The organism is Paenibacillus sp. PAMC21692 (assembly GCF_014303795.1).
Lineage (GTDB): Bacteria > Bacillota > Bacilli > Paenibacillales > Paenibacillaceae > Pristimantibacillus > Pristimantibacillus agaridevorans.
Genome location: NZ_CP060293.1, coordinates 6,097,915 through 6,155,585 on the forward strand (window position 1 = coordinate 6,097,915; position 57,671 = coordinate 6,155,585).

Below are 57,671 nucleotides of genomic sequence, written 5' to 3' on the forward strand. Positions count from 1 at the left end.
ATAACCGGACCATTCTTTAAGAAGATTGTACAGCTTATTGCTGTTAATATTGTCCGAGCCCTTAAATTGCTCCAGACCGGCATGGTAAGTCCTCATCAATTTCACTTTTTTGTTTGTAATTTCTCCCGATTCCGAAATATTGCCGCCACTCGATTCGTTATTTCCCGAACCGCAAGCCGCAACAATCAGTGCAACAATCAACAACATGCCGACTAACGATAAACTACGTTTTTTCATTTTCGTCCCCCCTGGCATTTTTTTACCCCTTGACTGCTCCCAACATGATGCCCTGAACAAAATATTTTTGAATAAATGGATAAACGCACAGAATAGGAATAACTGCACACAAGATAGAAGCAGCTCGAATGGTCTCCGCCGTGACCTCTTGGAAAGCGTCGATCATCGCCAGATCATTGACGCCTTCCTCCGAAATGAGCTGCAGGAGCAACATCTGGAGCGGCATCCATCGCCTTTCGGTAATGTACATCATGGCATTAAAGAAGCTGTTCCAGTAACCAACCGCGTAAAACATCGCAATTGTCGCAAGCGCCGGTACCGACAATGGGACAAAGATGGAGCGTAATATTCGGAAATTGCTTGCGCCATCGATTCTAGCCGATTCCTCAAGCGCATCCGGCACGCTCATAAAGAAGTTCCGAATCAAAATCAGATTAAAGGGCGACATAAGCACGGGAATAATTAATGACCAAATGGAGTTTAGCAACCCCGTATCCCTTACCACCAGATAAGTTGGTATAATCCCCCCGCTAAAAAACATCGTAATGACAATGATAACCATAAAAAAACGGGTAAAGGGTACATTCTTTCGCGATAATGGATATGCAGCCAAGATCGTAATCGCCATGCTCAGCGCGGTTCCGACTACGGCTAGAAAAACCGAGTTCGTAAAGGAATAAAAAAACTGACGATTTTCCAGCACGTATTGGAAGGAGGATAGCGTGAATCCTTTGGGCCAAAAATAAACTTCCTTCGCCAGCACAAAAGCCTCGCTGCTTAACGATTTCGCTGCAATATGGATAAACGGAAGTATCATGGACAAAGAAAGCAGCGAGAGAAAGGCCACATTGAAATATTGAAACCAAATTTCCCCTCTAGATCGTATCAATCTGTCTCCCCCTCTCACTTGTTTTGAATTTCCTTCTTTAAAAAATGCCTTCCTCTCCCATCCTTCGCGCCATCCAATTCGCCATAATCAGCAATCCGCATCCAATAACGGATTTAAATAAGCCTGCTGCCGTCGTTAGCCCAAATTGCATTTGGCCTAAGCCTACTCGATATACGTAAGTATCTATAATGTCAGCTACTTCGTACACCATAGCATTGTACATGACAAGAATTTGTTCGAAGCCGGCATCGAATACATTGCCAATCCGAAGCAATAACAAAATAACGATTGTCGATCGAATACACGGCAAGGTCACATGCCAGATTTGCCTCAGTCGAGTTGCGCCGTCCACCCTGGCAGCCTGGTACAACTCATCATTGATGCCCAGTATAGCGGCCAAATAAATGATCGCTCCCCAGCCTGCTTCCTTCCAGTTATCCGAAAACACAAGGATCCAGCGGAACCACTGTCCGTCCGACATAAAGAAAATGGGTTCCAGGCCTAAACTTTGGATGACCTTATTAACGATCCCGCTGCTAGGCGACAGCAAATCAATTACAATCCCGCCGACTACAACCCATGATATAAAGTGAGGGATGTAAGTAAACGTTTGCACAACTCGTTTAAAGCGTTTCAATACAAGTTCGTTTAATAGGAGCGCGATAATAATAGGAGCCGGAAAACCGAATATAAGCTTCATAAAGCTGATGATGATGGTATTGCGCACAACCCTCGGGAATTCATCGAACATAAAGAGCTGACGAAAATGTTCGAAGCCAATCCACGAACTGCCCATGATCCCTTTCATAATATTAAAATCCTTAAAAGCGATAATGACGCCGTACATCGGGACATATTTGTACACAATAATAAATAACATGGCTGGCAAGAGCATAAGATATAAATCCCAATACCGAAGCCAAGGCGATCTTTGTTTAAAAGCGTTCATATACCCCTCCCCTATTCATTTGGAATGCTTTAACTATATCCTTTTTTTCAAAACATTCGTATCCAGCATATTTGCCTTCTGATGAAACAAATTTTACTTTTTCGCAAAGCGAAACGGCTGCGACGTCCTTTGGCTCCTCGTCAATCAATGCTTGATCTCGCTGGGCTTGACTCCCCAATACTTCATAAAGACCTTTGAAAAGTAGTTCACATGTCGAAATCCAACCTGCGCGGCCGTATCGTAAACAAGCTGTCCGGTTGCCAATAGTTCCTTTGCTTTCTCCATGCGAAGCTTCAGCACATATTCCGAAAAGGATTCTCCTATAAGCTTTTTAAATATTCGGCTCAAGTACGAATAATTGACATACAGTCTATCCGCAACCAAATAGAGACTAAGCTCCTCCTCGTGAATATGCTCATGAATAAATTGAACAATTTCCTTCAACATTAATTGCGTTCCCGTCTGCTTGCGCTGCGCAATGGTCGAGCTGATAGAGAAAGACAGCTGCCGGAACCATTCCAACACCTGTTCCTTGGTCAAAAGCGACGGGTATTGCTCAAACCGGGCGTAATCCTTTCCAAGCGCGTCCGACATGAACCAGCCATGCGAGTGGACGATTTTCCCCAAAAAGCAGACCATTCGAAAAATCGCTTCTTTCGCTTCCATTGCAGAAGCGCCATTGGCAAATCTGCTTTCGATTATTTTTTCTGATAATGCCATAATCGCCGCTTCGTTGCCCGTCTCAATCCCCATCTCCAGCTCTTTCTCGATATCCTGTACAAACATCAAGCTCGCATTGAAGCTGGACGGATCACGGAATTGGACAATCGTTTCATTACCTAGTACGATCCGTTCCTGCAGTGCTTGCTTGCTCTGCTTATAAGCATGCGGGAGCATAAGCGTATCGTCTGTAACAGGACCCAGCCCTACGCTGGCTGTCAGCTTTAAACAATCCTTCACTGTCGCTAATAACGTTTGAATATGCTGATGCGCTTGCGATTGCCAAGACCCTGACTCCTCCTGCGTATGCGACCCGAACAATATAACCACCGTCATCCCGTCATCATCCTGCAGAATAATTGGATCCAGCTCCATAAAAACCTCTCTGGCGATGGTTAGCAAAGAAAATTGTACTAATGGGCGATCTTGTTCGTGAAAACGTGTATTGCCGGCCTGAATCGGATCCATGTCAAATACAAGCGGCCACAGCGGCCCTTGCTTGATCGAAATATTGAGATCACGACATCTCTTCTCCAGCTCCCACAGAGCATATTGTCCATTCAACCAATTCTTATACATCGATTCTCGCAATTGCGGCAGCTGCTCTTGCCATCTCTGCTCTAGCAAAGTGAGTTGATGCCTTTCCCAAAGCTCTGTTTCATGAAGTTTCTTTAACTCCAAAACCGCCTCCAGCAGCAGTTCGTTCGCTACAGGTTTCACCAAATATTTACAAACCTTATAATCAATACTTTCTCTTGCGTATTCGAAATCATCGTAGCCGGTTAAAATAATGATCTTGATATGCGGATACCGTTGATGGAGCTCCCGAGCAAGCTCTAACCCATTCATATCTGGCATCCGGATATCGGTTAACACAAGATCCAAATGCTCTTTTTGCAAAATTTCCATGGCTGCTCGCCCGTTGCCGACTGCGTCAACGACTTCAATCCCGTGCTCATTCCAAGCGATCCCCTTCTCCATACGTTCGCGTACAAAATGCTCATCCTCCGCAATCAACATTCTCATGCTGCTTCATCCCTTTCTATCGGCAAAGTTACAGTGACTCGAGTTCCGCCCATCGCATTATGATCGATTGTCATTTCCGCCTGATTTCCATAATACATCTTCATTCGTGATACAACGTTTTTTAACCCAAAGTATTTGCTGAATTCTTTTTCTTGTATATACCGATAAGAATGGGCATTTATTTTCTGGAGCTCCTGCTTGATTTCCGTCAACTCGTTCTCTGCAATTCCACAGCCCGTATCTTCGATCGTTATTCGCAAAAATCCATCTATCAATCTGGAACGTATATAGAGATCACCGCCATAGGAGCTTTTGCAAATGCCATGTACAATCGCGTTTTCCACGATAGGCTGCAATAAAAGCTTGAGAACCGGAATAGGCTTCGTGTCCTCGGCGATATCCATTTCTACCGTAAACTGATCCGTTCGAATTTGTTGAACTCTGATGTAATACATAAGATGCTGGATCGTCTCCTCTAACGTAAAGGTTTCCTTTCCCTTGCCCAGGCTGAATCTAAAAAATTGGGCCAGATTTAAAACCATTTCCCCAATTTCCTTGATCTGGTGCTTATCCGCGACAGAATAAATAGAATCCAACGTGTTATACAGAAAGTGCGGATTGATTTGAGATTGCAGCAAGCTGAATTCGGAGCGCGCCAGCTTAAGCTCCTTCTCGTAGTCGTCCTCAATAAGCTTGCGCTGAGACTCGGCCATTCGATTAAAAGCATCCATTAACAGGCCGAACTCATCCTTGCGTCCATGCTTGATATTTGCAAGCAGATGCCCGCCGCTAAATAGTTTAATGGCGCCGAATAGTTTTCGCATCGGCTTGGAAATTTCACTGTACACGAGCCATGCCAAACATAACGCCAGCAATATGCTGATCATAATGATCAAATAGGTCATCAGCTCTAAATAATAAGGCTGCTTAAAAAGTTCGGATTCCGGCTGTTCCATCTGGATGGACCAGATCCCATTGCTTTCTTCGATACTGAACATGTTATTGCTCGACTGAACCGTGGAATTGCTCGTCAACACAAGCTGATCCAGATACAGAAGACTTGTTTTTATATGCTCGGAGGTTTGCAAATGCTGAACAACCGTATTTAAAGCATGTTTATCGATCACAATCACTAGTACATTATCTTGTGAATTACTGTTAAACACGTCTAAAAGCCTTGCATAATAAATATAACCTTCCTCCAAATAACGGGATTCATTTAGTTGAGCGGCATCCGGCATATAAACCGATAACCCTCCATTGGCTTCTAGTGCGTCTTGAAACCATTGTTCCTCGCCAATCTCCTTCCACTTTACTCCGCCTTGCAATGTCGAAATCCCGCTTCCGCTTTGTCCATGAACAATAAACGCCTCTCTTACGGCTGGATTTACGCTAATTAATGCGGAAAGCTGCTGTTGGATCATGCGCATATCATAGAGATACTGCAGATTTAACGGATCATCCGCTTCCATCCAAACATTTACGATTTCCGGATTCGAGCTTATTAAAAGCGATTGCTGCTCGATATTTTTCGTAAGCTGATCCACATATTCCAAAGCTGTAAGCAGTGCCCCTCTCGTACGCTCTGTAATTTGGTCATACATCATACGTTGCGAGTAAACATTTGCAATGACGCTAACGACCACGAGAGGCAGCAAAATGACCAGAAAACTGACCGTTAACTTAAATTGAATAGAATGCCATACATTCGATAGCTTCATGCCGCTCCCCCCACTATAAATAAATGTTCAAAATCTTTATAAGGCGGAAAAAGACGGAGAAGCACATATTCGCGCTCCTCCATCTTTCCTATACCTTTATTTCATTATGGCAATTTAAATAATGCCCTTGCATTTTCACTCAAAATTTTACGTTTTGTCTCTAACGGGAATTGCTTTAGAATCTTAGTCGGATCATCAAAATCCCAATGCGGATAATCGCTGGAGAACAATAACATGTTTTCTGCATCGAACATTTCAAACATCATTTTTAAATGTTTTGGATTATCAGGCTCCTCAATCGGTTGAGTCGTCATAAAGCAATGGTCGCGAACATATTCGCTGGGCAACCTTTTTAGCCATGGCGTTGACGCGCGAAGCGCTTTGAAATTTTTGTCCAGCCTCCATAACAGCGGCGGCAGCCAAGTGACGCCTCCTTCACTGAGCACGACCTTGAAGTCGGGATACTTCTCAAACACGCCCTCACATACGAAGCTTACCAAATGGGCCATGTACGTCTGCGGCAAACAACTATGCCACTCCAAATAATTCGATACGTAGCCGACAGCTGTTGGAGGATTAAAAATACCTGAACCTTCTGCGCCAGGGTGAATAACCAACGGCATACCATTTCGCTGACAGGCTTCATAGATGGGATGAAAAAAGCGTTGCCCGTACGGCATCCTTGATCCCCCAATAATCGATACGCCGACGATATCAGGATGCGGGGCTATTCGATCAATCTCCCTGGCCGCTTGAATCGGATCTTGTGTAGCTATACATAACAAACCTTTAAATGTTGGGCTTTTCGGCAGCCATTCCGCAATTAAGTAATCATTGTACGCTCTGCACATCGCCGCTGCATAATCGGCATCCGCAAAAGAAGAAACGGCGATCATGGAATCAGAACATAAAATAGCATACTCAACGTTAAACGGCTCAATCAACTGCTTAATCATATAGTCGGGATCTGCCCCGACAGGCAATCCGCTCGGAGGATTTGCATCCTTTCTCTTATTTCCGATCGGCGATGCATAGGGCAGGCCACCGCCTAACGGCAAGCCGCCTCCGCGGAGAAGCGCCTGGCTTTTCCATGTATCATCCAGATAAGGAAACAAGTCATGATTCGACCTAAAGCCATTATGCACATCACAATCGATAACCGGCAACTTTTCTTCTTGATTCATTATGTCTCCTCCTCTATTTGCCGACAGTGATAAACAACTGGCCATCCTGTATTTGCATCGGATAGCTGCGTACGCGAACCTTATCGCTGAATAAGGACTTCCCTGTTTTCAGATCAAATTCCCAGCCATGCCAAGGACAACGTACAATCTCCTGATCGCGACCATAAATAAATTGATAAACCTCCGACTCCATATTTGTCCCGCACACCGGACCTTTACAAATTTCGGCTCCCTGATGAGGACAATAGTTATGAATGGCAAAATATTCGCCGTTCACATTGTAAACACCGATTGAACGCCCTTCAATTTCGACCACGATATTCGTTCCGACCGGGATTTCTCCCTCTAATGCGACAGGATAAAGAGCCATTTAAAATCCCCCCGAACCAATCAATTAGGAAAACGTTTTCTAAATAATCCGAAATCAGATGTGATATAATCACATCACATGAATCTAGATGAGGTGATCGTTTTTGCTTCAACTTTTTCTCGTTTGCGTGGACGATATGAGGAGCAACTGGCATATCGAAGAAGCTCGTACCCCCTATAATATTTTCATCCTCGTCACGAAAGAAAAATTAACCTATACGATTGAGGGCATTGACGTCCAGCTCGAGAAGGGCGATATTTTATACATTCCGCGCAACAAATTACGCGGAGGCCGCAATCATCCCGATGGACCGCATCAGAAATATTCGGCGCATTTTCATATCCTGCAACCGGATGCGTTTCCTTTTCTTCAGGTTGAGCACTTTTGTAAAATTCGCACTCGACAGTTAGACTACATGACGCAGCGATTTGTCGTCCTTCTGCAGCAGTGGCTCGGACATCTTCCCCAATATCAGATAATCAGCCAAGGCATTTTGTCCGAATTGCTGGGACATATGGGGAGAGAAGCCGAGATGACGGTTTACTCCCCCGCTAAATTAAAGCTTGTCAAAACCATACAAACCTATCTCATCCAGCATTATCGGGAAACGGTCAGCATTCCGCGAATTGCCGAGCTTTCGGGCCGTTCGCCCAATTACATCAGCCAAGCCTATAAAGAATTAACAGGCTTGACGCCAATAGCGTATATTCATCATCTTCGCATACAAACGGCGATGGACTTATTGATCAACAACCATATGACCATCGGCGAGATTTCGGACTATCTTGGCTACAGCGATCAATCCCACTTCAATCGTATGTTCAAAAAGTTAATGGGAGGGCCTCCATCCAGCGTTAAACGATAAGATAGTAAGCGCTTTAAAGAGACTGCAAACCCAAACTTATACTGTTATCTTACAAAGTTCCGCTAACTCATCTTCGCCCAGAGCTTCCTTAAATACCGCCAAGCCACCAATAGCTCCGGTATAAAAGTTGCCCATTTCGTTGGAACGATGCACCGCAGCTACTGTAAAGTTCGCGCCATCGTCTCCGCCATCGAATAATCCCGAATCATACAAATAGGGGTTAAAATCTTCACGTTCATCCAGAACCCCGTCCAAATATACCTTGGCGTATTGTCCGTCATACGTAAAAGCCACGCAATGCCATTCTTCTTTTACAATAGGTGTAGAGCCGATCGCCGAGGTCATGCAATACTTATAACCCGGCGTAGGACCTCCCACTGCCGAAACATGGCCGCAAACCTGGTCGGCACTGTCCCAAATATTCAAATTAACAAACATGCAGTATTGACGTTTCTTTTCTGTCTCATTCCATATCCCCGCTATGGCCTCGCAACCTCGATTGGGAATATTCTCGCGCTTTAGCCATGCCAATACGGTAAGTTTGGCATCTTTGCCATGAAAGTTCAGTTCAGGACAGGCATGTCTCGGCAGGTTCCACCATTGTCCAAGTTTAACTTGAGCAGCTGCGCCGAACGGTCCGTCCTCAACTCGCTCAATCGGTCCGGCCATCTCTGTCAAGCGATATGGGAATGGTCCCTTTGCTACCGCCTCTTGTCCGGGCTGCTCGGCAAAATCCCAAAACGAAATTAATTGCGAATGGTTCACTATGATACGGTATACATCGTTCATTTCAAAACTCCTTCCAATTATTCGAAGAGTTGTACGAGATACGATCTACACCGAGTATAGCAAGCATCCCCTGTCAAACACTATATACAAAACATGACTCATTTGAACAATTCTATGATGGATATGTTTTCGAAGTTGATCGACAAGGAAAAGCAGCAGTCCCGGGCAAAAACGAACGCTGGTCGGAGGCAATAGAAAGATCTTGGGAATCAACGCTCCCAAGATCAAATTCCGTCCAATCGATTGGGCAATTTCCTCTTTAGAAATAGCTTCCAAACATGAAAAGAGTGAGTGTTTTACTTATACTGATAACGATAATTCTGATAGGATGCACAACCAGTAAAGATAGGGAAGCAGAGCTAGATGTGCTAATTAAAACCTACACTGATTCTTTGTTAAGTAAAGATGCAGAAAACCTAAAGAAAATCATTCAAGAAGGTGTCACAGATGTCGAATCTTCATTAAGAGGTAATGATTTTATTACTTTTGAAACAACTAGCAAAAGCATTAATGGAAATGAGGCAGTGGTTGACCTAAAGACTGATGTAGTAGAACTTCTAAAAAACAATGAGAAAGTTAAACTTATTGGCCTCATAACGCTTAAAGTCACATTTGGTGATTCTGGATGGATGATTACCGATATTGAAACCGCAATAGATCCATCAACACCAAGGCCGCCTCAAACATAGAACATATCTTATGAAAAAATCACTCTATTTAGAATAATTTCCCTTTCAACGAACAAAGCCGCTAAGTTACCTTAGTAGAAGTTCAGATCGATCATATATTGCAGATATTGAAGCTATATTTGAGAGCTAATTGGAAAAGGCCACCTTCTTCTTCAAAAGGTGACCTTCCATGTCGGTTTATTGCTGATTCCTATGGTTTTAAGTTTCCCTAGTAAAAAACACAACACCGGATTATTATGCACACGTATAAAATTTCTGACTCAGCGGAATATTCAGTCCCCCCTCCCTATAGTTGGATCAAATACCTCGCACGCAGGTAGTAAAGCCATTTCTCATTATCATTAACCTCTCCACAAAAACGAATTGTCTGTGGCTTCGATACACTGCAGCTTTGTTTCCGTAATCTTGCTACTCTCTTCAGGAATGACTGTCAATTGACCCGAGTTAATGGTTATATTGATAGCAATGCATCCGGAGGTTTCCGAAGAAAGCAGACTGACGAGGGAAAAATGTTTAGTTTACCTTCTAATTTCCCACATCCGTCGCATCGATCTCGACGAATTCGTTTCCGTCATCCTCCCAGCCAGCCAGCGGGATCAAGGTCACCGAATAAAATCTCATCAGCTCATCCCCATCAATCCGGACAGGCAAAATCATCAAGTCATGCTCGCCGGACGTCATGCCGAGCTCATGCTCGGCCAACAGCCGTTCGCCGCTTGACGACGGGACAATGCGGCCTTCGATACGTTGATCGCCCAGGGCAATCGCATAGCTGCCATGACAGACCGCTCCCCGTGAGCCATACGCCATCACCAGCTTGAACATGCCTCGATGCTCCAACCGCACTCTCCACTTGACCAGTTGATGGATACTGCTCCAATCCCGGATATAGTCATTGTCCTTTTTTCCGTCGCCGTAACCGATTCCCTGACTGACTTCCGCATCAAATGCTTTCAGCACCGTTGCTTCGGTCCGACCGATGAGTCGCGCGGGATTAACCTCGGGTTCGCCGTCAACTTCAACGGCCAACACGCTATTGACGGGATCCGGAGCCAGTACCGGAACATCGATCTGCCAGTCGCAGGCGTTCAAGCGCGTGGTCTGCAAGGGCTTGCGCTCAGGGTCCGCCAGCAGCCAAGCTTTCCTGATATGGCTCCTCAGACCTCCCAGCACCAAACTTCCGTCCTCCGGCCAGTTGAAGACATGGAGATACAGCATGCCGCCCTTTCGGGTCGACTCTCCCCAGCCTTGTACAGGAAGCGGCGTCCGTCCGACGCCATAGATGCTTTCGCCATTGGCATCCAGCCAGTTTCCGATCGACCGAAGGATCGGAATATCCCGATCGTCGATCCGGCCGTCTCCCATCGGCCCCAGATTCATCAGCACATTTCCGCCGCGAGCCGCCGACTTGGCCAGCAGCCGAATAAAGACGCTTGCCGGCTTATGGCTGTGGTCATCGGCCGAGTAGCCGTAAGATTCGTTGGTCGTCGGGATCGTCTCCCAATCGCCCGGGCAAGGGAAAATATCAAGCGCCCGATCCGCCGTATTGACATAGTCGGCAAAGCTGCCATAACCAAACCCGTTAGCCAGCCTTCCGTTTACCACCACCCGGTCGTCCGTTTGGCGGATTGCCCGCAAAATTCTTAAATTTTCCGAGAGAGGAAGCTTGTGAGGGGTATCGAACCATAAAAGATCGGGTTCATAATTGCGGATAAGCTCAACAATTTGCGGGATCGCCTTCCGGTCTACATAATAGTCCGCTACCCGGGGCAGCAGCTCCGGATGTTCGCTGAACCACAGCCTGCCGGCTCCCTCGTACAGCTTTAAATCGCCGCCGGGATTGGTATACTCCCAGTCATTGCCCGGCGCGTCCGGATGCTCCCAATCGAAGGCATGGGAATAATACAGACCGAAGGCAAGGCCATGACGCCTGCAGGCGTCCCTAAGCTCCATCAGCGGATCGCGCGCGAACGGTGTCAAGCGAATATCGAACGGATAAGCCTCGGAAGGATACATGGCAAAGCCGTCATGATGTTTGGCCGTGATGACCACATACTTCATGCCTGCGGCTTTTATAAGCTGTACCCAGGCTTCGGCATCGAAGCTTTCCGGATTAAATTTTTCGATAAATTCGCGCCGGTATTCCTCCAAACTGATCTTCCGGGCTCTCATCAGATGCTCTGCATACCCCGTCGAAGGCTCTCCTTTCCACCTTCCGCCCGATAAAGAGTACACTCCCCAATGAATAAAACATCCGAAACTCGCCTCGCGCCACCAGGCAATCCGCTTCTCCTTGCCGGCCAGGGACTCGGGCCACCATGTCTCGACCGCTTGCCGGATAGCCTCCCGATCGCGGACTTCGGGCTCCGGGATGACCGGCGCTATGACCCGGATTGAACCGAACGGGAAGGCCGAGGCTCGCTTGAGACGAAACGTCTCCGTGGCGCTTCCTCCTGTAATAACCATGGAATCGCCCGTGAAACGCTCTCCCGCATACACGATAGCCTGATAGCCTGGAGCAACCTGTACAGCATCAACTTCCCCCTCGCATAGTCCATGCTCAAGCAATTGGGGGAATTCATATTCGCCTGGATCTAACTCTAACTCCGTCGTTGATTCCGCTTGGCGGATCGTAACGGCCGGCGATTCTACGGATTTCTTCATACAAAAAACCTCCTGCACCGCCCGGTTGGCCGAAAACGTCGCAGCCACGGACAGCTTATAAATTTCCGAATATTCTGAATTAGTCATTCGGGAGCAATCGGAATCACCATGTTCCATGTATGCGAAGCACGTCTAAATCCTCCATCTCCGTCTGCCGTCGCCGCAAACAAGTGCGTCGGCTTCCCGTCCTGGAATAAAATGAACGGCCGCTCGAAGCTGCCCATCGTCGACGTTGAGCCGTCATCCCATGCAACCGTTCTGGAATACGCTTTGGGCGTGTCCGACATTTGCCACTTCAGACCATCCTCGGAATAGGCATGTATGCCGGCATGCCGCTCCCCGCATATATGGCCGTCCATATCTTTGGCGATAAGCTCGTACCTGTCGCCCGAATGCCACACAAATGGGTCCTCCAGGTGGAAGCGGGCCGGCGGGAACAGCGGCTTCTCGCTGATCACGCGGTAGATACCGTCGAAACTGTCGGCCCGAGCCGCGCCGAACGTCATCTGTCCATGTTTGTTCCCTTCATATCGCCGCGCTTTGTAGATCAACAGCACGGAGCCGTCCCCGTGTAGACACGGCGCCGGATTGGACGTGAGAAAGCTGTCGAAGCAGCCCGGGCGGGTCGGCATAATTGGGGCATCCTTTCTCACCCATGGGCCAAACACGCTCTTGGAGACAGCTATTCCGATCCGCTTGTTGGCTCGGGCGACGATCGTGCGGGCATCCTCGAGTCCCAGCTCCTCTCCCTCCGTCACGTCGTTAAGGGGATAAGTGGAGCCCATATAATAAAGCACGTAAGTATCTCCATGCTTCGTGATATGCGGATTATGCGTGCTTCGGCCATCCCAATATTCCGCTCCTCGGGCAGGCAGCACCACCTCTTGGAAGGCGTAGGGCCCTTCCGGCGTAACGGACACCGCCCGAACGACCTCGGAATGGACCAGCCAGCCCGGATGCATCGGAAGATGTTTCGGCCAACGGGAAGCAAACATATGGAAGCGGCCGTCCTCTCCTTGGACAACGGAGCCGCACCATATCCAATACCCTTCCATGCGGAAGCCCCCGGCTCGCGGAGCCGGAAGCAGACGTTCATAAAGGCTGCGAGATGTTGTTTTCATAGGACCCTCCACAATGTCAAATCATATTTATTCATTTCCCGGCAGCAGCAGCAGCCGCTCACCGGGCTTCGTCTCAAGCTCGAGTCGATCCCCGGCAAACGTTGCTTCATCCGTCCCGTCCCGATAGACCTTGACGCCCCGATCCGGCCATGGATTAAGCAGCTTGAGCCGTCTTCCCCGTTCGCTTTCGACGAGGATATAACGCGCTTCTCCGTTTTGCCATTCGCTGCTGACGACAAAAGCGCCGAACGCTCTCAGCTTTTTGAATTTCGCCTCTCTGTCCCGAGGCCAAGCCGGAAATAAACGAAGAATGCCTTGATGGCTTTGCAACAGCATTTCGTGCAGGCACGCCGGAACGCCGGCCGTATCCTCTATTCCTCCGCCTCCGTGATGTATCGACAAGTTCGGTAGCGAATAACTTTCGCATTCCGCTCTCAGACGGTTCAGAAGCTCGACCGGATCATAGCCGACCCGCGCGGCAGCCGCGTAATAGGTCGGGAAGGCGTTGAAATCGGACCAGCGCTGCATCTCGGCCACCGTGTCTTGCGCAATCTTCAACTCATCGGACGAACTGTCGAGCCCGATCATCCCTGCGGGGAATACATGCTGCACCGCCAAAGAATTGCGGTCGTTCCAGCTCATCCCCTCTTCGGTCAGCCGATAGACCGATTTTCCGTTGCGTTCCATTAGCGGATAATCGCTCAAGTGCGACAGGATATGCCGCCACTTCGAACGTCTGTCATCGTCCATATCAAGCTCAATACTCAAATCGATCATGGCCCCAAGCACCATTCGCACAAAACCGAGCGAGAGAATCGGGTTTTTCCGATCATGGGATCTTTCATGGATGTCGTCGTCGTAGATGACGTAGCGGCCGTCTTCCAGGACTAGATAGTCCTCCCAGAAATCCGCAACCTCCAGCAGATAAGGATATACCATTCGCGCATAGTCCATATCGTACGTATAGTAGAAATGCATGAGCAGATTGACGGCCGCGAACGAGGCATTGGATTTTTGTCCATGATACATCATGGAGCAAATCATCCCGTCCGGTCCGAGCTCGACCGGCATATAGATGCCGCGGCAGCTCAGCTTCTCCCTGGCCAGACGTTTGCCAAGCGGCAAGAAGGCCAGCAGAGGGCCGGCGTAGCCCGATGCCAGGTCAATCCGGTTGCCGGTATATAAACCAAAGTAAGGCGATTCGTAATTGTAGTTCATCGTATAAGACCCGGTCCATTTCGGCCGATCCGTCGTCACCCAGTTGCCGAACAGCCCCGGCTGGGTTTTGTCCGGGCGCATGCAAGAGCCGATTATATAATAGGAAGCGTAATAATATTTTTCGAGTACGGGATCGCCGATCTCGACGGAAGACGCGCTCCAATACTCTCGCCACCAGCTCCGATGCTCCCGCTTTCGTTGCTCCAGTCCGTCCAGACCTTCCGCTGCATACTCCCCCAATCGATCCAAAGCGCCTCGCAAGCAATCCGGTTCATCCAGGTTGCTGACGATCGCCGTCACGATGGCCAGCCGTTCTCCCGCCCGGAGCTTGCAGGAGGCTTCCACGTTCTGAAACAGCCACTTGCTTTGCGAATCGGCGCCGATGACGCGGCTTGCGACCGCAACGCGGCGCACCTCCGGCAGACTGCCGGGATTGGCGGCGTACCGGAACCAAACCGCTTCGGCTTCAACCCCGTTGTCATAATGGAATACCTCGTCGGTGCCGCTCTCGCCGGCATGGAGTCTGGCCGACAGCTCAAGCTCCCCGGCCTCGCATGACAGCTCGGTTACCAGTACGTTGGAGGCGGCGGAAACCCAGGAACAGATCTCAATATGCGCCCGATCGTTCCGAAAGGAACTCCGCGTCTCGGCATTCAAAATATCCTGCTCCAGCAAATATGACGCATCCTGGAGCGCCGGCATCAGCAACGACAACTGTCCTACCGTAATAATACGGGCGCCGGTTCGTCGTCCGTTGTCCCGGAGCAAGCGGTCGACCCGCTGCTCCCCGCTTTCGCCAAGATGAGGCTGGGTCCAAAAATCGTTTTTGCCGATATAATAGGTTTGTTGACAAGCCTCTCCCCCGATCGCCACGCCGACATCCCCGTTGCCAAGCAGCGGCGCATCCGTCCACGTATCCGTTGGAATGCGGGCGGGAGGGCGCCGGAATACGCCCGTCCTGTCCTTCCATTGTTCTTCCCGAATGATGATTTCGTCCTGGTCGTTCCACACTTTCGCTTCCATTGCTCTCCTCCTCGTCTCATTTCCTTGCTGTGGCTGTATCGGTTATATCTGGGGCTGCAGCTCCAGTTGCAAGCGCAGCGGCCTGTCATCCAGCTCAACGGACACGGGATGTCCCGGCCGGTATTCGAAATTCCGAATTCGCGCTACAAAGTCCGGCAATACAAGCTGGATGACCTGAGGTCCGCCGCCGGCACGCAGCGTAACGTCCAGTCTTTGTTCTCCCCGGTCCCAGTCAAGCTCGCATTGCACTCCGCCTCTTGACAGCAGCGGTCCCGCCGAACCCCGGATCCAGCGTGACGGCAGCGCCGGGAGCAAATGCAGCTCGCCGGGTACGGAGAACAAGAGCATCTCTTGTACCGCCGCCGTCCATCCCATATTGGCATCCAGCTGCACGGGCGCCCAGTCCATGTCCACGCCGATGCCCATGCCCCGCCAGTCGTTATGGAGCGTCATCAGATTGTTCATGACGCAGGAGCGGCCAAGGATATCCAGACATTCCAATGCCAAATCCCCTTCTCCCATACGCGCATAGTTATTTGCCATATGGGCAAGCGACCAGCCCGACTGCTCCTTCAGTCCAATAACGAGCCGCTTCCGGATCGCCTGGACGAACGAGCCGAACAGCTCCGGATCGTTCTGCCGCGTCACTTCGATTCCCGGAAAGACGGGATATGCATGCGACTGATGGCGATGATGGTAATTGTCGTCGAAGTCGGGATGCATCCATTCGCGTATGGCGCCGTCCCCGTTGATCTGATAAGGAGGAATCCGCTCCAGCATGGCCCGCCACTGGCTTTCTTCTTCCCCGTCGTCTCCGATCGCGCGCAAGCCGTCGGCCAAATTGCCTAACAATTCCTTGGCGATCGCGAAATCCATGGTTGCATTCATCGTCGTACCCATCGAGTGACGCGGCCCCTTCCAGTAGTTCCCCGGCGTATTCTCCGGCGAATTGGAAGGCGAGCTCACAAAGCGCCCATCCTCGCCAAGGATAAAAAAATCCCTGTAGAACCATGCGGCCTCGCGCATGAACGGAATCGCGCGGTCGCGTAAAAAGACCTTATCGCCCGTATGCAGGTAATAGTCGTAATACAACTGGCTGATCCAGCCCGCGCCGCCGGTCCAGTGGATAATGTGAGGCTGAATATTTTTGAGCAGGCCCGAGTCCGGCGCCGTCGGGGCGGGGATATAGATGCCGCGGCAACCGTATAAGCGGCGCGCATTCGTCCGGAAGTCGTCCATTAGCGACTCCATGTAGTCGAACACGGCCAGCATCTGATCCGGCATATTGCCGGAGAGCGCCTGCCAATACATCATTTGCAAATTTTCATTGACCATGTGAAATGCCCATAACGCATCGTAATCGCCGGCCCACAACCCATACAGATGGCACGGCTGACCTTTCTCGCGCGAAGCGGAAATCAGCAAGTAACGACCGTATGCCCACATCTTCTCCATAAGCGCATCCGGCGTCTCGCCCCGGTATGCCTCCATCAGCAGCTCCTCATTGGAGCGTTCGCGTCCCTCCGCCTTCAAATCGAAGGACGAAGCGCGGAACAATCGGCCGTGCTCCGCCCCATGCCGTGCGAGCAAGGAACCGTAATCGTCATCCATTTCGCGAAGCCCGAGCGTCAAACGTTCCCATTCGCGCTCCCTCTCCCCCGACGGAAACAGCCGTATGATCGCCAGCAGCGAATCGGCGCCTTCGATCGCGCAGTCTTCTTCGCCGGCGCCCATTGCCCCCGGCCTGGCCGAGATCCGGGCGACGGCGCCGAAGTCGGAGCCGTCATTGTTGCGAGCGGCATAATACAAATAATCGCCATCTCTTTTTGTTTCTACCTCCTGCGGGATGTAAGCCGTGCCCGGCCTGCGGGTATCCTCGGGGTTATGCAGTTGAAAGGCCAGTCTGGCATCCAGCGCCAGCGGGCCTTGCTTTCGAATTTCCAGGACGACGGCATCGTCCGTGCGTGAGACGAACAAAGCCCTTTCGTAAGCGGTCTCGCCATCCTTCCATCCGACAACGATCTCCCCGGTTGCCATGTTCAGCCTTCGCTCGTAATCGCGGAACGCTTGCCGCTGCGGCATAAAGATCTTAAGATCGCCGAGCGGCAGAGGCGAAGCAATCTTTGGCTCATACCCGCTCGCGCGCAAGCCTCCGGCCAGCACGCCTTCGGCCGTCTCCGCTTCTCCCCCGCCTACCAGGCGGCGAACCTCGGGCAGCAAGGCGCTTACATCCGGCAGCTCCGGCGTCGAGCCTTTGCGCCATAGCAGCTCGTGATTAAGCAGCACGGTTTCTTCGTACACCCCGCCGTATACCGAGGCGCCAATGTTTCCGTTGCCCGACGGCATCGCTTCCCTCCACTGGGAACGCCACCATGATGCGGGATAACGCATCGTTAATATATGTTTATGATCGGTCGTGCGATTGGCCGAATACATGGATATAGACCCCTTTCCCCGCGAAACAAGCTTCGCTTTCACTTCAGGTTTTCTGTAACGCTTACGCCATTATTCTCGCGATAGCGGCGCGTCGCTTCCTCCAAAATGTCGTTGCCGCCTTTCGCCATGTATTCCTCAATGACCTTGGGCCAGTCCGAGATCGGCTCGGCGCCGTATATCATGCGGATCATATGGTCGATAACCAGCTTCGGGCCGACATCGTCGGATTGCGGCACCAGATCGGGATATTTCGCGAACGAATTTAATGCCGGAAAAAAACGCACCGTGCCAAGCCCCTCCCGGGACACGATGTTGTCCATCGCGGACAGCATATCCCTGCCGTTCTCGGTCAACTGCTCGCGCTGCTTCATGTATATTCCGTCGTGAACGAACCACAAGCCCGTACGGAACGAATCCAGATCGATCTCCTCATCCGTCTCGGGAATATCGAATCGGATTTCTCCGTCTTCGTATTGAAAGGTATCGTTCTCGATACCGAAGGAAAAGTAGGTTTCGGCTTCCGGCGTCAGCATCCAATCGAAAAATCGAACGATACTGGCAGCCTTGTCCGCCGTAACCTTGCGGTTAATATAATAAGAACTTGCGACGTTTGGATAAAGCAGATAACCGCCCGACTGCTCGGGGCCGCGTGGCGACGGGACGATATCGACTTCGGCTTCCGGAACCGCCTTGCGGATTTTGCTGCGGACATCGCTGAGGCTTTTGGCGTTGGCCGACCAGATGCCGACTTGACCGCCCTCGATGCGCTTGCTGTATTCTCCCTGAGTGATCGTGGCAAAGTCCTTCGGAATGAGTTCCTCGTCCAGCATCGTCTTATAGGTCTGGAGAGCGGCTGTCATATGCTCAACGTCAAAAAACTTGGGCACAACCTTGTCGTCGACGATTTCGAACTGTGAGGGCAGCACATCGAATGCGCCGAGTATCGTATCGGCATACTTAAAATTTTCGCGCATCTGATACGGATATTCGATGCCTAGCCGCTTCATCGCCCGGAGCATGTCCAGAAACTCTTCAACGGATCTCGGGGCAGGCAAACCCGTTTGCTCCAGCAAGTCGCTGCGGATATACGTCGCTCTTCGGGATGGAATGGACAGCCAGGACGGAATGCCGAATATTTGGCCGTTGTAGCTCGTTTCCGCCCATGCTTCCTCGGGCACTTCGCGCATAATGTTAGGCGCATGCTCCTTCAGCAGCTCATCGAGCGGCATAAAGATGCCCGCTTCAACCGATCCTGACATTCCTGTCGTAGTGGCGCCGCCGATATTTTGCACGACGTCCGGAATGTCGTTGGAGGCAAACATCAGCGACATTCGCTCATGAAAATCCTTTAACGGGAACATGCGGATCTTCAGATCAGTATTCGTCCGTTTTTCCAGCTCCTTGATCCATTTCACGTCGTTGATGTCCTTCAACCGCTCGGCGTATTGGTTGCTGCTCGACGAGATGGACATGGAGAAGCTGAGCGCCCGTTCCGGCGCTCCATCGATTTCGCGGTTATAGCTTTCCGTTCCCGAGCAAGAGGATACCGCCATCGCGATACCGATAAGCAGCAGGATCAGCCGCAGCGCGTTCGTCATAGTTCTTCCTCCCAGCCTGATGCATGTCGACAGTACTAGCCGTTTCACTGAGACGCGGGCATAAGCATGCGGATTTCCGTCCCTCGCCCAGCCTCGCTCTCGATTCGAAGACCGTACGCTTCGCCGAAAACCATCTGAATCCGGCGGTGAACATTTAGCATCCCTATACCGCCTTTCTCTCCTGCCGCATGGCCTCCCTCGTCAGCCAGACGATTGGTTTCGAGCTTCAAACGCATTTCGCGCAAGCGATCCGCGGACATGCCCTCGCCGTTGTCTTTTACGCTAACCAAAAACATGCCGTCCTCCGTCCAGGCGTTGATCCGGATATAGTGAAAATCCTCGATGCCCTCGGGAAAGGCATGCTGAAATACATTTTCGACCAGCGGCTGCAACGTAAGACGCACCATTTTGTGAAGCAAATATTCCGGTTGAATTTCAACGTCCAGCTCGAACGGCCGCCCGATCCGATGACGCAATACGACCATAAAATACATCACGTGCTTCAACTCGTTCGCGACCGTGATTTCCTCCAGATTCGTCTGCACGGAATAACGAAGCATATAAGCAAGCGATTTCACGATGTCGGAAATATCCTCGGAATCGCGGACAAACGAATAACATACGATCGTCTCCAGCGTGTTGTACAGAAAATGGGGATTGATCTGCAGTTGAAGCGACTGGAACTCGGCGCGCTGCCGTTCCATCTGGCTCTCCTGGTTTCTCAGCTCGGCCTGGTATACTTGCTCAACGAGATCGGACAGCCGGTTCACCATCAAGTTGTAGCGGACCATAAGCTCCACGATTTCGTCCCGGTGATCGGGCAAGGGGATGGTCGCCCAATTTCCCTTTTCCGTTTCCCGCATGCCCATTTTCAACGCTTGTATCGGCCTCGTAATCGATTTTCCGAACCGCAGCGCAAGCCCGAACGCGAACGCGAGAGTAAAGAAACCGACAATCAGCGTCGTCGTCCGAATGCTGGAGACGGGCATCTCGATCTCCTTCGTCGGCTTGGATACGACCAGACTCCAGCCGGAATAATCCGACTTCCGGACCATATAGGTACGTTTCTCCCCGTCGGCGTCCAGCTCGAACAGCTCTTCGCCGGCTTCCGCGATTTTGGCGCTGAATTGGCGATCCAGCTGTCTGTCCAGCTGCGTCTGATCGGGATGATAGACGACCTGGCCGTTCTCATCCATGATAAAGAAGTAACCGTCCTTGCCAAGGTCGATGCCCTGCCACATGGCGGACAAATCCGCCGCGCGAATCTCGATCGCCAAAATGCCCGCGGATTGCGGCGAGCTTAGCCCCCTGATCTGTCTGGTCAGCGTCAACATCTGGCCTTGTCCATTTTTCAGGATGGTGCTTCTCAAAATGCTTAGTTCGCCCTCGCTGCCGGTATGCGACTTCAAATAATCCATATGCTCCGCCACTTCGACGGCCTCAAAGCCTTGATCCGGCACATTATTGAAATAATAGACGGCGTTGCCGGCAAAGCTGATCATATACACGGTCTCGATTTCCGGATTGCGGATAAACAGCGGGTCGACGCCGATATCCTCGATCAGGGAACGGTAATGATAATATTCGTATTCGTCGCGTTCCGACGGCAAGTCGATAAATTCTTTCACGGAACGGTTCGTCAGCAGCGATACCATGGAGCGTTCGTAGGTTTTTAGATACAGATCCGTGTGATGCACCGCATTGTTTACGATTTGCTCCATCTGATCCCGCATCAACAGGTCCAATTCCCTGGAGGCTTTTGTATAAGTGAATAATCCGACGCTGGACAAGGACACGACAATGACGATCAGAAAATAAACATACAGCTTTTGATACAAATTAAATCGCTTCATTTGACGCCTAGCTCGCTGCGATACTCGGAGGGCGTAATCCCGGCGATTTTCTTAAATGTTTTCGTAAAATGCGGATAATCCTCGTACCCGACTTCCGAGGCGATATCGGAGATGCGGTAATGGGGAATCGCAAGCATTTCCTTGGCTTTCTCCATCCTTTTCTGGATCCGGTATTGGACAAACGTTTCATTGGTCAATTTCTTAAACAGCGCGCTGAAGTAATTCGGCGTAAGTCCGACCATGCACGCAACCTCTTCCAGCGTAATTTCTTGAGAAAGTCTGCTGTCGATATAAGTTTTGGCCTCTTCCATCGGATCCTTGAAATTTCCTTTGCGCATCGTTTGCAGCTTGCTCATAATGCTTTCCAGATGACCCGCGAAGCACATCAGCATTTCGTCCGCGCGGCATCCCCGGATGTCTATGCGGTCGAGGCGGAGCGAGTAGTGCCTGCTCTGTAAGCGCTCTATTAAAAGATCGAGACAGTCGCCGAGCATTTCCTTCATCCTGGCCAGCGGTATATCCTCGGAAAGGCATTCCGCTTGCCACTGCCCGATGATTTGCGCCAGCTGCTCGGCATGGAGCGACCAGACGCATTCTTCGATGCGGTCCACCCAGTGCAGATAGCGGGTTACGGACACATAACCGCGCATCGAATGTTTGACCAGCCGCTCCAGAACGTCGTGCACGTCCGACTTCGTCACCGGCTTGAGCAGGTAGTGTTTTACGCCCCAAGCCATGCTTTTTTGCGCATATTCGAAATCGCCGTAGCCCGATATGACAGCCATGTGGATACGGGGATAGTCATCGTGAATCGCTTTGCAAAGCTCCAGCCCGTCCATCTTCGGCATGCGAATGTCCGTCAGGACGATGTCCGGCTCCACTTCGCCGATAAGCCGCAAAGCCTCGATCCCGTTTACGGCTGTACGCACCTTCATCTGGCCCGGAGAATACGTCTCGGCCATCTTCGATAAGCCGTACCGAATGACAGGCTCGTCGTCAACGATCAGTACTTGCATGCGCCAACAGCTCCTTTGCTCCTATGTCTATCGCTCGAAATGTACTCCAATCATACTACCGCCCCGATAGCATCGCAATGAATAAGCTTACGACCGCTTGTGTTTTTTTACGATTTTGCAAGAAATAGCGGTCTCCAGGAAAAGGCCTTCAAGCTGACATGTCGCTGAGAAAAACGGGGCTGTCCATCGGTTCCTTAAGAACCCGAACAGCCCCGTTGCTTGTTGGCTCACGTTAATTCATTAAGTTCGCGCTCTCGAGCATACGCGCGATCAGAGCAGCCGCTTCCGCTCGCGTCGCCTGGCCTCGGGGGACGAATCGGTTCCCGCCCCTGCCTTCCAGCAGCCCCATTGCCCGAAGCCCGTCCACCGCTTCCCGGGCCCATGGTTCGATCTCGGCATCCTCGACGAACGGCTGCGCGGCATCTTGATTGACGCGCCGCGCCTCCCATCCGTTTGCCGTCTCCGCAAGCCGGACGGAACGATAGATGAGCACCGCCAGTTCCATGCGATTGATCGGCTGATCGGGACGGAAAGTTCCGTCCCCGTAGCCCTGGATCAACCCGAACCGGAGGGCGGCCGCCGCGATGTCCGCATGCCAATCGCCTTTTGTTACGTCCACGAACGGAGCTTCCGATTCGACTGCTGGCAAGCCGAGACCTCGCACGAGCAGCGCGGCCAGTTCCGCGCGGCCAATCGGCTCGTCCGGCAATGCCTGCCTCGCGCTTGCTCCGTTCATGATCCGCTTGTCGGCGAGCTTGACCATAACGTCTTCGGCCCAATGTCCGACTGTATCGTCAAAGGAACTGCTGTTGCCAAAGGCCGCGAATACGCCGCTGCAACCGATCAAACACCGGATGGCCGCCTTTTTTGTACCGTCTTCGCCGAATACGGCGGGAATGGCGGTCAAGCGCTCCGCCCCGACGTCCAGCCGCATGATCGCCGTACGATCCCGGCTTGCGAAATGCTCGCTTAGCGGCATCTCCAGCTCCACGAATCCGGCGCCGGCAAGCATCGCCGTTTCCGGGCCTTTGCCGCTATCGGACCAAAGCTGGAACGCGACGAGTTCGGAAACAAGCTCGCCTTGCGGATGGGCAGCTGCAATCGCAGCGGCTTCCTCCGGCGTCGCGGCGCGAATCTGCAGCGTCAGATCAACTTTTCCCGCCCCGGCCAGCTTCAATAGCTCTTCCGTCCGAAGCATGATCTTGCCAAAGGCGGTCTCGAAGCCGACTCGCAGCTCCTCGCTCGTCGCATCTGCAAGCGCCGCCAGCGCTTCCGCCCGAATCAGCAGCTTGTATTCTTCGGCATCCGCATAATCGTCGGCAAGAATAATCAACTCTTCAGCCTGCGAACCCGCACCGTTCAAGTATGTCTGCAGTCTGGCCGCATCGAATGCCATAACGACCGCTTTGCCCTTTCTCGCGGCCGTTACGGTATCCTGCGCTTTCACCGGATTCGCGGGAGGAATGTAGCCGATTCCGCCCGGTTCGATTTGCTGTACGACGCCCGCAATGACAATTTCGTTAAGGTTGTTCCACGCGTCCTTGTCGCTTCCGCGCGTCACGAGGCGGACGAACCTCGCATCGGCAGCCGGAAATTGCACCGGTTCCAGCATATTGGGCGTGCCGCTTGTCATACCGGTAAACACCTTCGTCCATTCCGCGCCATCCTTAGACAGCTCGATGTCGTAATCGTAATGCGATTCGTCAAAGCGAGCCGTCAGCACGTAAGATACCGAATGCTCGTCGCCCAGATCGAACACGATCCATTGATCGCGTCCGCTGCCCGCCCAGCGGGTGCCGAGATCGCCGTCGATGGCATTGGACGGCGGATAGCTGGCATGCGAGCCAAAGGCTTCGGCGGACACGATCGGATACACCGTCAGGTTCTGCGGCACGCTTCCCAAAACCGGCATCGACTCGAACTTCACTTCATATTGCAGCGAGTTGCCGGGATCGTCCGTCTCATATACGATAATCTTTGCAGCGCCCTGCGGCGAATCCGCCTGCTCGATCGTAATGGCGAGGCCTTCCCTTGCCGTGGCGGACACAGTTGGAGCCGCCACGGCTCCTAACGGAAGCTTAACGGTATAACTATAGGTTTCCGGTATGAAATCCGTTAGCGGAACGCCGTCAAGAGATATGCTCGCTAGCAGCGGCTCTCCTTCGACGGAAGGAGGGACATCCTTGTCCCCGCCGCCGTACGCGACAGGCGCAAGAGCATCGACAGCTTCCTGACCGAGCCGCTCGAGCAGCTGCTGCTTATAGAGACTGACAGGCGCGGCGATGTGCTGTCCGGCGCTTTCCCAGTATGCGTCTTTGCGCGGACGCGGGTCGTAAGCGCTCGGCACAAGAGGGGGCACCTTCGTCCCTACGTGGCCGATGACATAGTTCTGGGCGGTAGGCGGCTGCTGGCTCGTGAGCCCTCCCTCCGTATTCCAGTTCACATAGTTCGCTCCGGACCATCCGTGTCCGCTGCCCAGCCAGGCGCGGTCCCGGATCGACACCTGAGCGTCGACATTGTCGAACAGACCGCCGACCGACCACTTGTGATGCGGTTCGCTGGTGTTGTAATCCAACTGCGATTCGCTATCAAGCACAACGTTCGGACCTTGAATGCGGCTGTCGACGACGAACGCATGGCGGGCCGTCTCCGTATAAACCCGCTGCACCAGCGTTTGCTGGCCCATCATATGAAAAATATAGCGCCGTCCGCCGGTAATGATGCTGACCATGTCATACATGCTGCTGTCCTGAACGGTGATCCATTTGCTGCCCCGGCCCATCTGTACAAGCGAATACGAGAGATGATAACCCGTGACGTCGCGCACCCACGCGTTTTTGATGTTGTCCAGCACGACGAAACGCTCGGCGTGGTTCTCGTCCGCATAATAAGGATCGGTCGTATCATTGTCCATAACGGTATCGATGACGCTCGGATCAAAGTCGGAGACGACGCGCATCCGTTCGACGCCGATCCGTTCGATCCGGGAGTCGTCCGAATAGCGGTACAGCTCGCCTCCTCCCCAGCGGCGTTCGATCGCATTGGCGATCGGCGCGTCCAGGGTGACGACGTTGCCGTCGATTGCGGTAACGACCCGGTCGAAATCGAGATTAAACGGCGTCCACTGGCTTGTCGCGGAGCCGTCGGTTCCCGGACGCATGTAAATATAGTCCATGCCGATTTCGTGAATCCATCGTTCGTTGCCGTAACGCCGTACGATGACAGTGTCTCCGACACTGTAGTTCGAGGCATCCGCAACCTCGAAGGATGTTGCGCCCGACGGCACGTAAAGATCAACGATCTCTTGACGGGTCGACGGGTCCAGGACAGGTCCGGAGCCTCCTTTGGCTTCGATGATGTTCCGTTTTGTCGTCCCGGTCGCTCTCAAAACGGTCCCTTCCTCGTCGTCTCCTTCCCCGCGCAATACGATGCCGCCGGTTGATATCGACAACTTGCCTGCAATCTCGTAGTTCCCCTTCTTTAGCAGCACGGCGCCGCGGAAGCCGTCGGCACGGACAGGCATAAGGGCAACCCGATCAATCGCGTCCTGAATTCTCGCGGTGTCATCTCCTTCGCCCGGTTCGACAACGACTCTTGCCTGCACATTCGGCAGAGGAACGCCTCCGCCCCCGTAGCCCGACTTGGAGAAATCAATGATCCGATTGCCGCGGTAATCGGGTACGTATACCATCTTGCCGCTTGACGGGTCCATATAGGCAACCTTGCTACCGCCTTCCGGCACATCCAACGGGTCCATAATCGTAAAATAATACGTATCGTTATAAGCTCGGTCCGGCGTGCCTTCCGGCTCGATCCGGAGCGTCAGCGCATACTCGCCTTTGGCTTCCGCCTGGCTGCCAAGCGATATTACGAGGCTCTCGAACGCCTCGAACGATTGTTCCGGCAAGACGACATCGCCAGGCTCTCCTTTGCGTGAAAGAACGCCGCTGACAGTCGCCGCTACCGTCGGCTCGACGCGAACGGAGGGCAGAGGGTCGCCCGGCTGGAGCACGGCCGGCTGACCGATTTCCATCGTCATGTCTTCATGGATCAACTCCGTGTTCGCGATAAATGACGGGAAACGGAATTCATCGGGGTCGACGACCTTGATCCAGAAGTCCGGCGTCCGCAGCTTGCCGCCGCCGGGTTTCTCGACTTCGGCATAGACGCGCGCCGCGCCGACCTTGTAGCCGCTAGCGATCCCATCCCGGCCAATGCCGGCAACGCCCGTCGCCGTCGACGTGTAGGACTTGGCCAGCGTGTCCATTCCCACTTCAATATTCGATGAAGTGCGTCCCATGAGTTTAAGCTGCGCTTCTTCGCCGAGCTCCACTACCAGTTCGGCATTGGCGGAATATGGCGTGCCTGAGCCATCAACGAAATAGATGCGTTCCAAATCTGCGGGTATCTCTTCCCCCTCCTCTTCCAGGTATACGGCAAACTCTCTGAACTGGTAGGAAAGTCCGTTGTTTAATGTCATGTCGAACTTGATGTAGCGGGCGTTGACGGTATCGAATCGAATCGTCTCGTAGGGTTGAATAGAGCCGGTCCTGGAAGCCGCCGTCCGCCACTCGATGCCGTCATCGGAGTAGAGAACATCCAGCTTGCTCATCGTAATCCGGCTCATGTCGTAGACAATGCTGTTGAAAGCGGCGCCGGTACCCAGATCGACCTGCAGCCATGCATTTAAATCTTCGCGATCCGACATGGAGGGCTGCCAGTAGGTAGCAGGATCGCCATCCACCACAGCGGCTCCGCTGTTTCCTTGACTTGTCGTTGACGGCCGGTTCAACGCCAGATTGTCTGATTCCGAGGCTGCTTCCGCTGCCGGGACAATCGCGCCGAACAGCATGGCAACGAACAGGGACAACACCGTTAAGCACGAAATTGATTTTTTACAGGCTGACCATGACATTCCTTCCCTTCACACCTTTCCTTTGCGTATATTTGGGTTACCGCGGCGGCCGCATAAGTCCGATCGAGGATATACAGCCTCTTGCATCGAGCCTCTCCATGTTCGGTCCTCCCTGCCGGTGTTGAGAAGGCCATCCCTGCGGGGGATGGCCCATTGGTGACTGGATTTGCAGGCTGTCCGATTACTTCATTAATACTTCTTTCGCGGGTTTATTGTTTGCGCGATTCCTGGGAGACAACGCCATCCTGATTATTAAACCGCTCGGTTGCTTCCTTAATGATTTCGTTGCCGCCCTTTTTACGATATTCCTCGATTACTTTCGGCCAATCGGCAATATCCTCGTTGCCGTAGATCATCTTAACCATATGGTCGACGATGATCTTGGGCGCCTGATCGGGGCGTTTGGAGGCCAGATCCGGATATTTCTGGAACGTCTCCAAATCCGGGATAAAGATAATGCCGCCCACGCCTTCTTTGGCCAGTGTCTGATCCAGCGCGTCCAACACGTCCTGGCCTCCTTCAAGCAGCTCCATCCGCATCCGGTTGATCGTGGCGTCGCTAATGAACCCAAGCATACCCCTAAAGCCTTGCTCGGCTTCTTGTTCCGAGTTCGTAGGCGCTTTGTAATTCACTTTTCCATTATCGATCGTATAATTTTCGCCTTCGATACCGAAAGTGAAGAACATTTTAGCTTCGTCGGTCAGCATCCAATCCAGCATCTTGATAATGCGGATCGCTTTTTCCTCCGGCACATTTTTATTGATGTACAGGGACGTAATGACCGAGCTGTACAAACCGTATCCGCTCAGTCCGTCAGGACCGACCGGCGACGGAATAATTTCGACCTGCGCATTCGGATCAACCGCTTTAATCTTTGTGCGGAAGTCGAGCAATCCCGCGGCGTTGGACGTCCACATGCCGGCTTTGCCGCCGTTGATGCTCTCACCGTACGTGGACACATTCAACGTAGCGAAATCTTTGGGAATCAAACCTTCGTCATACATCGTTTTGTACATAGTCAGAGCGTTCGTCATATTCTCCACATCAAAAAATTTCGGAACGATCTCATCGCCTTGCTGCATGAATTGGTAGCCCAGCGCGTCGTAAGGGCCGAAAAAGAGATCGGCGTACTTAAAGTCCATTCGGAGCTGGTAAGGGTTTTCAACGCCCAGTTTCTTGAAAGCGCGGATGACGTCGAGGAATTCCTCCGGCGTCTTTGGCAGTGGCAATCCGGTTTTGTCCAACAAATCCTTCCGAATGAACGTAGCCCTTCTGGACGGGTTGCTTAGCCAATTCGGAATGCCGTAAATTTTGCCATCATAGCTGACTTCGTCCCAGGCTGCTTGCGTGACGTTTTTCATTATGTTTGGAGCATGTTCCTTAAGCAGATCGTCCAGCGGCATAAATACGCCAGCCTGCACGGAGCCGGCCATCGATTTGTCCGTTGCTCCTCCCACGTTTTGCACCACATCCGGGATCGAGCTGCTCGCGAACATAATCGACATTTTGGAATCAAAATCTTTTAGCGGAATCGTGGTTAATTCAATGTCTGTATTCGTTCGTTTCTCCAGCTCCAGCACCCATTTGTCCTTGTTAATATCCGGGGACTGCTCTACATGGGCGTTGCCGCTTGTCGTAATCGACATGCTGAACTTCAAAGGCTCCTCCGCTCCCGCCTGGCCAGTCCCTTCGGTCTGAGCCGGCTTCTGGCTTGTCTGCCCTCCGCTCGAATTTTCCGGTTTGTTGCTCCCCCCTGAGCAAGCGCTTACAGTTCCTGCGGCGATGATCATGGCTAGCATCATGCTTAGCTTCTTTTTCATTGCAACCTTCATCTCCTTTTATTTGAATACGATTACAACTACAAAATACCAAATATAAAATATAATGGGTATGGTATTATTACTGTTAATATGTGTTTTTTTACGGGATTACGATTTTATAGATCCAATCAGCATTCCTTTTACAAAATATTTTTGCAAAAACGGATATACAAGCATGATTGGCAGGACGGATACGATAATGACGGACATTTGCACGCCGCTTGGCGACACATTGGACAATTCCTCTATAAGCGCTCCCGCCTCTCCCATCGTATTGTTCATCACGATTTCCTGAAGCCGAAGCTGCAGCGGATACAGAGTACGAGAGTTGATGAAGTAGAGCGCCTGCGAATAGGAATTCCAATGCGTGACGGCATAAAACAAACCCATCGTCGCCATCACCGGCTTGGACAGCGGAAGCACAACGCTCCATATAATTCTGAGCTCGGAAGCTCCGTCCGTTCGGGCGCAGTCGATTAATTCATTAGGCAAACCCATATAAAAGGATCTCATAATAAACAAATTGTAGGCGCTGATCGCTCCCGGAATCATGAGCGCCCACAGCGTATCCAGCAAATGCAGATTTTTGATCAGCAAAAAGTTCGGAATAAGCGGCGCCGAGAAAATGAAGGTAACGAGAATGAGCATCAGAATAGGCTTGCGTCCCTGATACTCCTGTCTGGACAGCGGATAGGCGAGCGATGCTGTTGCGATCAGGTTGATCAAGGTGCCCACGACCGTAACGAGCACGCTGACGCCGAACGCCCGCAATATCGACGGATCGTTTAGAATGACCAGATAGTTATCAAAGGTCAGATGGACCGGGAACAGCGTTACGCGGCCGGTATTGATTGCAACTTCGCTGCTCAGCGATTTGGCCAACACGTGCAAAATCGGAAAGATCATAAGAACTCCAAGCAGAGTCATAAATAGATAGTTGAAGACGTCGAATAATTGAAAGTGACGAAGCTTCTTTGATGGCTGCATGCCGCATCCCTCCTTTGTTCGTTGTTCGTTGGACTAATAAAGACCGCTGCCAGTCGCTTTCTTGCTCAGCGCGTTGCCGAGCATGATCAGACCGAGGCCTACCACGGATTTAAACAATCCGATTGCGGTCGTATAGCTGTATTGCTGCTGAATCAAGCCGACGCGGTAAATATACGTATCCAGAATGTCGCCGTTATTTTCGTTAAGCGGATTAAGGAACACGAATACCCGTTCAAAACCGAAATCGAGAAAATTGCCGATATGAAGCAAAAACATAATAACGACCGTCGGCAATATCGCCGGAACGGTAATCGCCGTGATCTGCTTCCAACGGTTTGCGCCGTCTATGCGCGCTGCCTCGTACAGCTCGGGATTAATGCCGGCAAGAGCCGCAAGGTAGACGATTGTGCCCCAGCCGCTGTCCTTCCATACTCCCGCTCCCACGAGAATGCTTCGAATATAGGACTCTTCTCCAAGAAAATAAACGGAATCAAGGCCCAGCGCTTCGACCATGTTGTTGACCAGCCCCGTCGACGGGGACAAAATGCCGATTGCAATGCCGCCAATGATGACCCATGATAAAAAATGCGGCATATAAACGACGGTTTGAAGCACTCGCTTAAACAAAACCAGTCTCATCTCATTGAGCAATATGGCCAAAATGATCGGCACGGGAAAAGCAAACAGGATATCGTAGGCGCCGATCAAAATCGTATTTTTCAAAATTCGCAAAAACTCGCTGTATTCAAACATGCGTTGAAAATGCTCCAGCCCTACCCATGGGCTGCCCGAAAATCCTTTGAATATGTTGTATTCCTGGAACGCCATCGCCGATCCAAGCAAAGGAATGTATTTGAATACGATAAAATACAACAACCCCGGAATCGATATCAAGTAAAGCACCTTGTATTTGCGGAACTGCGTCCATCTCATGCGGGCCGCGGAAGTTCGTTTGGACAGCTGCGATGCGGCAGCGGGGGGATGTCCCGGCATTTTGCTCACTCCTCCTTCTCTAGTCTTCTAAATCCAGCGCCGAATCAATGGCATTCAGCGTAGCTGCGTCAAGCTTGATGCCGGAGGCTCGCGCGTTATGTTCGATCTGCTCCGGCCGGGAAGCGCCGACAATGCAGCTGGCAACGGACGGGAGCCGCAAAATCCAGGCCAATGCCAGCTGCGCCAGCGACAAGCCGGTTTGATCCGCGATCGGCTTCAGCCTCTGCACCCGCTTCAGATTATCTTCGCTGATCCAACGGGAAATGGCTCCGTTCTGCTTCGGGTCGACCGCCCGCGAGCTTGGCGGAAGCTGGCGGCCCGGCTCATATTTGCCCGTAAGCGCGCCTTGCGCCAGTGGCGAAAACACGATTTGGCCTACGCCTTCCCGCTCGCACAGCGGAATCAACTCCTGTTCCGGTTCCCGCAGGAGCATATGATATTGCGGCTGGCTGGAGACGATGCGGTTCAGATTCAGTTCCGAGCCCGTCCGTACCGCATCTACGATTTGCGCCGGCTTCCACATGCTGACGCCCGTATACAACACTTTGCCCGCTTTTACCAGATCGTCGAGAGCCCGCAGCGTTTCGTCGAGCGGCGTGTCCGGATCGTACCGATGGCACTGGTACAAATCGATGTAATCGACTCCAAGCCGCTTCAAGCTTAAGTCGCACTGCTCGCGGATATGCTTGCGGGACAAGCCTCGGTCATTGGGACCGTCTCCCATCGGCACGCAAACCTTGGTCGCAAGAACGTAAGAGCTTCGTTCGTATTTGGCCAATGCCCGCCCGACGATGCGTTCCGCTTCTCCAAGATGATAAACGTTCGCCGTATCGAACAGATTGATGCCAAGACCGTATGCGCGGTCGATAATCCTCTCCGGAAGTCCGGAATCGGACGCCGCTCCGACCGTAAGCCAACTGCCGAGCGAGATCTCGCTCACTTTCAGGCCGCTGTTGCCCAGCCTTCTGTATTGCATGCCGTGTCAACTCCGTTCTTACATTCAGATTTTTTGATTTATTGATTGTTCCAGCTCCTGATCAGACAGGTTTACGTTGGTTCTGATGCCGGTCTGAGCCGGCATGACACCAGAGCGTCACGACGGGATCCTCTTGGCTGGAGCGGAGATGATGGTCCTCGCCCGGTTCGATGACCAAGATGTCCCCGGTCGTGACGGGGTGTTCCTCGCCGTTCACCTCCATAACGCCGCGCCCTTGCAGAATGATGAACGCTTCCCGATCCGCATGCGTGTGCAAATCCGTGCCTCCGGGTCCCTCGTTCGAATGACTTCTATCGCCGGGCTTGGCGAAGGCGAGGCCACCGGCGCATAAGTAATCGCCAGGCAGAAGGTCCCCGAGAATATGCCCGGTTTTCGTATCCCTCAATTCGTTTAGCCGAAGCTTCAGCATTTGCGTTCCACCTTTACCTATTGTTCCGAGGTTGTCCTTGATCCGTCGCAGATATGAAGCCCTGGAGATCCTTCCCCTGTCCCCTGTCCGGCTCTATTCGCGTGCGCTGCCCCGTGCCGGCCGCGACATTCGTATAATAAACCAGAGCCTGCGTCTTCAAATAATCGGTGGCGCTCGTCTCCGACTCCCTGCCATCTCTTAATGAGGCCAGAAACTCGGTCAGCGGATCGCTTGTCGGAATGGAAGGAAATTCCCGAATCTGCTCTGTTTCGCCATCGCGATAGATCGTAATGATGCCATTTTCAAGCAAAAGCGCCCCACGTTCTCCCTCAATCCGCCAATCGCCGTACCATGGCGTCATGGGGCCTCTCGATGCGATCGTTGCGGAGTAATTCGCAGCGATGCCTCCCGCCATTTCGATAATGGCGTTCGCCGCGATGACAGCTCCCTCTTCCTGCCATGCTCCGATCGGCGCGAACAGCCTTGCCTGAACGGCTTTGCCTTCGCGGCCGGTGAAGTACCGGAGCATGTCCATATGATGGACGCCGATATCGTCCAGCACCGAAACCGGGTATTTGCGCTGGACCCGATGGTAGCGCGCGAACTTGACGTCGACCGACGATACGTCTCCGATCGTTCCTTGACCCAGCATTTCCTTGAGCTTGCGCACGCTGGGGAAATGTCTGTAGTTTTCCGCGATCATAAACGGAATGCCGTCCTTCTCCGCTCTGGCCACTACAGCCAACGACTCCTCGTATCGGAACGAGATCGGCTTCTCGCACAGTACGGGAAGTCCCTTGTCGAAAGCCGCTAAATTGACGGGGGTATGCGCGGCGGGAGACGTAACATTAACCAGAAAATCCGCCTTCTCTCGATCGAGAGCATCCTCCAGCGAGGTATAGAACGGAAACGGATCATCCTCCATCTTCTCCTTCATGGCGGGGTCGGCCTCCACGACGGCGAGCAGCATGCCTTGATCCCTCAACCGCTTATACCAGCTGAATCCCGCGCTCCCGAGCCCGACCAGTATCGCTTTCAATCGCGTCTCTCCTTTCCTCTCCTCCGAATCCGCTTACGGCGTCGGCACGGTCTCGCAGCCGTATCTCCGGGCGGCGCTCCGGTACAGCCACTCCTCCGCCGTATGCAGCGCAGTCTCCTCGTCGATCCAGCCAGCCGCAAGCCGCTCCCATAAAAACTCTGCGGTAAGCCGTTTAATGATCCAGATCTTGCCGAAGCACCACTCCATATTGCGCGCGTCCGATACGACGATAGAGCTTTGACTGGCCGGAAGCGCCTCTAACCGATACTGCATGCTGTCCCGATATGTGCTCCCGCGGAAATTAAACCACCACATCCCCCCGACGCTGACGTTCGGGAAGTTCCAAGCGGCTTGCACCGCGTCCAGATTATTGAGCTCTGCAGCAAGCACAAGCTCGAACGCGCAGCGATAGGTGTCGAACAAAGCCGACAGCTTCAGAATCCGCTGCGTATCATTCGAAGGCACAGCTTCCCCGCACCAGGAGCGCTCGACGCCCAGGAACAGCTGGACGAACAAGCCATTCCGCTCGGCTCCGGCACACACTTCGTGCAGCAGCTCCATTAAAATTTCGTCGCTGCCGCTGTCGGGTCCAATCGTGTAACGGTGATTGGCGCTCGCGGCGTATGCGGGCAGCGTGGTCATGATGCCAGGGCAGCCAGAAGCCTTGTAAGCATCGAGGTTATGCCGAATTTCCCCGGCCGCTTGCTCGAACAATCCCGCGGGATCTTGTGAGGCAGCGATCGTTTTCTGCCATTGCCCAAGCGCGCCGTCAATTCGGGGAACCAGTACCGCGGGATATCGCATATGCCTGAATTCCGCGTGCTCCGGCCGGTTAACGACAAACCGCTTCGCGCCGATCCGGTCGGCTGTTTTCTGCGCCCAGCCCTCATCGCCTTGTCTCGCTTCCACCGCTTTGATCGCCGCCTTGACGGATGCCGCGTCGCGAATCGTCACGCCGTACAAGCTCCGCATGATTTCCGTAAAGGCGATGTTCATCAGCGTGCTTCTCGTTGCTCGGTATGCGGCCACGAAGGCGTCGATCCGTTCCTCCTCGGGCAGCTCTTCCGCATGGGCGGGATAACCGCCTGCCTGCATCTCCCGGTTCAGCCAAAAGTAATGGGCGATTTCCCAGAAGCTGCGCGCACCAAGCGTTTCGCCGACCAAATGCGAATGCGTATCGAACACCTCCATGCCCATCACTCTATCGTAGAAAGCCATTTTCTCTTCTTCCGTCCGACTCGTCATCCTGTCCTTCCTCCCTCGCTTATCGTTCGCTGCTGCTAAGCGGCACCGTTCCGGCTTTCGTGAACATCATACACCCCGATCGTCTCCTGCAACATGTCGTTTCTTAAGCTGCTGCTGTGTTTTCCTATGCAAGCCAAGCCCTTATATCCGATAATTTCGTTTCGATATCGCCTGTTTCGCACTTATGTGAAATCCTTTACCCAAAGTCTCTCAGTGATGAGCGACCGCGTTTAAAAGCTGGCTTTAACGCCAAAAAAGGTCAAAAGCGTAGCTCAAATCGGTGGCGTTCGTTCAATCCCCCTCACCTTCTTCCGAATAAAGGGATAAACGCCACTAGCGTTGCATCAAAGCTTACACTGCAAATAAATTTTCTAAAAGTAACTAATTTTGTAATTTTGTGTTCCTTTTTCATGGACAAAGCATGAAAAAAACTCCATTGTAATGAGGTAGGATACCGATCCATACACCCAATACAAAGGAGTAGCCGTAATGAGTGTATCGGATAAACAGGTCGTTCGTCAATGCCTTTCTCTTTTACCTTTGCAAGATTTTGTTGCCCCTTTTCTGGATTACCGGAAACAGTTCAAAACGGTTCAGCTGCTCAAACTTTTTATCACCGGGCAATTGCTGAACTGGGACTCCCTTCGTACCATAGAAAGCGCTATTCGCTCGGATGAAGGGTTTCAGGCTGAGTTTCAAGTGAAAAGCATCAGCAAGTCTCAGCTTTCACGTCGCATGAATAGCCTGCCCGTCGAGATTACACAAGCTTTGTTTGCTGCCGTGGTGCATGCCCTTCGAAAGCCGATCAAACCTTCTTTAAAGGGAAAGAAGCCCGTGTTGGCTATCGTCGATTCCACAAGCCTTCGCATGCCTCCTGTCTTAGGCGATTGGGCGTATGTGACGGAGAAACAAAACAGTGTAAAGGTTCATACTCGCTTGGTGTTTATCGATGAGCATACCGCGTATCCTGACCATATCGTGCCCTCCACGGGCAACATAAGCGACTTTTCAGGGTCGGATGATCTTGTTGTGGTCGATCCCAACGTGCTTTATGTCATGGATCGCGGTTACGTTTGTTATGTCAGGATGGAGAAATGGGTGACGAACAAAATCGATTTCGTCATTCGGCTTGCGAATCATCACTACGCCGAGGTTCAAAGCGAAAGACCGTCCACGGGTGAACGCTCTACCATCGTTCGCGATGCCGTGGTTATCCTCGGTAACCAGCCTAAAACTAAAATGAGAACACCACTACGCCTCATTGAGTTCTACGATGATCAAGGCCGGTTTTATCGGATCGCAACAACCAGACATGACCTACCTGCAGAAGAACTGATGGACGTCTATCGCAATCGCTGGCTAATTGAACTGTTCTTTAAATGGCTGAAGCAGCATCTGAAGTTCGCCAAACTCTACAGCTATCAACCGGATGCGGTGTGGAATCATATTTATCTCGCATTGGTCGGATACGGATTATCGTATCTGGTTAAACGTGAGCTCCATACGACGCATTCAACATGGGATATTCTCCGACTCATTCGCTTGTATGCGACGAAGAGGTGGTCGGCCTTTCTGACAGAAGTACACAGAATCCCAAAAGCCTGTAAGGTAACCAAACGAAAGACGGGTCCACCTAAGCTGCGAGAAGCCACGGAAACGCCTGGTGTGCGAGTACAACAGCCAAAGAAAAGAAATAGGTAATTTTTTTTGGAAAGGTAGCCTACGCTTAGGTGGAGCTGTCTTTTAATTGCAGGTAACATAAAACTTTGTGAAAATCAGCACGTTGTAGTGTTACAACGTGAGTGTGGAAGCATTAATGCAACGCTAGTGGATAAACGCCCTCTAATGTCCGCGTCTCGGCCCATGCTTGCGTTTTAGAGGGAAATCCTACCTCTAATCCACCTCGAACTGATGCATTCGCGCATAACCCCACCGATTAGTGGGAACTTTTCCCACTATGTCGAGCCCACAGCCTGATTTGTCCAGATTAGAGGGAGCTTTTCCCTCTATTATCCGATGCGCGTACGATTTTCCGATGTGCATACGATTCTTCGATGAGACGTACGATTTTCCAATGTGCATACTATGATGTGCATACTATTTTCCGATATGTATACGATTTATCTGATGCGGTATTAGGGATCAAGCTGAGTTGGGAGAAAACTTATGGCTTTCCTATACTTACAGCTGCTTACCATTAAGACCAAAAAGGCGCAGCCTCCTCCATAACAAGAGGAACTGCGCCTTTGGCCGCGTTACTGACTATACTTTTTCGATTCGAACGATGCGAAGCGCGATATACGGCTTCCCTGGCATATCCACCCGGCAAGTTCCGGACAACGGCTGATCGATCGGCGTAATCTCCATATTCCATGTATCGATAATTTCCGCCCGGAATGTTTCGCCCTCCGGCAAGTCGACGATTCGATAGAGCGGCTGGTGAATTCCGTAATAATGCAAATAATAATGCCCGGGCACGCCGAACGCAGGCACATCCCGAACCTCGGGAATCGGCCTGCACGCTGCTGGCGCCGCCTCGATCAGCTCACGCAAGAATGCGATGCGCTCGGCGCTCTCTCCGTACAAGCGCCCTCCCTTTGCCCACCATATCTCATCCTGCGGATGCACGAAGGTTTCCCCATGCGTTACATAAGCGCCGCGGGTTACCCCGTCCCAGAATCTCCGCGTCATCTCTTCTCCGGAGATATTGCCCCATCGCTGCGGAATATTGCCCTCGTAGCAAATCTCATCGATGACAATCGGCTTCTTGTATTGGTCTCGCCATATCGACGCCATCGTCACATCCCAATGCTGGATGCTGCAGTGCGTCACCCATGGCTTGGCATGATCGTACATCTTGACGCTGGCATGATCATACATCTTTGTCCCATTATGAATAGAACGGAGATGGACGTACGGATCATGGTCCTGTACATAACGGAGCAAGCGATCCCAGTCCGGCATGGCCTTCTCTGCCATGAAGTCGTATTCGTTGGCCAGCGACCACCATACATGGCGGAACGCGCCCAGCCTGGCGATGAGGTAGCGCAGATAAAACTCTTCCGTTCGGGCATCCAGCCGGTCGAAGCCCCAACGCCCTTTGTCATACGGATGGAACAAGATCAGATCGGCCTCGATCCCGAGCTTCCGCAATCCCATTAATCGCGCTTCCAGATTCGCAAAAAAAGCAGGGTTAAACCGCGTGAAATCAAAACCGGAAGCTGCTGATCCCTCGAAAGGAAAATGTTCAGGCTCATCAAAGTTGAAGCTGTAGTTTTTCGGGAACACGCACATCCGAATTTTATTAAAAGGCGACTCTTCCAGCGTTCTCAACGTCTGCTCCTGCAAAGCTTCATCCTGATGAGTCCAAGCGTAACAAGTCGTGCCAAACGGGTAATACGGCGTTCCGTCTTCATAAGCAAATTGAATATCGTTGCGAATACGAACAGGACCATGGTTATTCGCTTCGGGCTCTACGCATGTAAATGTCCCGGCGACGCCATCCAGCTCCGCCTGGTCGCTCTGCGTCTCATACGTCCATTCTCCAGCCGCATCCGGCATAAACCGCACGCGATACGAACTTCCGCCATCATAAAAACCGTCTACCTTGACACTCCGCTGATTAAAACGGAACACCGCTTGAACCTGGACATCCAGATAAGGGTTGCCAACCTCCAATCCGGTCAGCTCCAATTCGAATAGATCCCATCTTTGAACGCGCGTATCTTTTACTTGACTGCTCACCGTACTCTCACTTCCCCTGATTTTCTTTTGGCGCCAGCTCGACGGCTGCGCGAATCGCCGCAATCATGCTTCTTTCGTCGGCCCTGTTGGATCCCGCTATATCAAATGCCGTGCCATGATCGACGGAGGTGCGAATAATGCCGCCCTTTAGTCCGACCGTAATGTTGACTCCCTCTTCGATCCCCAACACTTTGATCGGGGCATGTCCTTGGTCGTGATAGCAGGCGACCACCATGTCGTAATCGCCTCGCGCCGCCAGGTAGAATAACGTATCCGCCGGATGGGGTCCCGTTGCCGCGATCCCTTCGGCCTGCGCCCTCTGTATGCCCGGCAGCAGCTTCTCCTCTTCTTCTCCATTGCCGAATAAGCCATTTTCGCCCGCATGAGGATTGATCCCGCATACGGCGATCGTCGGACGGGGATATCCGGCCCTTACCAATGTATCGTGAGCCAGCTTGATGACGGTATAAGTGCGCTCCGGATTAATCATCTCGATCGCTTTGATTAATCCCACATGCGTCGTGAGGTGAATCACCCTCAGCTTCGGCGTGGTAAGCATCATGGAGTAATCCTCCGTATCGGTCAAATGCGCCAATATCTCCGTATGCCCGGGATAGAGATGGCCGCCTTTATGAAGCGCCTCTTTATTGAGCGGCGCTGTGCAGATCGCGTCGATTTCATGATTTTGCGCCATCGTAATCGCCCTTGCAATATATTGATAAGCCGCGTCCCCCGCTTGCGCCGACACTTGGCCGAAAGGGAGATCCGCCGGCAATAAATCCAGATCGATACAGTCGATCTCGCCTGGCAGGAAACGACAATCCTCCATGCTCGTCACGGCATGTATAACGACCTCTGAATTCTCCAGCTCCGCAGCGCGTTTTAACATTTTGGCATCGCCTATCACAACCGGTCGACAACTTTTATAGAGCTCGGGAGCTTGCAGCGCCTTTACAATGATTTCCGGTCCTACTCCCGCACAATCGCCCATCGTAATCCCTATACAAGGTTTCATTGGCCTACCCTCATCTGAAGTGAATTTATGGATGCCCATAGCACCCTCTCGGAACCGAAGCTTCCCGCCTTGGTGACGGCGCTTATGTTTTTGCCGCCTGTTAATCTGCCGATCGGCACGCCGGTCTCGACCTCTCCGATCAAGGTCAGTTCGCTGGCGCCCAGCTGCGTGATGACCTGCTTTGCGATATCTCCCCCTGTAAGCACGATCCCCGCTACTGCTTGCTTGTCTAACAATCTGCTAGCCATTTGTCCCATAATAACCGCAATCCGGTGACTGACCTCCGACGGGCTCCACCCGTGGGAGCGGCCCATCTCTTGCGCTCTAGCCACATCATCGAGACCGGATGCGCAGTACAACGCGACGTGAGCTCCGCCGGCGAGACCTGTGGAGGCCAATGCGCAAACGCGTTCAATCTCGTCCCGACAGTCGTCCGGCGTCGAGACGAGACGATCGCATCGGACCATAACGCCGATAACATCGGGCTGCTGAAGCACGAATGCCACTTGCTTGCGCGACTCGGAGCTCGCGCTGCCGATCGCAAGAAGAACGGGCGCCGTCCGATCAGAGTTTTTATCCCGCTCCGTCGTCATAATCGGGGCACTTGTCTTTGCTCCGCCGTGCAGCGGCATGTAGGATACCAGTCCCGCCGATCCGGCCCATACGACGCGGTATTCGGTAGCCTGTACGATCCGGACAATAGCCTCCAAATCGGTTTCATCCTCCGAATCAAAGATCAGATAGGGGATTCCATCGGCTTTAAATTGATCCAGCTTACGTTTCACTTCATCGAAGCCGCGCCGAATTTCCGCATAAGCGACAAAAGCGATCGGCCTATCGGTTTGTTGCGCAAGCAAACGGGGGAGGAAGGATTCCGTCACGGGTGTCTTGGGATCGTTGGCCGCTTCGGATTTATGCAGCGGCACGCCGTTCAGATAATGATATCCGTCTATGACTTGACGTCCGTTCCTGGGAAAGCCGGGCGCAATAATGACAAAATCCGGCGCGCATACATCATACATCGCGTCAAGCTCTGCGCCAATATTGCCCCTCATCGTCGAATCCATCTTCTTGTAGATGTCCCGGGCTCCGTCTTGCGCGATCGACTCGGCCACCGCCTTTACGCGCCTATAGGCTTCAGCCCCGCTGACCGCCCTGCTGTCGGTATCGAATACGATAGCGTCATGTTCGTCGCTTTGCTTTCGCCGCTCGCCTATCATCACTGAAGTTCTCAATCCCGCTCGAACTAACTGCGCGCCGCTGTCATTAGCCCCCGTCAAATCATCTGCAATGATCGCGATTTTCACCCCCGCACCCCCAGCTCCGTTTCCTCATCGACCTTAATCACCGTAGCGTGCTTAACCGCAGAGGGCAGCTCCATGCGGTCGTTGATCAGCTCCCAATCCCGCAGGTCGTAAGAACGATAAGCATCATAGATATCCGCTCGGAAACGGTCGACAAGCATGATCCATTCCCGTTTGCCATCGCGATCTACGTTATAGAGAGTGGGGCCTTCCGTCATATGGAAGGTTAACAGCTCCGAGATGTCCCGTACATTAGGTCGATCAGACTCTCCCTTATCCAGATAACAGGATCGAATCGCCTTGCACGCCGCCCCTTCGTCATCATAATGCCGCTCGTCCTTATACAACATGAAGTAACAATCGCCCAAATCCGTAACGTTAGCGTCAATTACGTTATAACCGGGATCAAAAAACAGCTTCGCATCCGAGAAGGTATTAAAATCCGTCGTCGTTACAGACCAGATACGATGATTCCGCGGACCTTCCTCCACGGTGGACGACCATACAATGCGATTCGCCGCCTGAGCGGCGTCATAATAAATTTCGGGCGCCCACGCGTTCTGCGTAACCGGCATATGCTCCATAACGGGAATCAGCTTCTCGTCGCTCCAATCCGTCAGATTGCTCGAACAAGCGTAGCCAATGCTCCTGCTTCCCCAACCGTCCGTCCAGACTAGATGGAAGAGCCCGCCCTTATCCTGATAGAGGAAAGGGTCGCGAATGTTTTTTGTTCCTACGCTGGATGCAAACACAGGTTTGCCGTCATTTCGTTCCTTCCAAGTGTATCCGTCCTTGCTTTCGGCGAGATACAGACTCTCATCCGCATTTTTAAAATAACTGATCATGTACATCGGCAGCACCTCCGGGTCCTTGTGTGAAAATGAACCGGGGAGGTGTGAACACCTGCTCCCGGTCCATCGCAAACCTATTCTTTAATCAGATTATATTGTTCGGTATATTCCTCAATGATTTTTAAACCGCCGGCTTTTTCCCAATTCGCGATCTCTTTCTTCCAGCCTTCTTCGTCAATATTGCCCATAATATATTTGACTTGGGCGTCAAGCATAATAATGTTGAGCTCCGCCCCTTTCTGGGAATAGGTTTCCGAGGAGAGCGATACCGCCGGGTTTCCGACAGCATAGTTTAAGTTATCTACGGTAATGTCTAATGTTTTTCTTTCCAAGTCGGACATATCCTTCGGAATCGACTTCCCTCCCGGGTTAATCGCCAGCAGTCTGTCGCGATACGGCTTGCCTTCCAAGCGGAACAGGTCTTCATCAATCACGGTCGCTTTGCCATCCGTGTTTTTCCAGTGTTTTCCTTCAATGCCGTATTGGAGAAGAGTCGCCATAGGCTCGTCCAGCAGTTTATCCAAGAATCCTAAAATTTTCTTTAAATCTTCTTCCGTCTTCACGCTGGATTTCGGGAATACCAGCAATCCGTTATTGCCCATTTCGGCAGGCGCCCGCTTGCCATCCGCGCCCTGGAGAGGTTCTACGTCAACGACAGCGGTTGGAACGGTTTTGGCTACCGTTCCTTGCAGCGCAACCGCAATACCGGCCGTCCCCACCTTAATGCCGAGCTTGCCGGCATCCCAAGTGGTGCCCGCGCTTGAGTCGTCGATAACCGCAAAATCCTGATTGATCAAGTTCTCGCTGTACAATTTGCGGAATAAGGTCAATACGTCAAAGTAGGTCTGGGAATAGAAGCTCGGAACAATTTTGCCGTCTTCGACTCCCCATTGATTAGGCGCTCCTTGGCTGACCGCGAGCAGATTTACGACAGAGGAAGGTCCATCGGCGAAAATTTTGTCCAGCATAATACCGTAAGAGTCCTTCTTGCCATTGCCGTCCGGATCCCCTTCGCCCATAGCCTTGACCACGTTATACCAATCGTCCAATGTGACCGGCAATTCCAGATTTAATTTCTCCAGCCAGTCTTTGCGGAACGTGACTCCCGATCTGGCGAGCGAACGGAATAGCGGCACGCCGTATACTTTGCCGTCCACAGACACATTTTCGTAATGAAGCGGGCTGACCTCCGCCAGATTCGGATAATCCTTGATAAGCGGACCTACCTCCCAGAACAATCCTTCTTTCATATAACTGATGTAATTGGGAGAGTATTTGATCGTCATTATTTCAGGCAGATCTTGTGAGGCGATCATGACGTTGATCTTGTCGTCATAAGCGGAGCCGGGAATCCACTGCATCGAAAAATCGACGCCGGTGTATTCTTGAAGCTTCGTTTCAATCTCATTGTCTTCCTTCGGGATTTGCGTCGATTGCTCGGCAACCATTGTAATGTGGAATGGTTTGTCCGATTTCGCCTTGTTCCCTCCCGAATCAGGCGCATTGTTGACTGTCGAATTGTCGTTCGAGCCACAAGCAGCCAATACGCTGGAAGCAGTCAGCACCGTACAGAGCAACACCGTTAACTTTTTCAAGATAAGACCTCCATTTTTTCCTTTGTATTTATTAAAAGATATCCCGCTTTGAAATGTCAAAGAGGATTATCCCTTAACCGAACCCATCATTGCGCCTTTGGCAAAGTGTTTCATCAAGAAAGGGTAAACCAGCAGGATGGGAACCGTAGCGAATACGATAACCGCCATCCTGATCGTGATCGGGTGGAAATCGGAACGTTCCACCGCCGACTGATCGCCGAACCGGTCATTGGCCAACATGACAATATCTCTCAGCAGAACTTGAAGCGGCCACTTGCTAGAGTCGTTAATGTACAAGATCGCATTAAAGAACGTGTTCCAATGGGTTACCGCATAAAACAAACCTATGGTTGCCATCGCCGGAAGCGACAAGGGAATAACGATACGGAACAAGATGCCGAGATCATTGCATCCATCGATCTTGGCGGATTCCTCAAGCTCGTAAGGGACCTGCTGGAAAAAGTTTTTCATAATAATCAAGTTAAAGGCGCTTATGGCCCCCGGAATCATTAATGCCCATAAGGAGTCAATTAAACCTACATCCTTCACCACAAAGTAAGTAGGAATCATGCCGCCGTTAAACAGCATCGTAAATAGAACGAGAAGCAATATCTTCTCTCTGCCGCGCAGATGCCGCTTGGCCAGCGGATAGGCCATCATGGATGTAAAAAACAAATTAATAAAGGTGCCCATGAGCGTAATATAGATCGATGTCCCCAAGCTGCGCAGCAAGGTGTCCGTCGAAAAAATATAGGCATACGCCGAAAGCGAGAATTGCGTAGGGAACAGGATAAAGCCGCGTTGCGCAATCTCTTCGGGTGTCGCAAAGGAAACGGCTATGACGTAAATAAAGGGTAAAATCATGACTAATGCGACTATTGTCAACAGCAAGTAGTTCGCGCTATCGAATAATCGATTGCCCCAAGAACGATCTTTCATGGTGATCACGCCTTTCCTATCATTTAATAAATACCTTCTTCTCCGGCTTTCTTGGCCAGCCAGTTCGTACCCAGCACCAGCACCAAGGCAAATACGGATTTGAACACCCCTACTGCCGCGCTGTAGCTATATTGCGCTTGCGTCAGCCCCTTGGTGTATACATAAGTGTCGAACACTTCTCCAACTTCCCTGTTCATCGTGTTGAGCACCAGGAAAACCTGCTCGAAGCTGACATCCAGAAAATCGCCCATCTTCAATATAAACAAGATGATGATCGTACCGCGGATCCCGGGGAGCGTAATATGCCACATCTGCCTCCAGCGATTCGCGCCATCCATCTTGGCTGCTTCATAGAGCTGCATATCGATGCCGGACAAGGCCGCCAAATAAATAATCGTTCCCCAGCCCGCTTCCTTCCAGATGGTCTGCCCCGTGATCAGCGTTCTAAACCATTCTTCGCTTAGCAGAAAGGGAATTTTCTCGAAGCCGAAGTGGGCAATCAAATCGTTGATAATGCCGCCTTCCGTCGTAAGAAACATATAACTGATCCCCACGATGACCACCCAGGAAACAAAATGGGGAATGTAGATGACCGTTTGGATCGAGCGTTTGAACAACTCCACGCGGACCTCATTTAGCATTAACGCCAGAACGATCGGGATCGGAAAGAAGAAACAGATATTATATAAGGCTAGAACGGCTGTATTGCGGAATAACTTAAAAAACTGCGGCTCGGAGAACAGGCGGATAAAATGCTCCAGTCCCACCCATTCGCTGCCGCTGATGCCCAGATGCGGCTTGAAGTTCTGAAAGGACATCACTAATCCCCACATCGGCCAGTACTTAAAAATAAGGAAGTATACGAGACCGGGAATCAGCATGAGATACAACCAGCTATTCTTATACAACTCGCGAAGGATATCATTCGGTTTTCTTAATGGGTTCACATTCATAGCGGTCCTCCAGTGGTTGATGGTTGAGCCGATCGATAGCGGCTGTTTGATAAGGCTAATTATTGCAGGGTTAGAGTAACATTCAATCTCCCGTTTTCAACTCTTTGCGTGATTAGCCCCATTCGTACCGCATTCAATATGCAATATGCTCCATTCAACTTCAGCCGGAATTGGACAAAAAAAATCTCTTGCGTCCGCAATGGCTGCTGGCGCAAGAGATTCTTATCTATTTGGTCCCGATTTTTAATCATTCGTTTTTCTTGTGCTCGGTTCGATATTTGCCCGGTGTTTCGCCAACGACTTTTCGGAAGGTTCGGATAAACGCCGTCGTATTGTTGTAGGATAATTTCTCGGCGATTTCCGATACCATCATATCCGTTTGCTCAAGCCAAATCTTGGCTTGATCCATTCGGAACTGGGCGACGTATTCCGTAAAGTTCATGCCTATTTGCTTTTTGAACACGCGGCTTAAGTAGACGGGATGGTAGTTGAGCAGATCTCCGCACATTTCCAGCGATAGATCCCGGTCATAGTGATCGCGCACGATCTTTAGCATCTCGCCCGCTACATTGGCGAATTTGGATTGCTCGCGATTAAGCAGAAACGTAATAACCGGCGCGAACACGAATTCCCCGAACCACTTGCGGATCTCCTCCGTTTGATTAAGCTGCTTCCATTCGTCCTGAATAACGGAAGAATCAAACACCTCGGTAATCGGAACGCCGTGCTCTTGAATGAGTTCATATATTTTCGATAACAATTGCCTCATCAGAATTTGATATTCTTTGAAGCCAATTTGTTTGTGCGTGATCGCCTCCAGATATTTCTGGAAGGTTTCCTCCACTCGCGGCTGATCGGGAGGTTTAAAGGCTTGCAGCACTTGATTTTCCAAAGCCTTCAGTTCGATATAAGCCTTATTGTCGAATTCCAGGTTGTAACGCAGATCGTCATAGTGCAAAATAATATCGTTGCCCAGCACGAATCGGCTCTGAATCGCTTGCAATCCTTCCTTATAGGCGCGTTTGGCATCCGTTATGAGATCGAACGTATTGCTTATGCCTATGCTGACCTGCACGTTCAAATACTGGGCGACATTGGCTTTTAATTGCTTGGCAATGTCATAAAAATAAGCGTTGGCTTCCTCTAGCGTCGGCTTGTCGCAATAGACAATGCTGACTTGGGATTGATCCAGCAATATCGGCTTAAACCAGTTCGTGTCCTGTATAATATCTTCCGCAATATTATTAATTGCGTATAGCAGCAAGTCGCGGTCGGTTGCTTTATATTTGGTATCCGTTAACGTGTCAATCTGCAGCACGATAACCGCATAATACTTCCATTGAACGGAGAAGCCCAGCATCCTGCATTTGTACAGCCAGTCTTCCGGCGAATAATGATCCATAAACAATTGCAGCACCAGAAGCTCTCTCATTCGCGGAAATTGCTCTTTGACCTGCAGCTGCAGCTTTTTCTCCGAATGAAACATCGTTTTAAATCGTTCTTCTATGACGCTAAACTCGTTATGACTTTTGTCTTTGGCATCGCTATATTGTTCGCCGCCCAAGTATTCGAATAATCGTTTGATGGGAGAATACAATCTTCGGCTTCCATAATAAGAAAACACCGCCACGAGCAGGAACAAGGAAAGACAAGTGATGATCGTAATATCCGTAATCTTACTTGTTTGCTTTTTGATCTCCGTCATGGATTCGAACGACATATAGATCAAGTCGTTGTACGACGACCGGATATAAGCAATGCCCCAGTCCTGACCGTTCATCCTGGCTCCGACAAATCCATTTGCCGTGTCTAATAAAGGCCGAAGTTCATCGGCATCCACCGCCAATTGCCCGGGCCCGGCAACAATAGGCTCATATTCGGCATCAAGCACGATCGCGTGTCCGGGTTGATCTTCGAAGAGAGAGCGGAATAAATCATTCCTGAACATCTCAATGACAAGTATGCCATCGGCATTATTGGAATTCAGGTATAAAGGAAGCTTGACGATTAAATTCACCGTATCTGACGATAGCGGATTATCGGCGAACACCCAGAACATCTTCTTCGGATTTTGCGCGGCCGCATTTTTTAATTGCTCGGCATGTTCGAATTGGTTAAGCTCGTAAAAACCGTTGTTGCGAATAATCCAATTGTCCTTAAAGTGGATCAGATAAACTTCCTTAATGCCATCGTTCGCTTGAAGAGTATACAGCCCTTTGGACAGATCCCAAATCTGTCTGTAATCCTTGTGCGAAATTTCTCCTCTTATCGCTTCAAGAACCAAAGAAGACCCCGCATATTGCAATGCGGAAGCCTCCAGATTCATAATCATTTGTTCCACTCTCAGCTGGTCTTGCTTCAGGATTTGAATATTGGATTGTTTCACTCTATCCTCAATATCCTTCGAAGCGATCCAATACGAGACGAAGCCCACGATAATAACCGGAATGATGCCAATCAATAAAGCAATCACAAGTATTCGATACATATAATTGGGATATCTCATGAGACCCTCCAGTTGATTATCATAGAAGCACAGCTCGTCTTATCGAATAATTCCCTCATCCAGCTTATAGTATTTGATCCCTTTACGCAAATACGTAAACGCCACATGGATCGCTCCATCCCTGCTCTGCAGAATCGATGGATAAGAATAACCGATCTCGTTTTCCCAATATTCTTGATCTGCGACTTGCAGATCGAGCTTGCGAGGCCAGGTCTCCCCTTCGTCCTGGGATATGGCGATCGTTAAGGGAGTTCGCAGCGCCTTCTTAAGCGTCTGACCGTTTTTTTCGTACCAGCGGAAATTATTATTTTCAAGGCTTGCCGGGTTATAAATAAGCGCAAGATGATTATTGATTAATCGCACGACCTGCATGGATGAATTATTGTTCGGAAGCTCGCTCCGTTCCGGCGCTGTCCAGGTCTCGCCATAATCATGCGAACGGCTTGTATAGATCCGATCGGAATCGCGGCTGCGGAACATCGCGTACAGACTGCCATCCTGCAAAGATACGACGCTCATTTGGACGCGTCGGGACACCTCCGGTATCGGATGTTCCGTCCAAGTGCTTCCCTGATCCCCGCTAATAAATACGACGGCGTATTCATCCTCTTCCTTGCAATAATAAGCTGGCAGCAGCCAGTTGCCATTGTCCATAATGACGACAGGATGTCTCAGAAAGAAACCTGGACCGTCGAACATGATCTCCGGATCCGACCACGTATGGCCGCGATCGGCAGAAATTCGCCGCACGACTCTGGATGTCTTTTGATTATGCGGCTCATTGGAGGTGTGCATCAGCCATAACTCTCCATTCGGTTGTTGAAAGAGAACGGGATTCTGCTCGGACCGATCCGGGTCGCAGGATAATTCAACAGGCTCGGTCCACCCGGCAGCGCCCAGCGGCAGCCGCGACATGATGATATTGGTATCGGGATTGCCTTCGGCGCTCCCCGAGAACCACACGCATAGCAAGTCCCCTTGATCCAATTCGATCAAGTTCGCGCAGTGGCTCGTTAAATACCGAACAGGCAGATAAGCTTCTTCCACGCCCGGCTGATCCGTCTTCTTGCGGATGATTCCATCAAATCGGTTCATTTACATCTCCCCCTGTTTATCTGATTAGTTGTCGATAGATGCTCTCGATGTCGTCCACTGTCAGTTGCTTCGGATTGTTGTCCATCAATCGGGTAACCTTCGAAGCCGCGATGGCCAAGTCGGGCACATCCAGATCGGTGACGCCGAAGCTTCGCAGATCCTGTGGAATGTCGAGCGCGGACGTCCACTTCGTAATTCGCTCGAGTACGCGATCCGCCGCTTCCCCGGAGGAGCAGCGATGCGAATCCGTTATCCCCATAGCGGAAGCTGCAAGATTCATTCGATGCGCGATCGCATCCAGGTTAAACTCCAGCACATGCGGCAGCAGCATCGAATTCGCGACGCCATGGGGGATATTGAACTTCCCGCCGATCGGATAAGCCATCGCGTGCACGGCCGCGGTGCCCGCGCAGGTAAGCGCCATGCCGCCATACATCGACCCGAGCATCATCGCTTCGCGCGCATCCGCTTGATCGCCATGATGATACGCCGTTTCGATGTTTTGGCTGATGAGACGCATGGATTCCAGAGCAAACATATCGCTAAATGGATTGGCTTTGTTCGAGATAAACGATTCGAAGGCATGCGTAAAAGCATCCATGCCCGTTGCTGCCGTAATCGGTTTAGGCAGCCCAAGCGTAAGCAGCGGATCGATGATGACGAGTTGCGGCAGCAGGTAACGGCTGACGATTCCGATCTTGAGCTCTTGCTCCGGCAGCGTTACAATCGCATTGGGGGTTACTTCGGATCCCGTTCCGGACGTAGTCGGAATCAGAATCAAGGGAACGCCCGCCGCCGCGATTTTATCGATGCCCAGCATCTCTTCGATAGACATTGCATTAGTCGCCAAGACAGACAAAATTTTGGCGGCATCGAGCACGCTCCCTCCTCCGATCCCCACTACCATATCGTATCCTTCGTCTTTATATTTTTCGAATATCTCGATAATAGCTCGATCCGTCGGCTCCGGCCTCACATCCGCATTTAATTGGCATGCGATGCCCGATTGCTCCAGCTGTCGAACGACTGACTCCGCGTATCCAGCCTTAACGATGGACGGCTGAGATAGAACCAGCGCGGTTCGAACCGGCGGAAGCACATTCAAATATTCGTTCAGTCTCTCCAGCGTATGGCATCCCGCCGCAATTTTGTCGGCAGTTTGGAATTGATAAGGTCGCATAAGCTCATTCCTTTGTCGATGATCGTGGAAACGTATACTTCATCATCTGCAGTTGCTCGCTATGAAGCACCAATTCATTGTTTACGTATAAGCGATAACCTTGCTCCAAGTTCCCATCCTGCGAGGCTGAGATGTTATAAGTCACACGAATGGCGTCATCGTTAATTTTCACATTATTCAGCTCGAAATGGGTTAAACCGACATGTACAGGATCGAGTACGATTCCGTCCTCCTGCACGTTTAAACCCGCAATATGCCGGATCACGAGATCAATGTAGTACGAATGATTATAATCCACGTCATCGCTGATCGGCTCTCCCGTCATACTGTCATAATGCTCCACCAAATAAGGTTTGTCGAGGTCCCGCTGCGCGTAATGCAGCATGGAGTACTCTCTGAAGGCATGTCCGAACTCCTTGTCGTAGACATGCTCCCTTCGTTTGCTCTCCTCCGCCAGCGCATCCAGGATAACGCTGTTCGTATAAGGCCAAGTTGGACCATTCCAGACACAGCCGTTTCTTCCTTTAAAGAAATTGCCCTGCCAACCCCCTTCGGCCGAGAATACGGGACAATCCTTGGCAACAGACGGGAAAGGATTGCGTGTCCCAAAGTAACGTTCGTCGAAGAGATAGTCTAATCCGTTCTTGTGGCGGTCATCCGTCATTCCGGCCCAATACGGGTAAAATCCGACAATATTTTTGACAAAAGCCTTCCGGTTGTCTTTATAATGCAAATCGTAGAAAAATTGACTTTCCTCATCCCACATGCCGGATAAGACATCGGATTTGATTTGATCTGCCTGTTCTCCAAACCTCTCGGCCTCGGGATCGCCTAACGCCAGGCATAAGTTCATGACGCCGATGCAATTTAAATAATGATAGATCGAGCGATCGACGCGTTTGAGCGGCGTTACAAGCTCCGGATCCTTGCAGTTTTTCGGGAAGTCGTTAAAGTACCAATAGCTCGGCTGGTATTCCTTCCCCGTCCGATTATGTTTGTACTCAATGATTAAACGATCTTCCGCATTGCCCATCAACCGGCTTTCGCCATCTACCTGGCGCTTAAGGGAAGGCAGCAATTGCCGGACCATCTCCTTGTCCCGATGGATCAAATAATATTGATAGGCGCCCCATCCCATAAAATTCGCGTAAGAATGCAGCGTTTCATTGACTAACAAACAACGATAAAGGCCGTCGTCATCCTGGCTTGCCATCATATTTTTCCATATGCCATCCCCGTACGAACGATCCGGATACCATCTGGCTTCGAGCAAATGCATCGGAGCGGTAAGCGGAATAAGCTTCGAGAACTCCCAGCCATGCGGGGCAAATGGCGTCTTGGACATCTTATGCGAGCGCCCTTCGTAAAAAAGCGGGTATTGCAGCTGCCCTACCCTTGGATCGGCTAAATTATGCCGCATAAGAAACCAGCGGTAATGCCAGGTTTTGGTGATCAAAGGTTCGTTGCATGCGAACTGGGGCGCTTGATCAAACCAGCTCTGATATTCGGCTTGATGCGCCGGAAGGATATCCTCGGCCGGTTGTTCGAGGAAGGCGGCTGCCCGCCGTTCCAAAGCGGCGGCATCATCCTGCTCCGCGATGCCCATAGCCGCGGCAATGACAAGCCGAGCCTGCTGGCCCGGCGCCAGCTCCAACCCTTCGTAAAGCCTGTTATCGCTTAGTTTTAGCACAGTCCGTATGGCGAACGGATAACGTTCTGCCGAGTAGACGCCTGACATCATACCCTGATCCTTATTTTGCAGGATATGGGGGTCCGTCTTTAATCGGATGACGATGGCATCCGGGCCGCGATTTTCCCATGTTTGCACGGCTACCGCGCAATCGTTCCAGGTGACAAACTTATGCTCGCGCAATGACAACGAAGCGCTCTCATATTCGAAGGCCAAGTAGCTGGGATGCCAGTTCAGCTTGCAAGGCTCGAATACAGTCCCTTGATCCGATTCGACGGTGAACAACAGCGGAATATTCAATTTGTGAATAAAGTCTATCGCACCGCTAAAGCCAGGCTTGGGATCCAGATAATCCGCCCAAAGCCTGGCCCCTGTCGGGCCGAGAAGACTGGTTGTCGGCAGCGTCCTTAAACTTCTTCTGCCGCTCGCCAATTGATCATCGATCCGTGCGTTCAAAGCTGGCAACGTTTATCTCCTCCTTTGCGATGGCACCTGATTCTATATAGGCTTGGAGCATCTTTGCAACCTCGCGCTTTTGACTTTCGCCTAATCCCTTTACCGGGAAGCGGGCGGGTCCCCCCGGCAATCCCAGCTGGCTCATCGCTTCTTTTAATGCCGAAGGGATCGTTCCTAATTGAAAGGAGTTGCGAAGCGGGCGAATAGCGTCTTGAGCTTGTTGAGCCGCTTTCAGGTCACCGTTTGCCCAGTTGTTGTAGATCGATACGACAAGCCGCGGAAGCACATTCGAGGTTGCCGCGATAGCGCCGGTTCCGCCAGCCATCAACGTAGGCAGGATAAGAGAATCCGTCCCCGCCAATACCGCGAACGATTCATCAGCCGCGTCCAAAAGTTGCAGAATGACATCCATTCTGCCGCTGCTGTCTTTGATCCCGACAATATTCGATTCCCGAGCGAGTTTGGCTGCTGTTTGCGGTTGAATCGAGTTGCCTGTCTGATTCGGTATGTTGTAGAGAATAATCGGCAGATTAGTGGAAGCCGCAATCCGTTGGTAATGCAGAGTCAGCTCATCCTGCGAGAACGTTAGAAAGTAGGGCGTGATCACCGATACCGCTTCTACGCCTACCCGCTCCATCTCTTTCGTCAGAGAAATCGTTTCATCCGTGCTTATTCCGCCTGTTCCTGCATATACGGGAATTCGCCCGGCAGCCTCTTCGACGACAATCTCGGCAATTCTGACCTTCTCTTGCTTGTTAAGCATAAGAAACTCGCCATTCGTTCCAAGACAGAATAATCCATGCACACCCTGCTCGATAAATCGTTGTACAAGAACACGCAGGCCAGCCTCATCCAAAGTTTGATTTTCTGTAAACGGCGTAACCATTGCCGGTATGATTCCTGCTGGTTTGATCATTTTCCGCTGCTCCTTCAGTTGAATTAGTGTTGGAACAATCCAATTAACACGAATCGTTAAATGTTGTATACATCATTTATGAGTAGTTTATCGACATCCTTCCGGTCTGTCAACAAACAATATCGCTGCGCTCCTACATCTGGTATGTTGTATGCATCATTTACTTGGACCGATTTCCCATGTTACTATACAAGTTGAAACGGCTACGGCTACAATCATTTTACGCAAAGGAAGTTATTGCTCATGGATCTGCCTAAACTCGACAACTCCAACTTATGGGACAAAACGTATTCGGTGTTGAAAGAGCAAATTATACGCAGAACGTTTAAGCCCAATCAGAAAATATCCATACCTGAATTAGCGAACCAGCTAGGCGTCAGCCGCACGCCCATTCGGGAAGCGCTTAATCGTCTGGAGACCGAAGGTTTGATCAAAACCGTCTCCAAGGTCGGAACCTTTGTCGTAGCTATCGATGAGAAGACGCTGCTGGATATTATCGACACCCGTCTTATGCTCGAATACTGGGTGCTCGAGAATCTTCCAAAGCTAGCGTCAGATGAGATTAATGGAGCCCTGGCAAGTATGGAAGAGATTCTGTCGCTCACCGAAAGTACCATTCGCTCCTCTCCATTTGACTCCAATCAACTCGCCGAATACAATCTGGCTTTTCACCTTGCTTTTATTCGAATGGGTGGCAATCAAAGGAACACGGACATCTATCAGCAATTGATGAATTACCGCTTTTCGGCAGCAAAGTCTTCCCTCATCACCCGAACGATGGTGGAGACTGCACTCGAGCAGCATTACGCGATTATCGCATCCATTCGAACCGGCGATATCGCGCTTATGCGAGAGGCCATTTATACGCATCTTAACGATTCGAAAGTACGTTTGCTGGAGAATCTCAAAAACAATGGCGGAGTTATTTAGCGGCTAACGGTCATAATAAAAGGTACAGCTCTCAACATTATTGAGAAGACTGTACCTTTTGGCATTTATTATGAACTACCTTTTTAAATGCGAGTCGATACCTCTTAAAGCAAATTTTTGAAGGCGTGACGAACGACGTTGCCACGACTGATAATGCCAACGAGAACACCGTTTCTCACAACCGGCAGCTTCTTGATGCGCTTCTTCCCCAGAATAGCCGCTACATCCTCGATATCTCGATCCCAATCGATCGTGACGACCCGCTTCCGGGCAAGCTCCATGACATTGAGGTTAAGCAGCCGCTTCGTTCTTTCCTCGAAAGGCTCCTGATAATCTTCCAGCTGAATAACGAAGGCGTATGCGATCGCATCAAACATCCCCTGCTCCGACTTTCCGATAAATCGCATAATATCGCCGTCGCTGATATACCCGACGATCGCATTGGCTTCATTGACAACCGGCATGCCGCTGATGCCGTGGTCGATGAACTTCTCGATGACCATTCGGACCGTGTCCGTCTCCTTCACCTTGAATACTTGCGCATTCATCACGTCGCTTGCTTTCATCGAAGTCCCTTCCTTCTCTTTTGTCGTAACCCTCTAATTCTCCAATACTGTACCAGAATCTGATTTCGTGTAAAATAGAGCTTGAGACCTGAACGAACATCATCTTGATTGTTCAGGAAAACAAAGGGACGGAGGTCGCCAAAGCATGTCGCTGCAAATCTTTATTCTCGGAATCTTATGCGAGGGACACCGTCATCCTTATGACATCAAAAAGATGTTTAAACAAGAAAGTCTCGCTCCGGAAATCCGCATTACCGATGGCACGCTTTATTATCATTTCGAAGCGCTGACGAAACGGAAATTCGTCGAAAAAATGATGACCTCTCGGGAGGAGAACCGTCCGGAACGAACCTTATACGGCATTACCGAACTCGGTCGGGAAGCGCTTGTCGAGATGATCTACAAAAGCTTCCGTAGCTTTAAAGAGGTCAGCGATCTTTACCCCTGCATTCTGTTCATCCATCATGTGAGCCGCGAGCGGGTCGTTGGCATGCTGGAGGATTGTATTGAGGCCATGAACAAAAAAATCCGCCGATATGAGAAGATTTGGAACGATGTGCCTCCGGAATCCAATGAACATCCCATTGTTTTAAATGCAAAGAACTTGCAAGAGCATGCAATGAACAGGGCCAAGACGGACCTCGAATGGCTCGAAAGGGTGCTCGAACGCACCAGGTCCAATTAATCGCCAACCCTAATCGTTTTCTCAACATCCAATGACGCCGATCGCGGATAGCCGCGGACGGAAATCAATAATGACAATTTGTTCAAAAATGGCGCTCTTGACTCTTCGATCACCCCTTTTCATGAATAAGAGGAAAAACTCCCTCTAATGAACCCCTCTCCGCTCTTGCTTGCGCTTTAGAGGGAAACCCTCCCTCTAATCCAGGTCGAATCACGGCATTCGGGCAGAATCCCCCCGATTATATGGAGCTTTTCCCTCTAAGCCGAACCGATGGCCGGATTTGTCCATATTAAAGGGAGCTTTTCCCTCTATTTTCTGATGCGACATGCGGTACTCGACATGCGGACTCGACATGCGGTACGAGGCTTGCGACATGCGACATGTGGTACGCGGTATGCGACATGTGGTACGTGGTGTGCGACATGTGGTACGCGGTATGCGACATGTGGTACGTGGTGTGCGACATGCGGTACGCAACATGCTACAAGTGGTACGCGGTGTGTGACATGCGACATAAGCTTGGCCTCTCCTCGCACTTGCAGCTGCGGTGTCCGTTACATTTTTGAATTGATTCCACAGGTTGAGGATACGTCGCTGCTTTAGCCATATGCTTTCCTATACGTGAGCATAAACCGCGAAGACGCCCGATTCGGGCGTCTTTGCTGTTTCCAGGTCCGTCCGGGTCGAATACCCTCAAAGTCGAATTTGCCCTATTGACATGAAAGAGCTTACGCAGTTATTCTACAATTTATATTACCCTAATTAGAGTATTCAGTCTAGATTATTTTCATTGGAGAGGAGTTCAGAAGGAATGAAGAACATACTGACGCTGTTCAAGCAGAAAATGGTTATCGGCGGCATCTTTATGGCTGTCTTTTATCAAATCGTCTTTATCACCATCTACATGAGCGGTTACGGCGCGATGTCGGACAATTTGGACCAGCTCAGCGTTGCCATCGTGAACGAGGATAAGCAATATGGCAAGGAAATTGCCGATTCCCTGGCCTCCGAGCTTCCGTTCAAGCTCATTACGAATGTAAACCTTGCGGATGCACAGCAGGAATTGGACGATCGGGATCTCCATATGATTATCCATATTCCGGAGAACTTCACGGAGAAGCTCCAGACAGAGGGCGAGCAAGCTCCGCTGGATTTCTTCATTAACCAGTCGACTCCGGCAATGGTCGCTTCTTCGATGCAGCAAGTAGCGACTCAGTTGACGTCTACGTTGAATCAACAATTCGCCGTACAGAATGCCGAGCGGCTCCTGCTCGCGCATAACATGCCCGAAGAGCAAGCCAAGGCGCTTGCAGCCGGCATTGCGACGAAGCTCGCTTCAGAGATCAACCTGTCGAATCCGATTCCGGCCGGCATGCAGAACCAGGTGGCTCCGGTGTTCTTGTCCATGGTTTCACTCGTTGGCGCGATGATTTTCGCCATGCTGGGAACAGGCGCAGCCCAGAGCCTCGCCCCTTCCATGGGCAAATGGCATGCTTTCCTCGCCTTTCACGGGGTCAGCGCCATTGTCTCGGTCATTGCCCCGGTCGTGGGCCTAGCGATCGCATTCGGCTTTCATGGCTACGGCTTTGAAACCTTCTTCAAGATGTGGGGGCTGCACGCGCTCGAGATGTTCGCCGCAATCGAATTTATGGGTATTTTCTTCTTCCTTGCAGGGCAAGCGGGGATGCTGATCTCATTATTTTTTATCTTGGTTCAATCCATTACAAGCGGTTTAATGATGCCTCAAGCTATCATGCCCGACTTCTACCGAATCATTAGCTATATTTCCGTCATGTACTACAGCGGGCAATCCGACTTAAGTCTTATGTTCGGTGGGGGCAAAACAGGCGAGCACATCCTTGGCCTCGTTCTTATTGCCGCCGCGGCCATTCTGATTAATACGCTGATTTATTGGCGGAAGACGGCCGCGAAGCAGGTAGCCGAACCCGCTCGCGTCTTCGCAACCGATTAATTAAGAAATGAGGTGCCGTCCATGAGAAACGTTTTCGCTCTTTTAACGAATAAGGCCTTCGTCACCGGCTTTGTTATGCTGCTGATTTTCCAGTCCATGATGCTGCTGGTTTTCCTGCCGGGTTACACGGCCATTCCGAAGAATCTGCCCGGCTTGACTGTAGCTCTGCTCAATCACGACAAGGGAGAGTCGGGAGCGCAGATCGCCGAAGGGCTAAGCGGACAGCTGCCCTTTAAGCTGGATACTTCCTCCTCGCTTGAGCAGGCGAAAAAGGATCTGGACAATCGCGACATTCATATGATTATTCAAATCCCCGAGAACTTCTCGGAGAAGATTGGCGATATAAACGAACAAGTGAATCTGAACTTCTTCATTAACCAATCCAATCCGTCCACCACGGCGTCGACGATGCAGTCCGTCGTCACTCAGGCGACCGACGCGTTAAACGCTCAGTTTGCGGTTCAAACGATTCAAGGCACGCTGCAACAGCTGAGCGTCGGC

At 51.3% G+C, this 57,671-nt stretch carries 43 protein-coding genes (2 of these 43 only partly in view); 7 read left to right on the top strand and 36 right to left on the bottom strand.

Features of this window, described 5'->3' with window-relative positions:
- From H7F31_RS24970 to H7F31_RS25000, 7 genes are all read right to left on the bottom strand, one after another.
- Positions 1-237, bottom strand: the beginning of a protein-coding gene (locus H7F31_RS24970) for an extracellular solute-binding protein (RefSeq protein ID WP_187100991.1). Its footprint begins 1,257 nt before the window's first position; only the first 237 of its 1,494 coding nucleotides appear in the window; the start codon lies at positions 235-237; its stop codon lies off the left edge, out of view.
- A 22-nt stretch (positions 238-259) separates the two neighbouring features.
- Positions 260-1,126, bottom strand: a complete 867-nt coding sequence (locus H7F31_RS24975) for a carbohydrate ABC transporter permease (protein ID WP_187100993.1) — start codon at positions 1,124-1,126, stop codon at positions 260-262.
- A 37-nt stretch (positions 1,127-1,163) separates the two neighbouring features.
- The gene (locus H7F31_RS24980) at positions 1,164-2,075 is read right to left on the bottom strand and encodes an ABC transporter permease (RefSeq protein WP_187100995.1); all 912 of its coding nucleotides are present in this window, start codon (positions 2,073-2,075) and stop codon (positions 1,164-1,166) included.
- 144 nt (positions 2,076-2,219) lie between these two features.
- Entirely contained in the window at positions 2,220-3,821 is a 1,602-nt protein-coding gene (locus tag H7F31_RS24985) for a response regulator transcription factor (protein WP_187100996.1), read from the bottom strand.
- Positions 3,818-5,542, bottom strand: coding sequence for a sensor histidine kinase (locus H7F31_RS24990; RefSeq protein WP_187100998.1), 1,725 nt, complete (start codon positions 5,540-5,542; stop codon positions 3,818-3,820). Before H7F31_RS24990 ends, H7F31_RS24985 begins: the two co-directional genes overlap by 4 nt.
- Before the next feature lie 104 nt (positions 5,543-5,646).
- Positions 5,647-6,726: an amidohydrolase family protein gene (locus H7F31_RS24995; RefSeq protein ID WP_187100999.1), complete on the bottom strand. Its 1,080-nt coding sequence runs from the start codon at positions 6,724-6,726 to the stop codon at positions 5,647-5,649.
- Between the two features lie 13 nt (positions 6,727-6,739).
- A complete protein-coding gene (locus H7F31_RS25000; protein ID WP_108993320.1) occupies positions 6,740-7,096 on the bottom strand; it encodes a Rieske (2Fe-2S) protein in 357 nt (118 codons plus the stop codon).
- A gap of 103 nt (positions 7,097-7,199) precedes the next feature.
- On the opposite strand from H7F31_RS25000, the gene H7F31_RS25005 reads away from it, so the two are divergent.
- On the top strand, positions 7,200-7,961 hold the full coding sequence (locus tag H7F31_RS25005) for a helix-turn-helix domain-containing protein (protein ID WP_187101000.1): 762 nt from the start codon (positions 7,200-7,202) through the stop codon (positions 7,959-7,961).
- Positions 7,962-7,997: 36 nt separating this feature from the next.
- Here H7F31_RS25005 and H7F31_RS25010 read toward each other — a convergent pair whose 3' ends face one another.
- A complete protein-coding gene (locus H7F31_RS25010) occupies positions 7,998-8,750 on the bottom strand; it encodes a LamG domain-containing protein (RefSeq protein ID WP_187101001.1) in 753 nt (250 codons plus the stop codon).
- Between the two features lie 278 nt (positions 8,751-9,028).
- Here H7F31_RS25010 and H7F31_RS25015 point away from each other — a divergent pair, with 278 nt between their 5' ends.
- A complete protein-coding gene (locus tag H7F31_RS25015; RefSeq protein WP_187101002.1) occupies positions 9,029-9,439 on the top strand; it encodes a hypothetical protein in 411 nt (136 codons plus the stop codon).
- Between the two features lie 525 nt (positions 9,440-9,964).
- On the opposite strand, the gene H7F31_RS25020 is transcribed toward H7F31_RS25015, so the two are convergent.
- The 15 genes from H7F31_RS25020 to H7F31_RS25090 form a co-directional block, all read right to left on the bottom strand.
- Positions 9,965-12,103: an alpha-L-fucosidase gene (locus H7F31_RS25020; protein WP_222622723.1), complete on the bottom strand. Its 2,139-nt coding sequence runs from the start codon at positions 12,101-12,103 to the stop codon at positions 9,965-9,967.
- A gap of 83 nt (positions 12,104-12,186) precedes the next feature.
- Positions 12,187-13,224 (bottom strand): glycoside hydrolase family protein, encoded by a 1,038-nt coding sequence (locus H7F31_RS25025; protein ID WP_187101003.1) that lies wholly within the window; start codon positions 13,222-13,224, stop codon positions 12,187-12,189.
- A 27-nt stretch (positions 13,225-13,251) separates the two neighbouring features.
- The gene (locus H7F31_RS25030) at positions 13,252-15,465 is read right to left on the bottom strand and encodes a glycosyl hydrolase family 95 catalytic domain-containing protein (protein ID WP_187101004.1); all 2,214 of its coding nucleotides are present in this window, start codon (positions 15,463-15,465) and stop codon (positions 13,252-13,254) included.
- 42 nt (positions 15,466-15,507) lie between these two features.
- Positions 15,508-17,901: a glycosyl hydrolase family 95 catalytic domain-containing protein gene (locus tag H7F31_RS25035; protein WP_187101005.1), complete on the bottom strand. Its 2,394-nt coding sequence runs from the start codon at positions 17,899-17,901 to the stop codon at positions 15,508-15,510.
- A 38-nt stretch (positions 17,902-17,939) separates the two neighbouring features.
- Positions 17,940-19,499, bottom strand: a complete 1,560-nt coding sequence (locus H7F31_RS25040) for an extracellular solute-binding protein (protein WP_187101006.1) — start codon at positions 19,497-19,499, stop codon at positions 17,940-17,942.
- A gap of 44 nt (positions 19,500-19,543) precedes the next feature.
- The gene (locus H7F31_RS25045; protein WP_187101007.1) at positions 19,544-21,352 is read right to left on the bottom strand and encodes a sensor histidine kinase; all 1,809 of its coding nucleotides are present in this window, start codon (positions 21,350-21,352) and stop codon (positions 19,544-19,546) included.
- Positions 21,349-22,368: a response regulator transcription factor gene (locus H7F31_RS25050; RefSeq protein ID WP_187101008.1), complete on the bottom strand. Its 1,020-nt coding sequence runs from the start codon at positions 22,366-22,368 to the stop codon at positions 21,349-21,351. The genes H7F31_RS25045 and H7F31_RS25050 overlap by 4 nt, the downstream gene beginning before the upstream one ends.
- A 232-nt stretch (positions 22,369-22,600) precedes the next feature.
- Positions 22,601-27,283: a discoidin domain-containing protein gene (locus H7F31_RS25055; protein WP_187101009.1), complete on the bottom strand. Its 4,683-nt coding sequence runs from the start codon at positions 27,281-27,283 to the stop codon at positions 22,601-22,603.
- 209 nt (positions 27,284-27,492) lie between these two features.
- Positions 27,493-29,103 carry an extracellular solute-binding protein gene (locus tag H7F31_RS25060; RefSeq protein WP_187101010.1) on the bottom strand — a complete coding sequence of 537 codons (1,611 nt, stop codon included), beginning with the start codon at positions 29,101-29,103 and terminating at the stop codon, positions 27,493-27,495.
- Positions 29,104-29,211: 108 nt separating this feature from the next.
- Positions 29,212-30,090, bottom strand: coding sequence for a carbohydrate ABC transporter permease (locus H7F31_RS25065; RefSeq protein WP_187101011.1), 879 nt, complete (start codon positions 30,088-30,090; stop codon positions 29,212-29,214).
- A gap of 33 nt (positions 30,091-30,123) precedes the next feature.
- The gene (locus H7F31_RS25070) at positions 30,124-31,023 is read right to left on the bottom strand and encodes an ABC transporter permease (RefSeq protein WP_261800554.1); all 900 of its coding nucleotides are present in this window, start codon (positions 31,021-31,023) and stop codon (positions 30,124-30,126) included.
- Positions 31,024-31,102: 79 nt separating this feature from the next.
- Positions 31,103-32,059 (bottom strand): aldo/keto reductase family protein, encoded by a 957-nt coding sequence (locus tag H7F31_RS25075; protein WP_187101013.1) that lies wholly within the window; start codon positions 32,057-32,059, stop codon positions 31,103-31,105.
- Positions 32,060-32,120: 61 nt separating this feature from the next.
- Complete coding sequence (locus H7F31_RS25080; protein ID WP_187101014.1) at positions 32,121-32,489, bottom strand: cupin domain-containing protein; 369 nt, start codon at positions 32,487-32,489, stop codon at positions 32,121-32,123.
- 13 nt (positions 32,490-32,502) lie between these two features.
- Complete coding sequence (locus H7F31_RS25085; protein WP_187101015.1) at positions 32,503-33,528, bottom strand: Gfo/Idh/MocA family protein; 1,026 nt, start codon at positions 33,526-33,528, stop codon at positions 32,503-32,505.
- 33 nt (positions 33,529-33,561) lie between these two features.
- Positions 33,562-34,773 (bottom strand): glucuronate isomerase, encoded by a 1,212-nt coding sequence (locus H7F31_RS25090; RefSeq protein ID WP_187101016.1) that lies wholly within the window; start codon positions 34,771-34,773, stop codon positions 33,562-33,564.
- A 489-nt stretch (positions 34,774-35,262) separates the two neighbouring features.
- Here H7F31_RS25090 and H7F31_RS25095 point away from each other — a divergent pair, with 489 nt between their 5' ends.
- On the top strand, positions 35,263-36,474 hold the full coding sequence (locus tag H7F31_RS25095; protein ID WP_187101017.1) for an IS4 family transposase: 1,212 nt from the start codon (positions 35,263-35,265) through the stop codon (positions 36,472-36,474).
- Positions 36,475-37,035: 561 nt separating this feature from the next.
- On the opposite strand, the gene H7F31_RS25100 is transcribed toward H7F31_RS25095, so the two are convergent.
- From H7F31_RS25100 to dapA, 12 genes are all read right to left on the bottom strand, one after another.
- A complete protein-coding gene (locus H7F31_RS25100; protein ID WP_187101018.1) occupies positions 37,036-38,517 on the bottom strand; it encodes a DUF5605 domain-containing protein in 1,482 nt (493 codons plus the stop codon).
- Positions 38,518-38,524: 7 nt separating this feature from the next.
- Positions 38,525-39,532, bottom strand: coding sequence for a 4-hydroxythreonine-4-phosphate dehydrogenase PdxA (gene pdxA / locus H7F31_RS25105; RefSeq protein ID WP_187101019.1), 1,008 nt, complete (start codon positions 39,530-39,532; stop codon positions 38,525-38,527).
- A complete protein-coding gene (locus tag H7F31_RS25110) occupies positions 39,529-40,839 on the bottom strand; it encodes a four-carbon acid sugar kinase family protein (RefSeq protein ID WP_187101020.1) in 1,311 nt (436 codons plus the stop codon). Before H7F31_RS25110 ends, pdxA begins: the two co-directional genes overlap by 4 nt.
- The gene (locus tag H7F31_RS25115) at positions 40,836-41,687 is read right to left on the bottom strand and encodes a glycoside hydrolase family 43 protein (RefSeq protein ID WP_187101021.1); all 852 of its coding nucleotides are present in this window, start codon (positions 41,685-41,687) and stop codon (positions 40,836-40,838) included. Before H7F31_RS25115 ends, H7F31_RS25110 begins: the two co-directional genes overlap by 4 nt.
- A 74-nt stretch (positions 41,688-41,761) precedes the next feature.
- The gene (locus H7F31_RS25120; RefSeq protein WP_187101022.1) at positions 41,762-43,282 is read right to left on the bottom strand and encodes an extracellular solute-binding protein; all 1,521 of its coding nucleotides are present in this window, start codon (positions 43,280-43,282) and stop codon (positions 41,762-41,764) included.
- A 66-nt stretch (positions 43,283-43,348) separates the two neighbouring features.
- On the bottom strand, positions 43,349-44,221 hold the full coding sequence (locus tag H7F31_RS25125; protein ID WP_187101023.1) for a carbohydrate ABC transporter permease: 873 nt from the start codon (positions 44,219-44,221) through the stop codon (positions 43,349-43,351).
- Between the two features lie 23 nt (positions 44,222-44,244).
- Positions 44,245-45,174 (bottom strand): ABC transporter permease, encoded by a 930-nt coding sequence (locus tag H7F31_RS25130; RefSeq protein WP_187101024.1) that lies wholly within the window; start codon positions 45,172-45,174, stop codon positions 44,245-44,247.
- 247 nt (positions 45,175-45,421) lie between these two features.
- Complete coding sequence (locus H7F31_RS25135) at positions 45,422-47,680, bottom strand: helix-turn-helix domain-containing protein (RefSeq protein ID WP_187101025.1); 2,259 nt, start codon at positions 47,678-47,680, stop codon at positions 45,422-45,424.
- 39 nt (positions 47,681-47,719) lie between these two features.
- The gene (locus H7F31_RS25140; RefSeq protein WP_187101026.1) at positions 47,720-48,775 is read right to left on the bottom strand and encodes a sialidase family protein; all 1,056 of its coding nucleotides are present in this window, start codon (positions 48,773-48,775) and stop codon (positions 47,720-47,722) included.
- 16 nt (positions 48,776-48,791) lie between these two features.
- Positions 48,792-49,955: an iron-containing alcohol dehydrogenase gene (locus H7F31_RS25145; RefSeq protein ID WP_187101027.1), complete on the bottom strand. Its 1,164-nt coding sequence runs from the start codon at positions 49,953-49,955 to the stop codon at positions 48,792-48,794.
- Between the two features lie 4 nt (positions 49,956-49,959).
- On the bottom strand, positions 49,960-52,110 hold the full coding sequence (locus H7F31_RS25150) for an MGH1-like glycoside hydrolase domain-containing protein (protein ID WP_261800125.1): 2,151 nt from the start codon (positions 52,108-52,110) through the stop codon (positions 49,960-49,962).
- Positions 52,082-53,017, bottom strand: coding sequence for a 4-hydroxy-tetrahydrodipicolinate synthase (gene dapA / locus H7F31_RS25155; RefSeq protein WP_187101028.1), 936 nt, complete (start codon positions 53,015-53,017; stop codon positions 52,082-52,084). Before dapA ends, H7F31_RS25150 begins: the two co-directional genes overlap by 29 nt.
- Before the next feature lie 243 nt (positions 53,018-53,260).
- Here dapA and H7F31_RS25160 point away from each other — a divergent pair, with 243 nt between their 5' ends.
- Positions 53,261-53,947: a GntR family transcriptional regulator gene (locus H7F31_RS25160; RefSeq protein WP_187101029.1), complete on the top strand. Its 687-nt coding sequence runs from the start codon at positions 53,261-53,263 to the stop codon at positions 53,945-53,947.
- Positions 53,948-54,051: 104 nt separating this feature from the next.
- Here H7F31_RS25160 and H7F31_RS25165 read toward each other — a convergent pair whose 3' ends face one another.
- Positions 54,052-54,513 (bottom strand): CBS domain-containing protein, encoded by a 462-nt coding sequence (locus H7F31_RS25165; RefSeq protein ID WP_187101030.1) that lies wholly within the window; start codon positions 54,511-54,513, stop codon positions 54,052-54,054.
- A 145-nt stretch (positions 54,514-54,658) separates the two neighbouring features.
- Between H7F31_RS25165 and H7F31_RS25170 the strand changes: the two genes are divergently transcribed.
- The 3 genes from H7F31_RS25170 to H7F31_RS25180 all read left to right on the top strand — a co-directional run.
- Complete coding sequence (locus H7F31_RS25170; protein WP_187101031.1) at positions 54,659-55,198, top strand: PadR family transcriptional regulator; 540 nt, start codon at positions 54,659-54,661, stop codon at positions 55,196-55,198.
- 811 nt (positions 55,199-56,009) lie between these two features.
- On the top strand, positions 56,010-57,170 hold the full coding sequence (locus H7F31_RS25175; RefSeq protein ID WP_187101032.1) for a YhgE/Pip domain-containing protein: 1,161 nt from the start codon (positions 56,010-56,012) through the stop codon (positions 57,168-57,170).
- 21 nt (positions 57,171-57,191) lie between these two features.
- A protein-coding gene (locus H7F31_RS25180; RefSeq protein ID WP_187101033.1) for a YhgE/Pip domain-containing protein crosses the window boundary here: on the top strand, positions 57,192-57,671 show its 5' portion. 696 nt of this gene lie beyond the right edge of the window; only the first 480 of its 1,176 coding nucleotides appear in the window; its start codon is at positions 57,192-57,194; its stop codon lies beyond the right edge, outside the window.

Bases quoted from the DNA above. Each gene is read 5' to 3' on its own strand.
- H7F31_RS24980 (WP_187100995.1), bottom strand. From the start codon at position 2,075: ATGAACGCTTTTAAACAAAGATCGCCTTGGCTTCGGTATTGGGATTTA.
- H7F31_RS24985 (WP_187100996.1), bottom strand. From the start codon at position 3,821: ATGAGAATGTTGATTGCGGAGGATGAGCATTTTGTACGCGAACGTATG.
- H7F31_RS24990 (WP_187100998.1), bottom strand. From the start codon at position 5,542: ATGAAGCTATCGAATGTATGGCATTCTATTCAATTTAAGTTAACGGTC.
- H7F31_RS24995 (WP_187100999.1), bottom strand. From the start codon at position 6,726: ATGAATCAAGAAGAAAAGTTGCCGGTTATCGATTGTGATGTGCATAAT.
- H7F31_RS25000 (WP_108993320.1), bottom strand. From the start codon at position 7,096: ATGGCTCTTTATCCTGTCGCATTAGAGGGAGAAATCCCGGTCGGAACG.
- H7F31_RS25010 (WP_187101001.1), bottom strand. From the start codon at position 8,750: ATGAACGATGTATACCGTATCATAGTGAACCATTCGCAATTAATTTCG.
- H7F31_RS25015 (WP_187101002.1), top strand. From the start codon at position 9,029: ATGAAAAGAGTGAGTGTTTTACTTATACTGATAACGATAATTCTGATA.
- H7F31_RS25020 (WP_222622723.1), bottom strand. From the start codon at position 12,103: ATGAAGAAATCCGTAGAATCGCCGGCCGTTACGATCCGCCAAGCGGAA.
- H7F31_RS25025 (WP_187101003.1), bottom strand. From the start codon at position 13,224: ATGAAAACAACATCTCGCAGCCTTTATGAACGTCTGCTTCCGGCTCCG.
- H7F31_RS25030 (WP_187101004.1), bottom strand. From the start codon at position 15,465: ATGGAAGCGAAAGTGTGGAACGACCAGGACGAAATCATCATTCGGGAA.
- H7F31_RS25035 (WP_187101005.1), bottom strand. From the start codon at position 17,901: ATGTATTCGGCCAATCGCACGACCGATCATAAACATATATTAACGATG.
- H7F31_RS25040 (WP_187101006.1), bottom strand. From the start codon at position 19,499: ATGACGAACGCGCTGCGGCTGATCCTGCTGCTTATCGGTATCGCGATG.
- H7F31_RS25045 (WP_187101007.1), bottom strand. From the start codon at position 21,352: ATGAAGCGATTTAATTTGTATCAAAAGCTGTATGTTTATTTTCTGATC.
- H7F31_RS25050 (WP_187101008.1), bottom strand. From the start codon at position 22,368: ATGCAAGTACTGATCGTTGACGACGAGCCTGTCATTCGGTACGGCTTA.
- H7F31_RS25055 (WP_187101009.1), bottom strand. From the start codon at position 27,283: ATGTCATGGTCAGCCTGTAAAAAATCAATTTCGTGCTTAACGGTGTTG.
- H7F31_RS25060 (WP_187101010.1), bottom strand. From the start codon at position 29,103: ATGAAAAAGAAGCTAAGCATGATGCTAGCCATGATCATCGCCGCAGGA.
- H7F31_RS25065 (WP_187101011.1), bottom strand. From the start codon at position 30,090: ATGCAGCCATCAAAGAAGCTTCGTCACTTTCAATTATTCGACGTCTTC.
- H7F31_RS25070 (WP_261800554.1), bottom strand. From the start codon at position 31,023: ATGAGATGGACGCAGTTCCGCAAATACAAGGTGCTTTACTTGATATCG.
- H7F31_RS25075 (WP_187101013.1), bottom strand. From the start codon at position 32,059: ATGCAATACAGAAGGCTGGGCAACAGCGGCCTGAAAGTGAGCGAGATC.
- H7F31_RS25080 (WP_187101014.1), bottom strand. From the start codon at position 32,489: ATGCTGAAGCTTCGGCTAAACGAATTGAGGGATACGAAAACCGGGCAT.
- H7F31_RS25090 (WP_187101016.1), bottom strand. From the start codon at position 34,773: ATGACGAGTCGGACGGAAGAAGAGAAAATGGCTTTCTACGATAGAGTG.
- H7F31_RS25095 (WP_187101017.1), top strand. From the start codon at position 35,263: ATGAGTGTATCGGATAAACAGGTCGTTCGTCAATGCCTTTCTCTTTTA.
- pdxA (WP_187101019.1), bottom strand. From the start codon at position 39,532: ATGAAACCTTGTATAGGGATTACGATGGGCGATTGTGCGGGAGTAGGA.
- H7F31_RS25115 (WP_187101021.1), bottom strand. From the start codon at position 41,687: ATGTACATGATCAGTTATTTTAAAAATGCGGATGAGAGTCTGTATCTC.
- H7F31_RS25125 (WP_187101023.1), bottom strand. From the start codon at position 44,221: ATGAAAGATCGTTCTTGGGGCAATCGATTATTCGATAGCGCGAACTAC.
- H7F31_RS25130 (WP_187101024.1), bottom strand. From the start codon at position 45,174: ATGAATGTGAACCCATTAAGAAAACCGAATGATATCCTTCGCGAGTTG.
- H7F31_RS25135 (WP_187101025.1), bottom strand. From the start codon at position 47,680: ATGAGATATCCCAATTATATGTATCGAATACTTGTGATTGCTTTATTG.
- H7F31_RS25140 (WP_187101026.1), bottom strand. From the start codon at position 48,775: ATGAACCGATTTGATGGAATCATCCGCAAGAAGACGGATCAGCCGGGC.
- H7F31_RS25145 (WP_187101027.1), bottom strand. From the start codon at position 49,955: ATGCGACCTTATCAATTCCAAACTGCCGACAAAATTGCGGCGGGATGC.
- dapA (WP_187101028.1), bottom strand. From the start codon at position 53,017: ATGATCAAACCAGCAGGAATCATACCGGCAATGGTTACGCCGTTTACA.
- H7F31_RS25160 (WP_187101029.1), top strand. From the start codon at position 53,261: ATGGATCTGCCTAAACTCGACAACTCCAACTTATGGGACAAAACGTAT.
- H7F31_RS25165 (WP_187101030.1), bottom strand. From the start codon at position 54,513: ATGAAAGCAAGCGACGTGATGAATGCGCAAGTATTCAAGGTGAAGGAG.
- H7F31_RS25170 (WP_187101031.1), top strand. From the start codon at position 54,659: ATGTCGCTGCAAATCTTTATTCTCGGAATCTTATGCGAGGGACACCGT.
- H7F31_RS25175 (WP_187101032.1), top strand. From the start codon at position 56,010: ATGAAGAACATACTGACGCTGTTCAAGCAGAAAATGGTTATCGGCGGC.